Here is a 57,671-nt window from a genome sequence, read left to right as displayed (position 1 = left end):
TTATTATCTTGATACCTTCTCTGGTTCATCATAAGTTTCTCCAAAAGTATCTACAGTAACCTTTATCATCTTTTGATCTTCAAAAGGCTTATCATTATAATCTCTTTGAGATTTAACTATTCCATCTGCTACTTCCATACCTTCAATAACCTTACCAAATGCAGCATATTGATTATCTAGATGTGGTGAATCTTGTACCATAATAAAGAATTGACTTCCTGCTGAATCATGAACCATAGTTCTTGCCATTGAAAGAACTCCTCTAGAATGTTTTAAATCATTTTTAAATCCATTTCTAGTAAATTCACCTTTGATGCTATATCCAGGGCCTCCCATTCCATTACCATCTGGGCATCCCCCTTGAATCATAAAGCCTGGAATTACTCTGTGGAATATTACTCCATCATAAAACCCCTTGTTTATTAAACTAATAAAATTCTTAACTGTATTAGGAGCTACTTCTGGATATAATTCAGCTTTTATAACTCCCCCATTTTCCATATTTATTGTTACTATCGGATTTTTCATAATAGTCTCCTTTCAAAATAAATCTCCTCTTATTATTGTCATATTTATTCATATAAATTCATTTTAATAATAAGTTTTCTCTTATGGTAATTATATCTTATTTATAGACATTTTCATATATATAATTTATTTAACGAAAAAATGGATGCATTAATACTTAGTACACCCATTATAATAAATTATCTTTTAGTAAAAATAGCACTAATAAGGCATAAATAGCTGTACAAGACGTTAATCTTTACATATTATAAACAACTATTTATACCTTATTATATTTTCATGTCATTATTATTTTTCAACTAGATAAATCTCCTTTATTGAAAGGTAGTACCTAAAACAACTCTTGAATAGTCTGTATAATTTGATAAATTTTTAACATTAATTTGCTTAAAAACGAACTCTCTTCCAAAACTATTAATTAAATCCCCTAATAGTAAATTTAAAAAAGTAGTTGGAACTCTTCTAAATCCTTCGAAGTCTAAAGTTACACCAACATTTAAGCTATTTCTAATCATCTCTCTTAGAAGTATAGCATCCTCAATAGTTACATCTTCTCCTAATATATTTGTAATCTTAATTTCCATAAACGTTACCCCCAAAAGTTTTATTTATTTAAATATTCTGAAAATTTATTCTTTAATATAATATATCAAGTTATATCTTTTTTGTCAACATTTTAACAAGAGTTTAAAAATTATTTCTAAATTTAATACTTTAATAAAACATCAGATTATATAATTTAGCATTTAACTAAAAAAAACTCCCTTAGGAGTTTTTTAGTTAATTCATTTTGATTATTTTAGAAAATTATTAAAATGATTGTATATTTTTAATTAAATTCTTCTTAAATTAGCTTCTATATTTCTAGTAGCTTATAACTTAAATCTATTACATCTTTTTTATTTAAAGAATTAATAATTTCTATCTTCCCTATTTCACTAGATTCCCTCAATAATTCTTTTTCACTTAATCTTCTTTTTAGCTCTTTTGCTGTACCTAATCCACCATCTATAATTATTGTATCTTCTTCAACTATTTTAGATAATACAGGCTCTATAAATGGGTAATGAGTACACCCTAATACTATAGATGATATTTTTCCCTTTTTATATGTATTTACCTTATCTAATAAATACTGCTCTACCTCTTCCCCCTGAAGCTTTCCTTCTTCTATAAATTCCATAAGCCCAGGGCAAGGTACAGGTATTATATCTGCTCTATCTTCATATTTCTTCATCAATCTATTAAACTTTTCTTCTTTTAAAGTCATAGGCGTAGCCATAATTAATATACTTCCATCACTATTACACTCAACAGCTGGCTTTAATGCTGGCTCAATACCTACTAAAGGTAACTCGGGGTACATCTTTCTTAAGTCTGCAACTGCTGCACTAGTAGCTGTGTTACAAGCTATAGCAATGCCCTTAACACCTTTATTTAATAAAAACTCAACAGCCTTAAATGTTAACTCCCTAACTTCTTCTGCACTTTTAATTCCATATGGAGCATTTTTAGAATCTCCAAAATATATATAATCCTCATTAGGCATTATTTTTAAAGCTTCCCTCATTACACTTAATCCACCTACGCCTGAATCAAAAAAACCTATTGGCCTATTCTTATTGTCCAATTATCTCACTCCATTTTCTTTAATTCTACTTTTTATTTTATACCTTTATCTAGTATAAATCCATAAATTTATTAAAGTATTATGTTCCAATTAACTATTTACTCATTACAACTCATATAGATTTATTTATTTCTTATATGTTATAATTAATAGAAATATATTACATATTAATTATTTAATAACATTCACTTCATTACTATATCATAAATGCTTTTTTACATAAACTTTGGAGGTTTTCTATGAAAAAAAAATTTATCTTTTTATAAAGTATCCACACTAATTTCAGTAATTTTAGCAGGGCTTGTAATCTATATAACCTTTAAAATTGGACCTTCAATAGGAGGACGTGCTTATCAGATAGGTATTGCATTGTTTATTTTAATAGTTATTGTAGCTTCTCAATTGTTTGATAAGTCTAAAAGATTGCAAGAAGTAGAGTACTTAATATCTTCTTGGCCAGAAGCCTATGATAATAAGTTTGACTTTGAAAAAATTCATAAATTCTATTATGAATATGGACCAGAAATTTTAAAAGAAAAGAATTACTACAATATAGATGATCAAACTGCTGATGATTTAAATCTAGATGAAGTCCTTAAGGAAATAAGTATATGCTCCTCAACTCCTGGAGAGCAAATGTTATATTATATTTTAAGAACACCTAAGATTGCTAAAGATTATCTTGAAAAGAGAAATGAAATAATTAATCTTTTAAATGACGATCCTTCTTTGCGTGGTCATATTCAACAAATACTCTCCAATTTAGGAAGACAAAGAAAGGGAGAGATATTTAATTTATTTAATACTGATGCTGTAGTTAATAAAGGAAAGGTCTTATTATATAACATACTTGCTATATCTTCAGCTATTGCTTTAGTTTGCTTTTTACTGTTTGGAGCCAACCAAATCCCTACTTTCTTTTTTATATTTGCTATATATATGTTTATCTCAATGAGAAGTGCTGCAGAAATAGAATATGAATTATCTTCACTTCAATACTTAGGAAATTTCATTAGAGCTGCAAAAGATCTTTCTAAAATTGATAATCCAATTTTAAATGATTATGTTTCAGCTATTAAAGAAAAAGTGGCTCCACTATCAAAGATAGACTCTAAGACAAAATTTATATATTCCCAAAGTGAATTAGATATTTTTATAGAAACAATAAATGCATTATTTTTAACTAGAATAAGATCTTATTATTCAGTTATAAACATTATTAAAGAAAATAGACAAAATTTAATTGAGTTATATTCTTTAGTTGGGACTATGGAGGCATATATTTCTGTTGCTTCCTTTAGAGATAGAATTCCAAACTATTGCTTACCTGAATTTATTAATAATAATGATAAAACTCTAATTGTAGAAAATATCAATCACCCTTTGCTAGAAGATGGGGTACCTAATAGTATTTCCCTTACAAATCAAGGAGTAATATTAACAGGTTCAAATATGTCTGGTAAATCTACATTTATGAGGACTATAGCTATAAATATACTTATGTCTCAGACTATATATACAAGCTATTGTGATAAATATAAAGCATCTTTCTTTAGGGTTATGTCTTCTTTAAGTCTTTCAGATAATATTTTATCTGGTGCTAGCTATTATTTAGAAGAATGTAAATCAGTTCTTAGAATACTTAATTCATTAGAGGAAGAAGTACCAGCCTTTTGTATAATTGATGAAATATTTAAAGGTACTAATCCTATCGAAAGAATTGCAGCATCTAAGGAAATACTAAAGTACATTATGGCTAGAAATGCTATATCAATAGTAGCTACTCATGATTTAGAATTAGCTGAAAACTGTAATGAGAAATACTTGCGCTACTACTTCTGCGAAGATATAGATGAAGAAGAAGGATTAGTTTTTGATTATAAGCTAAAAGAAGGAATATGTAATACAGGAAATGCTTTAAAATTATTATCATATTTAGGTTATCCTGAAGATATATTATCAAATTCACTTAAATCAATTTCAAATAAAAAAATATAGTTAGAGGATGTATCAAATTTTATAATAAACTTTGATGCATCCTTATTTAAAGGTTAAATATTTAATACTTGCTTTAAATTAATATTATATTTTGTTAAAAAGTGTACACATATATTATTTAATTACTTTTAAGCATATATTATTATAAAAAAATAATTTCCAAAAGAATAAAAAAATACTAATTTAATTATTGACATCACACCTCAATATATAATAGAATTTCTTTATAAATTATTTATTATTACGAATATTATACCGTCCGTTCTATTTAAATATTCGATTATACACAGAAAGGAAGTGAATTTTTTCTTGCTATTTTCGGCAAGAAAACTTTTTTATGAAAGATTTAATTTATACAATTCCCAAATCACTACATAATAAAGAAGATTTATTTAAAGTTTTTACTGATCATCCTGAAATAAAGTTTGTATCTATCGTAGGTATAGATTTATCAGGTAATGATACTGACGAAAAAATTCCTGCAAAATTATTTTTAGATGATATAGATTCATTCTTAAATGGTGTTGCTATTCAAACAGATGGATCATCAGTTGTGCTTCCTGGAATAGCTACATTAAATGATGCAAAAGTAGATATGATAGCAGATATAAATGCTAATTGGTTTGTTGATTATAACTATGATCATATAGATTTTACTACAAACAAACCTATTGGTACTCTTAGAATCCCTTCATTTTTAATTCACAACAATAAACCTGTATGTTCAAGAAACCTTCTTAACTCATCCATTAAGACATTCAAGTCAACTCTTTTAGATATATTCAAGAATAATCCTAATACATTAAAGCCATTTAATATAACATTTGATGATATAGATGAAATAGTAACTACATCAGCAACAGAACTAGAATTTTGGGTTAAGACACCTAATGAACAAGCTCATATAGAGGAATTATCTACATCTGAGGTTATGCAAGAACAATATTGGACAAGAACTAAAGGAGTAGTTAGAACAGCTCTAGAAGAAACTCTTATGTTAATGGAGGCTTATGGCTTTGAACCTGAAATGGGTCACAAAGAAGTTGGTGGAGTTAAATCTCAATTAGATAGTAATGGACAATTCAATCATATAATGGAACAACTTGAAATAGATTGGAAATATTCAGATGCTGTACAAGCTGCTGATAACGAAATTTTCGTTAAGATACTTACTCAGGAAACATTTAGAAGACATGGATTAGATGTTTCTTTTAAAGCTAAACCTATTGATGGTGTAGCTGGATCAGGAATGCATGTGCATCTTGGAGTTAGTTTAAAGCTTAAGAACGGAAAGAGAATTAACTTATTCCATGCTACAAAGGAAGATTTCTTAAGCACTATAGGTTATGGAGCTATAATGGGAATCTTAAAAAACTACGAAGTAATGAATCCATTTATTTCTTCTACTAATGGAGCATTTAAGAGATTAAAACCAGGTTTTGAGGCACCTATTTGTATAGTAACTTCTCTTGGTATGTCTCCTGATAATCCATCAAGAAATAGAACTATACTTGTTGGATTAATTAGAGATTTAATAAATCCAATGGCTACAAGATTTGAACTTAGATCTCCAAATCCACATTCTAACATATACTTAGCAATATCAGTTTCTTATATGGCTATGTTAGATGGAATAATTTACGCTCTTGAGAATAATAAAACTGAAGAAGAGTTATTAGCTGAATTATCTAAGAAGCCAGGTGAAGATGCAGACTACCTAGAAAAGTCTAGAGCTTACAGAACTGAAGAAGATGTATTTGAGTTCTTCACTGATGAAGAAAGAGATGAGTACTTCGGTAAGGCTCCTGCTACAGTTTATGAAAACTTAATTCAATTAGATAAATATCCTGAAAAGTTAGAAGTCTTAAGAAGAAATGATGTATTTAGTGACAGCATTATAAACAGCTTTAAGTTAGCTATAACTCAAAGATGGACAACTGATATCATTCATAGAATAATTTTAAATCATGCAGCTGAAGTAAGAAGCTTTAAACAACTTCATTCAGTAAATGCTTTAGACTTAGATATATCTAACTGGATGACTATCAATAATCTAAGACATTATATAATGAAGGATACTTATACTACTAAGAGTTTATTCACTCGCACTAAAGAAGCAATCTCAAATAAAGATTATGCTTTAGCATCTAACTTGCTTCTTGAATTAGAAGATAGTATGAAGAAATTAAGAGATCTTTATAGTAATTACACTAAGAATTTACTAGATATTTAATAAAGAATCCTAATTATATTAATATAATTAAATTAAAAAAGGCACAATAGTGCCTTTTTTATTTTTTCCTATAAAATATACCCTAGACCTATCCTAGAAAACACTTTTTGTAAATAGTAGAATTTAAGATCAATCTATATGGTAATATATAGAAAATAATGCTAAAATAGTATATTAGCATTATTTTTATATAATTGAGGTGAAAGTTTAATGATAGCTCTATGGAATAGAAAGGAGATTTATTACGGTTTCTCTTTAGAACAATTTTCTAATATTAGAAGTATTCTATCTCAAAATAGAATTAGATATGATGTTAGAACAATAAGCAGGACATCCTCTAAGTCCTTAGGAAGTACAAGAGGATTTATTGGTAGTTTCGGAGAAAACCCTAATTTAGCTTATGAATACTATATTTATGTCCATAAAGATGACTATTCTAAAGCTCTAGTAGCAATTAACTCTAATAAATAAACTAAATCAATATAAAAATTGCTATCTTACTTATTATTTAATAGAATTTATTTTATCGGAGGTAATAAATGGAACAAGTAAAAATAGAAATAAAAGAATTATTAGAAGAAAATCAATGGAAAGATGCTTTTAAAGTAGTAAATCAGCTAAGAACAGATTTGGATGAAAACAAGTATCTTCAACTTGTAAAATCAATTCATAATGATGGGTATAGGATGATTTCATTACTAGAAAATAATGAAATTGTTGCTATTATAGGTTTTACTATATGCACAAACCTTCATTCAGGTAAACATATTTGGGTTGATGATTTAATAACAGATAAAAATAAAAGGTCTAAAGGTTATGGAGAAAAACTTCTTTCTTATGTTGAAAATATAGGTAGAGAGAATGACTGTGAAATAATATCTCTATCTTCCGGTTTACAGAGAACAAGAGCACATAAATTTTATGAAGAAAAGATGCAATTTAATAAAACTAGTTATCTTTTTAAGAAAAATCTTTAATCATTTCACAATTATTCTAAAAAAAGAATTATTTATTCAAATTTTAATATATTTTGGTAAAACTAGTATAATTTTATAGAAGTATATATCTAGTTATTGTATAATGTGGTTGTACTTAATATATATTGAAATATGTACAGATAAAGGAATGAAATAATATGTACGCAGGATTAATTGATACAATAAACACTATTTTACAAAGCATTATGTTTATTGTTTCAGCAAATTATTGTGTTAAAAATGAATATAAAAAAGATAAAGTACCACTATTTATATCTATAATTATAATGTGGATTGTAATGACATTCATAACTAAGTTAATAGGCAACTCTAGCTTGGCAATAATAACAATTCATATATTTCAATTAACTCTTATAATGTTATTACTTTATAGAAGTGATAAGCTCGGTTCACTTATAGGATTTAGTATAGTTTACTTAATAATAGGTATAAATGTAATTGTGTCCTTTTCCCTATTTATCTTCTTAATTAATAACACAAATATGGATATAACCTATGCAAATATAGTAGTAATGTATATTCCTCAATTTATAATTTCATATTTAGTTTTAAGAAATATGAAATTTATTTATAAGATTAATTTAATTATTAAATCAAGAATCTCATCCACACTTACTTTAATCATTACAACATTAGTATTAGATTTTGTAATATCATTTTTATTCATATACAATGCTAAAGATAACCCACTATTTAAACAAATAATTTTTATTTTCCTTGGACTCTTCTTAATCTCTATAACTCTTTACTTTGCTGGTATATATAAAAAATCAAACGAAATACATAGGTTAAATAGAGAATTAGAAAAGAAGGTAAATGAACTAAAAAAAATAAAACATGATTACGGTTCTCAAATTTCATATTTATATGGAGCTTATTTAATGGAGAACTATGAAAAATTAGGAGACTTACTTAAAGGAATAATAGCTGGAAATGATATATCTTCTCATGTTAAAGTCTTATCATCAGAAACATCTATTATATCTCAAATAGTAAATTCAACTGATTTAAAAGATGTTAATGTTCTAATAGATGAGAATGCTAATTTAGAAAGTATAACTATAGGAGAGCTAGAACTTCAAAAAGTAATTTCTAATATTATTAGAAATTCTATAGAAGCCTTAAATGGACGTGGATTACTAATGATTAAAAGTTATTATAGTTATAATCATTTAATAATTGATATACAAAATAATGGTCCAAAAATAAATGATAAGATTATTGATAAGATTTTTGATGAAGGGTTTTCTACTAAGAAAAATAAGCATGGAGATAATGGTTTTGGATTGCATATAGTTAAAGAAATAATTAGTAATAATGATGGAAGTATTTATGTAGATAGTAATCATGATTTAACTACATTTACTATAAAGCTACCTTATACATTGGATAATTAAAACTTTAGCTGATAATAATTAAGATTATATTGAGTTAATATGGGGGTAGTCATGAGGTATATTAAAAATAATTTCTTTGATATACACTATTACGATGAATTATCAGATTCAAATTTAAAAAATATTATTATGGAACATGAAATATCCTACAAATTTTTCGAGGTTTTTTTCAATAGAAAAATAAAGGCTCAGGGGTGACCGAGCCTTTATTTTATATCCATGCTGGAATATGTATTTTATCACTATTAATAAGTGAAATGTTGTCTTCTATTCTTCTTCTTTTACTAATTATGTTTCTTTTCTTTATAGAGTTTTTACTTATAAACTCTTCAGCTTCTTTTAAACTATTTGCCTTAAATATAAATGTCCATCCATTCTTATCGTATTTTCCTGTGCAAATCATATATTTATTATTATCATAATCTCTATGTTGTCTATCTATTATTAAGCTCTTAAATTCTCCAATTGTTTCGTAATTTAATTTTACAAAAATATCATTATTCATTATAAACCCTCCAACCAAACATAAGTTCTATAATTATATTAACCGAACACACGTTCAAAGTCAATACTTTTGGTAAATTTTATTTTTATAATTACTTCCATAATACAGAAAGTAAAAATAAGGATACCTTTTTAATATAATGATAAAAAAAGGAGTTCAGATAAGTATCCGAACTCCCCTTTTATCAATTACTAATTTTATTATCCCCTAAATAAAGAGTTTTTCTATTCTGCTGCAATATCATATACTTCTAAGTCTTTTCCTTCAATACCTAGAGACTTCACTTCTGCAATAGCTCTTAGTGTATCTAAAGCTGTTATTACACCGATATTTCTCTCTACAGCAGCTCTTCTTATTATAAATCCATCTCTCTTAGAGTCATTTCCCTTAGTTGGAGTATTAACTACTAAGTCAACTTCTTTATTCTTAATTACATCTAAGATATTTGGTGCATCTTCATGCAACTTTCTAACTACTTCAACTTCAATATCAGCTTCTCTTAAAAGCTTAGCTGTTCCTTCTGTTGCAACAAACTTGTAACCAGTACTTGCTAACATCTTAGCTATTGGTAAGAATTCTTGTTTATCATGCTTCTTAATAGTTGCTAATATCTTACCTTTCTTATTTGAAGGATACATACTTCCCCCTACAAAGCCTTTGAATAAAGCTTCCTGAATATTTCTACCTACGCCTAAAACTTCTCCTGTAGACTTCATTTCAGGTCCTAAAGATACTTCAACCTTTGGAAGCTTTTGAGTTGAGAATACTGGAACTTTAACAGATACTAATTCTGGCTCCTTGTATATATCTACTCCATAGCCTAAATCTTTTAACTTATGTCCAAGCATTACCTTTGTAGCTAGATCTACTATTGGAACTTTACTTACCTTACTTATATAAGGAACAGTTCTTGAAGCTCTTGGGTTAACTTCTATTATATAAAGCTCGCCTTCAAACTCTATAAATTGAATGTTTATCATTCCCTTTATTCCTATGGCTACTGCTAATTTCTTAGTATAATCTAATACCTTTTCTTTGATTTCCTTGCTTATATTTTGGCTAGGATACATAGTAACTGAGTCCCCTGAGTGAACTCCAGCTCTTTCTAGATGTTCCATAACTCCTGGAATTAATATTTCTTCTCCATCAGATATAGCATCTACTTCTATTTCTCTACCCATTAAATATTTATCTACTAATATTGGATTCTTATTATCCTTCGCAAAAGCATTCTTTAAGTAGTACTTTAACTCATCTTCATCATGAGTTATTTCCATACCTTGTCCCCCTAAAACGTATGAAGGCCTAACTAATACTGGGAAGCCTAATCTTCTAGCCTCTTCTAAACCTTCCTCTATATTCCAAACCCCTTTACCTTTTGGTCTATCGATCCCTAGATTCTCTAATAATTCATCAAACTTTTCTCTATCTTCAGCCATATCTATTTGGTCTGCAGTAGTTCCTAAAGTCTTTATCCCCTTTTCCTTTAAGAAGTTTGCAAGCTTAATAGCTGTTTGACCACCAAATTGAAGTATTACTCCATCTGGATTTTCTTTTTCAATTATATTTAGTACATCTTCTTCTGTTAATGGTTCGAAGTATAATTTATCAGAAATATTAAAGTCTGTACTTACTGTTTCTGGGTTATTATTTACTATTATAGTTTCTATACCCATCTTCTTTAATGATTTTACGCAGTGAACTGAAGCATAGTCAAACTCAATACCTTGTCCTATTCTAATTGGACCTGATCCTATAACTATTACTTTCTTATTATCAGATACTTCTACTTCATCATATTGCTCATAAGTTGAGTAGTAGTATGGTGATAAAGCTTCAAATTCTCCTCCACAAGTATCAACCATCTTATATGCAGGTTTAATATTCCATATAGTTCTTAGTCTATAGACGTCTTCCGGACTAACTCTAAGCATATCTGCTATAGCCTTATCTGAGAATCCTTTTTTCTTTAAGTTTAATAACCATTCTTTATCTAAATCTTCTATTTTGCTTAACTTTAATCTAGTTTCTTCATGAATTATCCATTTGAACTTTTCTAAGAAGAATATATCTATTCCAGTTATCTTAGCAATACTTTCTATTCTATAATCTCTTCTAATCATTTCAGCTAAAGCAAATAATCTTTCATCATCTGGTTTAACTACTATTGATTTTAATTCTTGAATACTTAATTCCTTAAACTTTGGATGATCTAAAGAGTATTTTCCTATTTCTAAACTTCTTATACCCTTTAATAGTGCAGCTTCTAGGTTTGCTCCTATAGCCATTATTTCTCCTGTTGCCATCATCTTAGTTCCTAAAGCTCTATCTGCTGTAAAGAACTTATCAAAAGGCCACTTTGGAATCTTAACTACTACATAGTCTAAAGTTGGTTCAAAACAAGCGTAAGTCTTTTGAGTTACTGCATTTTTAATTTCATCTAATCCATATCCTAAAGCTATCTTTGCTGCAAGTTTAGCTATTGGATAACCAGTTGCCTTAGATGCTAAAGCTGAGGATCTTGAAACTCTTGGATTAATTTCTATTACTGCATATTCAAATGAATTTGGATTTAATGCAAATTGTACGTTACATCCACCTTCAATACCTACAGCATTTATTATATTTATTGCTGAAGTTCTAAGCATTTGATATTCTTTATCTGATAATGTTTGTGATGGAGCTACAACTATACTATCTCCTGTATGGATACCAACTGGATCTATATTTTCCATATTACATACAGTTATACAGTTTCCATAAGAGTCCCTCATTACTTCGTACTCTACTTCTTTCCATCCCTTAACTGACTTTTCTAATAAAACTTGTCCTATTGTACTTAACTGTAATCCTGAAGCTAATATTTCTCTAAGCTCTGCTTCATTATCAGCTATTCCACCACCAGTTCCTCCTAGTGTGTAAGCTGGTCTAACTATTACTGGATAACCTATTTCATTTGCATACTTAATTCCAGCTTCCATTTCAGTTATTATTTCACTTTGAATAACTGGTTCATTTATTCTATTCATCATATTTCTGAAGAGCTCTCTATCTTCACCTTCCTTAATAGATTGAATAGATGTTCCAATAACTTTTACATTATATTTATCTAATATACCAGCTTCATATAATTCAACAGCTAGGTTAAGTCCTGTTTGGCCACCCATTCCTGTAATCATACTATCTGGCTTTTCCTTAGCTATTACTTTTTCTAAAAATTCTACTGTTAATGGTTCTATATATATTTTATCTGCAACTTCTGCATCAGTCATGATAGTTGCTGGATTTGAATTAACTAATACTACTTCTATTCCTTCTTCTTTTAAGGCTTGGCAAGCTTGAGTTCCTGAATAATCAAACTCTGCTGCTTGTCCTATTACTATTGGACCTGATCCTATAACTAAAACTTTTTTAATATCTTTATTTAACGGCATATCCTAACCCCTCCTATAGTGCATACTTTAAAAACTTATCAAATATATACTCGCTATCCTTTGGACCTGCTGCAGCCTCTGGATGGAATTGAACTGAGAAAATTGGAAGAGTACTATGCTTCATACCTTCTATAGTTCCATCATTTATATTTATATGTGTTGCTACTACATCATTAGGTAATGTTTCAACTACATATCCATGATTTTGTGATGTTATATGAACTTTGTTTTCTTCTAAGTCTTTAACTGGATGATTACATCCTCTATGTCCGAATTTTAACTTTGTAGTTGTTCCACCTAGAGTTAATGCTAATAGTTGGTGTCCTAAGCATATTCCTACTATAGGTTTCTTTCCTACTAAATTCTTTATATTTTCTATAACTTCTCCTAAATCTTCTGGATCTCCAGGTCCATTAGATAGGAATACTAAGTCTGGATTTACTTCTAAAACTTCTTCTGCTGTAACATTCATTGGGAATACTGTTAATTTACATCCTCTAGCCTTAAAGTTTCTTATTATATTTTCTTTAATTCCAAAGTCAATTATTGCAACATGTTTTCCAGTACCTTCGATAGTATATTTCTCTTTAGTACTAACCTTACTTACTGCATCCTTGTTAGAAAATCCTTCTATTCTTTCCTTAACATCTTCTAATGAAACTTCTTCTAAACTAATCATACCTTTCATAGTTCCATGGTTTCTTAAAACCTTAGTTAATGCTCTAGTGTCAATTCCTTCTAAACCTATTATCTTATTTTGCTTTAAATAATTTTCAAGATCCATTTCACATCTAAAGTTGTTTGGGAAATTACAATTTTCCCTTACTATAAAGCCTTTAACCTTAGGTGTCTTAGATTCCATATCTTCTAAATTTATTCCATAATTACCTATTAAAGGGTAAGTCATTGTTACTATTTGTCCATAATATGATGGGTCAGTTAAAACCTCTTGATAGCCTGTCATTCCTGTAGTAAATACTACTTCACCTATACTATCTTTTAGGTATCCAAAGGCTTTACCTTCAAAAATCATGCCATTCTCTAATATTAGCTTTGCTTTCATATTTAGCCCTCCTTAAATTAAATATATTTAGCTAAAAATACACTTCATAAAAGCCTACTTATCTAAAACAAAAGGATACTAAGGAGATAACAAATTATAGTTTTCTCCCTACTATCCTTATATATTTAATATCAGTATTAGAAAAGGTCCTTACTGACATAGCTATGCAATTATTTTGTGAATTTAAATATAACATACTGGTATACTCCCTTTCTGGCCTCACAGGACCAATTTAAAGTGTACTTTTTAACTTGATATAATTTATAAATTTCTTAATCTATTGATAATATTCTATATTTTATCTAATTATATGTCAAGAAATTTTACATTTATATTTATGCATAGTTTTTGCTAAGTTTTGATCCTAATTTTCTATTTTAATATTAAAATAATAAATAAATATAAAATCTATTTTTATATTTATTAAACCGTACCACTGATATTAGGTTTAAGATAGTAGTCTTAACATTTTTATTCTCTACTATCTATAATACACTATACAACTAAATAAATATACATATTTTTTGAATAATTATTCCAACATTGCATAATTATTTATTTTTAATCTATATAAATTTTCCAACAATTAATTCAATATATGGAAATTTAGTTTATAATTATATTGAAAATATAATTATTTAGTATTATAATCTTGTATATAATAACTCTTATAGAGTTTTATTATACTATTAAATGTTTAAGGGGGACGCTTTTATGCTAAAGTTGAACAATCTTTGCAAAAGCTTTAAAAAAACAAAAGTAGTAGACAATCTATCCTTCACTGTAGATAAAGGTGAAATTGTTGGACTACTTGGGGAGAATGGAGCCGGTAAGACAACTACTCTTAGAATGATTTCTACAATGTTAGAAATAACAGATGGAGAAATTAAAGTAAATGACATTGATGTAAAGTCAGAACCAGAAAAAGTTAGAAAAGAAATTGGTATTCTTTTCGGAGGAGATGTAGGTTTATACGATAGATTAAGTGGTAGAGAAAACATTAGATACTTTGCTAATCTTTATGGTATGAACAACAAAGAAGCAAACGAAAGAATTGATGAACTAGCAAAAAACTTTAATATGGAAGACTATATTGATAAGCCTGTAGGAAAGTATTCTAGAGGTATGAAACAAAAGATATCTATAGCTAGATCTATAGTGCATAATCCATCAGTAATGTTATTTGATGAACCAACAACAGGTTTAGATGTTAGTGCCGCTAGGATTGTGCAAGACTTCATATTAAAATGTAAGGCAGAAAATAAAATTATTTTATTCTCTAGCCACTCAATGAAGGAAGTAGAAAAACTTTGTGAAAGAGCTGTAATAATTCATAAAGGTAAACTTATTGAAGATTGTACATTAAGTCATTTAAAAGAAAAGTATGGAAATGATGACTTAGAAGAAACATTCTTAAAGCTAATAGGAGGTAATTCAAATGAGTAATTTTATAACTGTCTTAAAAAAGGAATTATTAGATATTGTAAGAGATAGAAAAACTCTAGTATTTACATTAATACTTCCGATACTTATTTATCCTCTTATGTTTAAGTTTATGTCTTCTTCAATGGAAAAGGCTCAAACTGATATAGAAAAAGAAATAAACATATATATAGAAGGGGATACTGATTCCCTAATGGCTAAAACTATTACTGCTCTAGAAAATGTTAAAACTCCTGAGGTTGAATCTCCAACTGAAGCATTAAAAAATGGAGATATACAACTTATAATTAATATTCCAGAAAACTTTGATGAAAATATAGCTGCTGGTAAAAATGACACCATAGATCTATTAATTGATGAAGAATCAAATAAGTCTATGATAGCTAGTAGTTTTGTAAATGATATTTATGATAATTATAAGAATACTATTGTTGAGCAAAGATTAACTGCTAACGGAATAGATCCATCTATTCTTAAACCTTTTGAAGTAAATGTTAAATCAGGAATAAATGCTGATAATGAGAATGTGAATGGTGTTGCATCAATGCTTCTTACTATGATACCAACATTAATAGTTATCCTTATGGTTTCTTCCACTGTTGGTATGGCTGCTGATCTTGGAGCAGGTGAAAAAGAAAGATTTACTTTTGAACCACTACTTTCAACTTCAGCTAAAAGATACTCCTTACTTTGGGGTAAGGTAACAGCTCTTTGCACGGTATCATTTATAGCATTAATTGCAAACTTAGCTGCTATGGTATTCTCAATGCAGAAATTTATGAGCTTTGGCGAAGGTAATATTGAATTTAACTTAGAACCTGCAACAATTTTAGGTATGCTAGTAGTTGGATGCTTAGTTTTAGTTACTTTATCAGCATTACAAATTTCAGTAAGTATCTATGCAAGATCAACTAAAGAAGCAAATTCATACTTAGCTGCAATAACAATGCCTACTATGATTTTATCCTTCTTACCATATATGATGGATGCAAAAGGAATAAATCCTGCTTTCTTTAATATACCTATAACTAATGCAATTTGCTTAATGAAGGAATTCACAGTTGGAATATTTGATGTTAAGCATATAGCTATAGTAGTTGGATGGCATTTAGTATATATAGTTGCTTCAATTATGTTTGCTAAATTTATGTTCTCTAGAGAAGAAGTTATCTTTAGAAATTAAGAAGTAAGATAAAATAAGTAAAAAGTAAAAGTTAAGAGTTATGGATATAATTCACTGGCGTGATGTTATTATAAAAACTAAAGGGATTCAGCTCTAAGCTGAATCCCTTCATTCATTCTTCATTCTTCATTCTTCATTTCACAAAGTTTTTTATCAAACTTTCTTATATCAGGCCATGTATGATAGTTAGCTCCTTCTTTAGAATGATATTCTATAAAATCATCTATACTAATTTCATAAGTATTAAATCCATCTAATTCTATTTCTATAATTTCACTTCCTAATATATCAACCCTCGTTACTTCTCCTGTAGGTATAGATTCACTTCCATAGTAAAAAATAACTCCATTTTCTATTAGAGTCTCATATATATCTAAAACTGCCCTTGTTAATTCTTCATTCATATTTTTACCTACTCCTTGTTCATCATTAATATAATTTTTCTAGATAAACTCCTAGGTATAAGTTTATTCAATAATATTATTACTTTGTTTTTAAACCCTGGAATTATTATTAGCTTTCCCTTATTAAAATCTTTATAAGCAATTTTAGCAACTTCCTTAGCTGTCATTAATGCCTTTTTAGCTGCTTCATTTTTCTTAATACCTGATTTTTCTTGAAAGCTAGTTTTTACAGGTCCAGGACATAGGCAACTTACTTTAATTCCGCTGCCCTTTAGCTCTTCATGTAACGCCTCAGTAAAATTAAGTACGTAAGCTTTAGATGCATAATATGTAGCCATTTTTGGCCCTGCACAAAAAGCTGCTGTAGAAGCTACATTCATTATAGCTCCCTCACCATGGTCTATCATAGTAGGTAAAAACATTTTTGTTATTTCAGTTAATGCCCTAATATTTAAATCAATTAGTTTTAGTTCCTTCTCGATTTCTATTTCATTTAAATAACCAAAGGAACCCATACCTGCATTATTTATTAAAATATCCACAGACAGATTATTTTTATTCACAAATTCTAATAGTTTTTCACAAGAGTTATCCTCAGCTAAGTCTAAAGCGATAGTATATATTATAATGTCATAAAAACTTAACTCTTCCTTTACCACTTTTAGCTTTTCATCATCTCTTGCAACCAATATTAAATTAACTTTATCTTTAGCGTATAACTTTGCTATTTCATATCCTATACCAGTAGTAGCTCCTGTAATTAATGCAAAACTCCTACCATACGGCTTACCCATAAATATCCTCCATAAAAATGTAATAACTTTAAATTTTAATATATCACAAATGAACTTTCTCTCATAGTACCTAATTAACAATTAAATTAAAATGGATAATTTCTAAAGTAACTTTTCCAAATAGCTAAAAATATTTTTATCATTATAAAAAACTTTTATTTAAGAATAAATATATGATAACAAAAAAGTGTAGATATAATATTCTACTAAATACTATATCCACACTCTATAAATTTTAGGTAATTAATTCTTATAATATAGAACTAGCTATTTTATTCCGTTAATTATAAAGTTCAGTAGGAACAATGCACTTACTATATACATTATTGGATGAACTTCCTTAGCTTCCTTTTTAACTATTTTCGCTATACAGTAAGTAACAAACCCAGCTGCAACACCATTTGAAATACTACCAGTAAAAGGCATAAATGTTACTACGAAGAATGCTGGCATTGCTACTTCGAATGTGCCCCAATCAATGTTCTTGAATGATTCCATCATTAAAATACCAACAACTATTAAAGCCGGAGCTGTTGCCGCTGCTGGTACCATCCCCATAATAGGTGCAATAAATAATGAAAGTAAGAATAATACTGCAACAGTTACTGAAGTTAAACCAGTTCTTCCACCTTGTCCAATACCTGCTGCACTTTCAACATATGTAGTAGTGTTACTTGTACCAAATAATGCTCCAATTGAAGTTGCAGTTGCATCTGCAAATAAAGCTCTTTCTAATTTTGAAGAGAAATTGTTTCCTTCTTCAAATAACTTTTCATCCTTATCATCAAATATACCTGCTTTTCTACCTGTTCCAAGGAAAGTACCTATAGTATCAAATGTATCAGATAAAGAGAACGCGAATATTGTTGTAAACACTAAGAATATCTTTCCTGGATCACTAAACAATCCTGCAAAATCTAATTTAAAGAATGTTGGTGCTATACTTGGAATACCAAAATTAATTTGTGAAAAGTCTGGTACTTGAGTTACTCCCATAAAAATCCCTATAACCGTAGTTGAAAGAATACCTAATAAAATTGCTGCTTTAAATTTAAGAAGCATTAATATTATAGTTATTACAAGACCTATTAAAGCTAATAATGCTACTTTATCTTTAAAATCAGTCATTGCTAAGTTTACGCTGTTAAATATAGTTGACTCTCCTGCTGAAGCAATTTTACCAGATTCATCACCAGTGAAAGTTATGAAGTGAGCTTGCTTAATTCCTATAAAAGCAATAAATAATCCTATACCACCTGAAATTGCATATTGAAGTGAATGTGGAATTGCTTGTATTATCATTTTTCTTATTTTAGTAGTTGTGATGATTATATTAATAATTCCGCAAATAAATACCATGGCTAAGGCTTGTTGCCAAGTAAAGCCAAGGCCTAAAACTACTGTGAATGTAAAAAATGCATTTAATCCCATTCCAGGTGCTTGAGCAAAAGGTACATTAGCTACTAATCCCATAACTAAAGTTCCTATTACAGCTGCAATAATTGTAGCCACAAATACTGAGTCTTTATCCATTCCAGCTGCCGCTAAAATAGATGGGTTTACGAATAAAATATATGACATTGTTAGGAACGTAGTTAATCCTGCCATTAATTCAGTTTTTACATTAGTTCCATTTTCCTTAAGTTTAAAAAACTTTTCCATAAAAATTACCCCTCTTGATAAAAAAATCGAATATTATATAAACATACTATCATTTCATTCGTGTTAAATCAATATAATATTTGCACTTTTTTCACTATTTATTATTTTTATCCATTAATACAATTGTTTACAAGTCTATTTTTCTAGTTATTTCAATTTTATTTTAAAAATACGAATATTAACACTTTATTAACAGGTAGAATATCTGTGTTTTATGAAGGTTAAATTATTCTGTAAAATAAAAAATGCTTGAATATTTAATTATTAATTAATATTCAAGCAAAAATGAAGATGTATTAGAACTTACTCTTCATAATAAATATGCATACTCTGTTTATTTCTCTTTATTTTTTATCATCTTCTGTTAATCTTCCATCAGACGTACTTACCGGTATCGATTCTCCTAAGAATTTAGGTTCTGGTTTTATTATATTTACATAAACAAAATCTTTTAGCTTAGCTAGCATTTCCCTTTTTCTATAATTATCCATTAATTGATAAGCTCTTTTATCAGACTTAACTCCATAAGCATCTATACCTAACTTTCTTGCTATATACAAAGCTCTTGGCAGGTGATACTCATTAGTTACTATTACCGCACTTTTTACTTTAAATATTTCTTTTGCTCTATACATAGTATCATAAGTGCTAAATCCAGCATGATCCATAAATATAATACTTTCATCTATATTACTATCAAGTATATAGTCTTTCATTGCACCAACTTCATTATAATCCTCTCTGCCATGATCACCACTTAATATAAATGAATCAGCAACACCTTCATTATAAACTTCTAATGATGTCTCAAGCCTATCTGCTAATATATCAGAAGGAGATCCATCACTTCTAACTCCTGCCCCTAAAACTATTATAGTGTCATTCCCCTTAGGTATATCCTCTATATTGTAAATATACTTTTTATAACTACTTACTCTTGAAATGGCTAAGCTAACAACAATTAAGCTTACTATAAATAAAGATACTAATACACCCATAGTTCTCTTTCTCCATTTCTTAAATTTTTTAATTCTCATAAAATTCTCCTAAAATACTATATTCCAAGCTTCATTTTTATGTGAGGTATTCCCGCCTCATCGTACTCATCTGATACTTCCCTAAAACCTACTTCTTTATATAAATTCTTTATATAGCTTTGAGCAGATAAGGTAATTTTATCTGTATTAAATTCTTTTTTTATTTCTTCTATAGCTCTAATCATCATTTCTTTTGCCAGTCCTCTGTTTCTATATTCTCTTGATACAAGAACTCTTCCTATAGAAGCTTCATCATAAGAAAGTCCTGCCGGTAATAATCTACAATACCCTGCTATGACTTCATTTTTAAAATCTTTATCTACTATAAATAAATGAATACATTCTCTATCTTTATCGTCAAAATCATTTTCACAAGTTATTTCTTGCTCACAAGCAAAAACTTCATACCTAGCCTTAGCTATTTCGTAAAATTCATTTATGTTAAGTTCATCAAAATACTTACTTCTAAATTCATATTTTTCTTCCATTTTAATCTCCTTTGTTATCACAAATTTTCATATATTACAATTATAATGTTATTACGTGATATTTTCCATTAACTTACCTTATTATATTATTACAATTATTATACAAAACAATTAATTTTTTATTACCTCATTCATTTTTCTAAATTAATGTAGGTTATTATTTGATGCATATCTATTCTTTAAGAAAGAAAGACTATATAGAAGATATATTAATCAAATAATTCTATTTCCCCTATTTTAAGCCTTTTTAAATATTGTACCAATTTATACATAGTATTATTATAAAGATAAAGTTAAATGAACACAGTTCGTAAAGTGCAACCTTTAAATGAACACCGTTCTAAAAAAGGAGTGAGATTATGATTATATCAATCAAAAACTTAGAAAAAAGCTATAAAGATTTTAAAGCAGTCAATATAAATGAATTACACATTAAAGAAGGTGAAATCTTTGGATTCTTAGGTCCAAATGGAGCTGGTAAAACAACTACTATCAGTATTTTAAGTGGACTTTATTCTAAGTATTCAGGTGAAGTTAAAATATTTGATAAGAATATTAAAGACGATCCTATGTTTATTAAGAAAAATCTAGGTGTTGTTCCTCAAGATTTAGCCTTAATAGATGATTTAACAGCAGAAGAAAATGTTAAATTTTTTGGTGAGTTATACGGATTAAGAGGAAAAAAATTAAAAGATGCTGTTAACGAAACTTTAGAATTTGTTGGATTATTGGATAGAAAAAAAGATTTTCCGCCTAAATTTTCAGGTGGAATGAAGAGAAGATTAAATATAGCTTGTGCTATTGTCCATAAACCTAAATTAATAATTTTCGATGAACCAACAGTAGGTATTGACCCACAATCAAGAAATAACATTTTAGAAACTATAAAGAGATTAAACGAACAAGGCTCAACTATAATTTACACCTCACACTATATGGAAGAAGTTGATGCAATTTGTTCTGATATATGTATAGTAGATCACGGTGAAATAATTGCAAAAGGTACTAACGATGAACTTAAGGCTTTAGTTAAGCATGAGGATGGAAGTACAGCTTCTCTAGAAGAAGTATTCCTTAAACTTACTGGTAGAAGCCTTAGGGACTAAGGAGGTATCACTTATGAAAATTTTAACTATAGTAAAATACAGACTACTACAATCAATAAGAGATGTCCAAAGCCTTATAACAATGCTATTAATACCAATATTTTTAATATTAATTCTAGGAAATGCTCTTAAAAATAATGAAGATTTTACTGCAAGAACTGTTGATAAAGTAAATTTATTATATGTAGATAATGATTCAACTAAAGGTGCTGAGTCTTTTGAAAGCTTTATAACACTAGATGAGCTTAGTGATATAATCCAAGTTGAAAAGATAAATGATGTAGAAGAAGGAAAGGCTTTAGTAGAAAATAGAAAATACGACGCCTTAATTGTATATGATGAGAATATTACAGGTAACCTTGAATTGATTGGTTCTGAATATAATCAGCTTGGAGTTTCAATAGTCAAGGGAATAGTGGAAACATACACTTCTTCTGCAAATGCGATGGAAGCATTAGCTAAGATTCAATCAAAAAATTTCACTATAGATCAAAATAATAACTTCCAAGATGAAGCAGTTTCAATATCAGGCAAGAAACCTTCAGCTATTGATTATTATGCAATAACAATGCTTGTAATGATAATAATGTACGGATCAATTTATGCTAACTTTGCTATAGATAAATCTTATTACGGTACAGTTAGTACTAGATTTAGAGCTACCCCATTAAAGCTTGGTGAGATATTCATTGGAGAAGCAGTTGGTGTAGTTATTACAATCATGGTTCAAGTTCTAATATTATTACTGATTTCAAATCTGGCCTTTGGTGTAAACTTTGGAAGTAGTCTTCCAACCATTTTATTATCAGCCTTCTCATTATCAGTATTATCTACAATGTTAGGTATATTTGTTGTAATGGTAACAAAGAAGGGATTAATAGGCCTTGCTCTTTTAAATGTTATAGTTCCTATTTTTACATTCTTAAGCGGAGGGTTCATTAAAGTAAACTTTAGTGGTGTCGTTGGATTCCTAGCTAAATTGACCCCTAACTATCTAGCTTCAAATGCTATGTTTAAGTCAATTTATGGAGGCGCTACTAGTGAAGTTATCTTAAGTATAGTAGGCCTTTGGATTATATCTGCTCTATTATTCATAGGTGCAAATATAATAGGAAGGAGTGAGAGAATATGACAATATTTAAAGCAACATTAAAAAGATTATTTAGACAAAAAATAAATCTTTTATTTTTAATAGTACTACCATTAATCTTTATGGTAATCGCCTTTTCTGGCTCAAATGGTACAGCTCCTTTAAAGGTTACTATTATAGATAATGATAAGACAGCTGTCACAGAAAATATAATTAACAATATTAAAGATAAGGCCGAGGTTAACTTCGATGCTGAAGACACTATTCAAGATAATTTAATTAATAATGAAATAGATTATGCAATAGTTATTCCTAATGGATATACTGATTCTTTAATCAATGGGGAGGACCCTATATTAAAGACTTTCGAAGCAAAGGAAGGAAATACTTCTACTGCTATAAAAGCTTCATTAAATAATTATATTAATATACTAAAGACCTTTGCTAAAAATTCTAATGGTGATGAGCAAAAGTTCTACGATGCAGTTAAATATTACTCAGATGGATCCTATAAATTATCCTACACAAGTGTAGATAAAGGAGAAGGAAATAAATCAAAGACAGATACTGCTATGGCATTTATAGTACTTAACCTATTATTTTCAGCCACATCAGCAACTAGTATTATGTTAAAAGATCGAGAAAAGAACGTATTTACAAGATTATTTACTACTCCAATGACTAGGTTTAAATATGTATTCCAAAGCTTACTTTCATTCTTAGTAATAACATTTGCACAAATTACTTTATACTTCTTAGTATTTAGATATGTATTTAAATTTAATTTAGGAGATTCTCCATTGAGTCTTTATATATTATTTCTGATATTTGGTATATTTACAATTTCTCTTGGAGTATTTATTACTACACATGCAAAAGACTTAAGGGTATCTGGAACAATAAGTACTCTAGTAATATTACCTTTTGCAATGCTCGGTGGATGCTTCTGGCCAAGAGAGGTTATGCCAACAGTATTACAAAACATTTCCAAAGTGATACCAACAACTTGGATAAATTCTTCTAATAGCAATGTCCTTTATGGTGCAACTTTAGGAAATGAAATGACTACTATAGTCTTACTCTTAGGAATTTCATTAATATTATTAGGACTATCATCTTACAAATTGAAAAATAAAGCTTAGTAAAATGTTACAATAAAAGGAGCTATTACCAAGTAGCTCCTTTAAAAATATAATTATTTACTTTTAAAACTCCTTAGGGAGTTTTTTCATTAATTTTACATTCTTCATTCTTAATTTTACATTGTGCGAAGCACCTTCTATCTTATTTGTCCATTTCCATAAATAATATATTTAATAGTTGTAAGTTCTTTTAATCCCATTGGGCCTCTAGCATGTAACTTTTGAGTACTTATACCTATTTCTGCTCCAAATCCAAATTCTCCGCCATCTGTAAATCTAGTAGATGCATTTACATATACTGCTGCTGCATTAACTTTATTTAAGAATTTTTGAGAGTTCTTATAGCTTTCAGTTACTATTGCTTCTGAATGTCCTGATCCATACTTATTAATATGAGTTATGGCATCATCAAGGCTTTTTACTATCTTAGCTCCTATAATATAGTCTAAATACTCCTTGCTCCAATCTTCTTCAGTTGCAGCTGTTACATCATTAATTATTGATTGAACCTTTTCGTCACCTATAATTTCAACATCATGTTCTCTTAAAGCCTTTACTACAAGTGGTAAAAAGTCATCTGCTATTTTTTCATTGATAAGCATCTTTTCTGCTGCATTACACACTGCTGGTCTTGAAGTTTTTGCATTTACTATTATATTCTTTGCCATTTCAAAATCACAAACTTCATCTACATAAATATGGCAGTTACCAACTCCAGTTTCAATAACAGGAACAGTAGCATTCTTAACTACAGCTTGTATTAATCCTGCTCCCCCTCTTGGAATTAGAACATCTATATATTCATTAAGCTTCATCATCTTAGTTGCGGTTTCCCTACTAGTATCTTCAACTAATTGAATTGAATTTTCTGGTAGACCTGCTTCCTTAACTGCTTTAGCTAATATATTTACTATTGCTTTGTTAGAATTTATAGCTTCACTTCCACCTCTTAATATAACAGCATTTCCTGTCTTTAAACATAATCCAGCAGCATCGCAAGTTACATTTGGTCTAGCTTCATATATTATTCCAATAACACCCATAGCAACTCTTTGCTTTCCTATTTGAAGACCATTAGGTCTTTTCCACATTTCAATAACTTCCCCTACTGGATCATCTAAAGCTATTAATTCTCTAAGCCCATTTGCCATGCCTTCTATTCTTTCTTCATTTAAAGCCAGTCTATCTAGCATAGCCTTAGAAGTTCCCTTTTCAATTGCTACGTCTAAATCCTTCTTATTTTCATTAATTATTTCTTCCTTATTATTTAATAAGGCCTTTGCCATAAGCTCTAAGGCATTATTCTTTTCTGTAGTAGATGCTATTCCTAGGTCATAAGATGCTTCCTTTGCATCCATTCCTAAAGTATTTAAATCTTTAATCATAATTAGCCCCTCCTTATTTATTAGAAACAAATAGAGTTCCTATTTCTTCGCCCTCTAATATTCTTAGAACTATCTTTGGATCTTCTCCATTAGCTAATACCATATCAACACCAGATTCAGTTGCAGTTCTAGCCGCTGTTAACTTAGTTATCATACCACCAGTTCCTAAGTTACTTCCTGCTCCTCCACAACACTCTTCTAATTCAGTTGTTATTTCTGTTATCTCTCTTATTAGCATTGAATCTGGATTCTTTCTTGGATCAGAATCATAAAATCCATCTATATCTGATAAAATAATTAATAAATCAGCATTTACAAGCTTAGCTACTATAGCTGATAAGTTATCATTATCACCAAACTTAACTATATTTTCAATTTCATCTATAGAAACTGTATCATTTTCATTAACAATAGGTATTATACTATTTTCAATTAGTGTTTCAAAAGTATTGCATACATTCTCTCTTATATGATCATCCTCTACAACATCCCTAGTTAATAAAACTTGTCCTACAGTATGGCTGTACTCTCCAAAAAATTTACTATATATATGCATTAGCTCACATTGCCCAACTGATGCAACTGCTTGTTTTTCTCTTACTGTCTTCGGCTTTTCTTTAAGCTTTAACTTAGACACACCAACTCCGATAGCTCCTGATGTAACTAATATTACCTCTTTACCAGAATTCATTACATCTGATAAAATCCTAGTTAGCTTTTCTATTCTAGTCAAATTAATGCTTCCATTGTCATAAGTTAAAGTCGAAGTTCCTACCTTTACTACTATCCTCTTTGCTTCTTTTAATTTTTCACGCATTTTCATTCCTACTAATCCCCCGAATTCGTTTCTTTGTTTAATTATAAATATTTTTGAATATTTTTTCCACATAAAATATACTTAAAATAATCTATTCCTTAAATTCTTTTATCTTTTTATCTAGTTCTCTATTAAAGTGCTTATAAAAAACCTTAGTTAATGAATAAAACGGTACTATAACAAAAGCTCCAATAGGTCCAATTAAAGTAGCCGCTCCTACAACTAGAAAAATATCAGTAATAGGATGGATTTTCATTGTTTTACCCATTATTATAGGAACAATTATTCTTCCCTTAAGTATTTGAGCAATTAATACTAATATAGATAATTTTAAAATCATATTCCAACCTAATGCTATAGATATTATATATGGTAGTACTAATGATATAAAAAATCCTATGAATGGTATAAAAGCTAATATAAATGTTACGGATGCTAGAATCAATGGATTCATCATACCTATTATTTTATATCCTATGAACATCATAATTGATAATGATAATGCTACCTTTGCTTGACCAACTATATAAGATGATAAAACCTCATCACCTTCCTCGATTATCTTACATGCCTTATCTTTATATTTCCTAGGAAATAATTTTTCTAAGGAATCTTTTATCCTTTCCTCATCTTTAAGTAAATAAAAGACTATTAAAATTACTAATAATATGTCAGAAAATAGTTGTATTCCTTTATCAAATAGTTTTCTAATGTTAGTAGCAAGCAAGGTTATATAATTTTGAATATCCCCTAAAAACTTCTCGTAATAATTAATGTTGAAAACACTTTCTCTGACCATACTTTGAATATTATCAATACCACCTCTAGATTCAATTATATTTAAAAGTAAAGACTTAATATTTATAAATTGTTCTATGAAATAATCAGCAAAATATTTAATTACACCTGATGCTATAAAGAAAAATATAAATATTGTTAGAGTTGCTGCCGCTCCTCTCTTCATCTTCTTCTTTAAAAATATATTATTTAAAGGTTTAAGTATATAAAATAAAAATACTCCAAATATTATTGGTATAATCACAACAGAAAAAATTACTTCTATAAAACTTTTTATTATAGAAATTTTACTTAATAATATTATTAATATAACAAATAAATTAAAAATAACTAAATATGTAATGATATTCTTCTTACTCATATTAAATTCTCCTTTTAAGTTAATCAATGAATATAGTTTATCCTCATTGCAAGAAAATATTAACACAATAATTTTGCATAAATTTTAGTTATTTTTGTATAAAAACCTATTGATTTTTAAGTTAAATTTGTATTAAAATTAACTTCTATGTATAAATATTAATAAATTGAATATAAAGGAGACCGAAATGAAAGAATTAACAAAGGATAAATTTTCTCTTAAGGCAACACTTACTTTTGTTATCCCATCTTTAATAGGAATATTACTATTTATGGTTCCTATTAAATTTAATGAAGAAATTACTATACCAGTAGCTTTAATGTCAAAGTTTTTGGCTAACTCTTTAGGAGGCTACTTAACAGCTATCATTACTTTTATAATTTGTATATCTGCGATATTCAGTATAATAGCTAAAATATTTAAGCCAAGTTTTATTATGAAGAATGAGTTTTTAAATACTCTATTTAATGTAAGTACAATTTGGTTTATTGCTAGAATTTTAGGAGCAGTATTTTGTGTTCTAGTATTGTTCAATTTTGGTCCTGAAATGATAATAAATTCTGCAACAGGAACTTTTGTATTAAATGATTTACTTACTATTTTATTTACTATTTTCTTTTTTGCTGGTTTATTATTACCATTACTACTTAACTTTGGGTTATTAGAATTCTTTGGTGCAATTCTTACTAAAGTTATGAGACCTGTATTTACTTTACCTGGACGTTCATCCATAGATTGTATTACTTCTTGGCTTGGTGATGGAACTTTAGGAATAATATTAACTAATAAACAATATGAAGAAGGATTTTACTCCAAAAGAGAAGCTGCTGTAATAAGTACAACCTTCTCAGCTGTCTCAATAACATTTAGTCTAATAGTTATAGATACTGTTGGTTTATCTAACTTATTTATTCCATTTTATTTAACAGTAACACTTTCAGGAATAATTGCTGCTATTATTCTTCCAAGAATATATCCTTTACGCAAAATTCCTAATACTTATTACAACAATAAAGAAAAAAGAGATGATGAAACTATTCCTGATGGATATAATGCTTTTTCTTGGGGATACAAAAAGGCCTTAGATAAAGCTGGAAGTAATCCTGGAATTAAAGCTTTCTTAGTGGATGGATTTAAAAATGTTTTAGACATGTGGCTTGGAGTTCTACCTGTAGTTATGGCACTTGCTACTATCGCATTAATAATAGCTGAATATACTTCTGTGTTCCAAATCTTAGGTTTACCATTTATTCCTTATTTAAACCTACTTCAAGTTCCAGAAGCTGTAGCAGCATCACAAACCTTAGTAGTTGGTTTTGCAGATATGTTACTTCCTTCAGTTTTAGCTGCTAACTCTATAACTAGTGATATGACTAAATTTATAGTTGCTTGTACTTCGGTTTCTCAATTAATATATATGTCTGAAGTTGGTGGAGTCCTACTTGGATCAAAAATCCCTGTATCTCTAAAGCAATTATTAATAATATTTGTGGAAAGAACTATAATTACATTGCCTGTAATAGTTCTTGTTGCAAACTTTATATTTTAAAAAAACCTGGACCAAATGGGTCCAGGTTTTACTTTTATTAAGACATATTTTCAAATATCTTATAAAAATCAATTATTCCATATCCAAGTTGTGGATTAGGATATATATCTCCTGATCTCTTATATACTCCTCTTGTTAAGAATGTCTTTATGGTTTGGGAATACATATAAGGATAATTTTTATTTACTATACCCCATTCAAATAATAATACACATGCTCCTGCTCCAACTGCTGCTGCTAAGCTTGTTCCACTAACAGTTACTATTGTATTATTGGGACCAACAGTTATAGTATTATATCCACCAGCTGCAAAATCTATAGCATTGTTTCTTTCATCTCTGAATGCAACCCCTGAATAAGATAGCAAATTATTATTATTCTGATTATATGCAGCTACAGTGATAGCATATCTAGAATCCCCTGGTATAGTTACAGTTCCATATTGAGTGCTAGATATAAATCTTGTTCCTGGTAACGTTAGTGCTCTTTGAGCTAACCAGGCATTATACTCCGCCATTCTTCCTAGCTTTAGCCTAACATTTATATTCCAAATCCCAGGTTTAATATCATAAAAATATAATCTTATTAATTGATCTCCTGAATATTCTTCTGGTAAGGCATAGTATATACTTATTTTTGTTTGTTCAAATACAAAAGAGTATTTTTTTCTTATATCTAGTATTGCTGGTATATAACCTGTATCTAATCCCGATGGAGATACAACATTTACTTCTATAATATCTGGTACTCCCATCCATATCTCCATATATAGTATTGCTTGATTTTTCTCTACTATCATTTCAATAGTGGAATAATCACCTATATTCTTTATTATTCCAGATGTATGAAGGTCTTCAGCTCCCTCATTACCTGTCCCCGTAACAATTACTATTCCTAGATTAAATGATACTGATGCAATATAATTATCAAGTATATGAGATCCCTTATGATTTCCTGAATTACTTCCTAATGGTAATAATATTACCATAGGTTTTCCTGATTCTACATGATATCTCCTTAAATACTCAATCGCCAAAAATATAGACGCTATATTATATATAGGCTCTTTTATTCCCAACCTTTTTTTTAAAAATTTTGCTTCTAATAACTTTACAGAGACAAATTCACATTCAGGAGCTACTCCTTTTAAAGCTGGATTTTTCCCTGTTCCTCCTATTATACCTGCCATATTAGTTCCATGACCTATTTCATCCTTACTTGGAACTATTGAATATGGATCCCTTCCATTGTCTCTAGCTCTTATAGCTTCATCTATTTGTTCCTTGTTATAAATATTCCCCAAAATTAAGTTATCATTTACTTTGTTTAATCCTAGGTTCTGATCTAATATACTATCAATTCTCGTATTTCCATTAGAATCTTTAAATTCATTACTTAAATAATCTATTCCTGTATCTATTATACCTACAACAACTCCCTTACCTGTTAAGTTTAATGCTAGCTCTGTTTGTAACATGCCCACATTTGATGCCTGTATTGCGGAAACTTGCTGTAATGTATAAATATCAGGAGGTACTACGTAAATTACTTCGAAATTATTCCCCTTAAAATAGCTATTAATCAATGATATAACTTCTAATGTATCCTCAAAATCATTAATCATATCTGACCTTATGAATAAAACTGCATATTCCTCATTAATTTTAAATAGAAATATATCTAATTTATCTACTATTTCACTTTTTATCTCTCCTGTGTATTCAATTAAATAACTAGAGTAATTATCAGTATTAAAATTCTCATAAACACTATTAATACTTTCCACCCTTCCCCCCCAAATCACTATTAATCATTTCTTTAGATACCCTTACAAACAAACCTCCTATTATATATTCTAAATAATTACTATCTCCTCTGTAATTTCCACCTAATATTCTAAATACATCTTGCAGGTTTAATTTCCCATATCCTAAGTTTTCATTAGGATATTCATAAATATCTTCTCTAGATGCCGAATAGATTAATAAGCTCCTTAATCTTATAGAATATAAGGCTGAATCATTTCCATCAACTATTCCCCACTGTAAAAGTAATGCACATGCTCCTGCAACTATTGCTGTTGCAGCAGAGCTACCACTTACTTTCGATATATTATCATTACCTGCGGATACTGTTAAAATATTAATACCCTCAGTTGCAATATCAGGATTAATAAGATAATTTGTGTTAAATCCCTTTCCTGATGAAGCAACTATAGATTTAGTAGAACCATCATAATAGGCTACTGTTATAACATTCCCTGCTGTTGAAGGAATAGTTAATGTATTATAAGGATTAGGATTTAAAAATTTTGTACCTTCTGGTAAAAGTCTTTTATCTATTAGCCAGATATCATACCTTCCATTAGTAACATATTCTCCCCTTAATACTATTCTCCAAACTCCTCTTTTTATATCTTTAAAATCCAATACAAACAATTGATGCCCAGTAAAACTTTCAGGATCATAGCATCTTATTTCAACCCCTGTATTAAGTAAATAATCTAAAGATTGTATATTAGGCATAATAAAACCAGATTCTTCTCCTGTAGGGGCTATTATATTTAAAGACATCTTATTTGGCCTATTAATCCAAACCTGTAATGAGAATACTTTCATTTCTTTTGTTATAAGAAGTTCTGATTCCCCTACTTCACCTGCAATTCTTATAAAATTAGTAGAATGTCCTTCTGAATCACCTGAATTTCCAGTGCCAGCTACAAAAACTATATCCCTCAATCTTGATATAGATGTAATAAATCTACTTGTTATATTATATCCGTCATGGGACCCATTTTGACTCCCAACACCTAAGTATATAACTATTGGTCTTCTTAACTCATAAGCTGATTTCCTTAAATATTCTATTGCAGCTAATACCTCTGAATTATTATAAACTGGTACTTCAGGTAAATTATTTTCTCTTAATATTTTTTTATAATTAAGGGATGTTAGTAATTTTACTACTAAAAAATCACAACCATTTGCAACTCCTTCAATATTAGGATTATATCCTCTTGCCCCTATAATTCCTGCCATATTTGTTCCATGGCCAATCTCATCTTTGCTTGGAACTATTTTATAAGGATCTTCTCCACTTTTGCTAGCCTGAATAGCCCTATTTAAATCTTCATTTTTATATTCAGTTCCAATATAAAATCCTTCTACTTTATTTGTTTGTATAGATTGATCCCAAATTTTAATTATTCTCGATGTTCCATCTTCTCTTATAAACTCTTTATTTAAATAATCTATTCCAGTATCAATCATACCAACAATTACTCCCCTGCCAGTTAAATTTAGGTAATTGTTTGTTTTTACACTTGCTATTGCATCAACATTGGTTGGTGCTATATCTTGTAATACATATATGCTTCTAGCTTCTATAAAAACTATAGATGGCACGTCTTTCCTTAACCTATCTATATCTTTTTCATTAACTGATATTATTGCTAGATTATCATTAATTATATCTCCACAAGCATAATTTACCTTACTTATCTCTTCTTTAAAGCTCCCTCTATATTCAACTACATATCCAGGAGAATCTTCATCAAGGTAGTTTTTACAAACATTATTAATTTCCATACAAATCCTTCACCATTATTTGCTATTACAATATATTCATTAAATAAAAAAAATCCACTTAATAAGAATACAAGTTTCTTAATTAAGTGGATTAATTCATTTTATATAAAATCTATTATTATCTTTAAAAATAGCATTAATATAACTAGAATTATCACTGGTTTTATAAATTTACTTCCCTTATTTATTGCAAAGTGTGCACCTATATAATTACCTAGCACTGCACATACAGCTGCTGGTATTCCTACTAGAAAGCTAACCTTTCCATTAAATATATAAACTACCAAGGCCGCTAAATTAGAAGATAAATTAACTATTTTTGCATTTCCTGATGCAGTAATCATACTTAATCCACAAATACTTGTATAAGCGAGAACCAAGAATGTTCCAGTTCCAGGTCCAAAAAATCCGTCATATGCTCCAATGACAAGTCCAATAATAATAGAAAGTATGTACATTTTCTTCTTAGAGATATCCTTTGTATCAGTATCTTGTCCAAAATTTCTATTAAATAATAAAAATATAGCAACTACTGGCAATATTATCATTAAGGAATATTGTAAGTATTTTTCATCTAATAAAATAACAAGTTGTGCTCCTACCCAAGAGCCTATAAGTGCTCCTGCAGCTGAAAACAAAGCTGGTTTTAATTTAATATTTCCACTTTTTAAAAACTTTGCTGATGCTGTAGCAGTTCCAATACAATTTGCAAATTTATTAGTTCCATAGGCTATATGTATTGGCATTCCTGCAAATACATATGCTGGTAGTGAAATCAATCCTCCCCCTCCTGCTACTGCATCTATAAATCCTGCCACAAATACTAATGGGCAAATAATTAATAAAATTGCTTCAATCGATACCATATATTATTCTCCTTAGTTTCTTAAATCTTTTCTCACTTATCTAATTATAGAGTCTTATAAGTAATTATATTGTTTTATTAACAATAATTAATTATATATCTAAAATTTGTTATGTAAATAGAGATTCTTCCACTTTTTTAATATCTTTAGGTTTATTCTATTTACAAATTATATTTTTATTAATCCAAGCATCTAAATATTAATATTTTTTGTAAAATAAATAGAATTGTTCGACTTTTCTAAATATTCTATTGATATATTTAGATTTATAATTTATATTTTAATTAAGACTAATAAAAATTATTGTAATCATAATAGGAGGTGGTTATTAAATAATTATTAAACTTTTTAGATGAAATATTGAGATACCTAACACTTAATATTTTTAAATAACAATAATAAAAATTTTTTAAAATAACATTTCAATAAATATTACTAGTATTCATACTAATATATATTCTCTTATTAACACATATCATTTTAACTAAGTAATATAATGAACGTCTAGAAAAGTGCTTTTTATATACACCTTAATTTGTATATTTAATCTTATGTATTCAATCACATTTAACTTACACTCAGCTAAAAGTAATATACTATAAGTTTTATTATCTATATTAAGGAGGAAGTTTATGTTAAAGAAAATGCTTAGTAAAAAATCTAAACCTTTTATTGCATTCACTGCTGTAACAGCTCTGTTAGTTTCAAACTTAGCATCTGTTCCCGCACTTGCTACTACAACTACTTCTAATAACACATCGCTTAGTACAACTGAAGCCTCTACACAAAAATATCGTAACGTAATGTACTATGGAGATTGGTCAATATGGGGTGGTCAAGGTAATTTCTATCCTAAAGATATCCCTGCTGATCAATTAACACATTTAAACTTTGCCTTTGTTGACTTTGATTCTCAAGGCACATTGAATTTCACTGATAAAGATGCTGCTATAGGTCATCCCCTTGGAAATGCAGGCGTAACTTACGGTGATATTAACGGCGGAATATTAAATGCTTTCCAAGTATTAAAACTTGAAAATCCAAACTTAAAGATAGGAGTATCTTTAGGCGGATGGTCAAAATCTGGTGATTTCTCAACTATAGCTGCTAATGCTTCAACTAGAGCTAAGTTTGTTGAAAACGTTATGGCTTTTGTTAAATACACAAATATGGACTTCGTTGATATTGACTGGGAATATCCTGCAGATAAAAGAGATCCAGATAAAGTGGATAATACTAATGATGAAGGTACGCCAAATGCAACTCCTGCTGACAAAGATAACTATATATTACTTCTTAAGGATTTAAAGGCTGCATTAACTAAGCAAGGTAATGACCTTGGAAAAACTTATGAACTTTCTGTAGCTCTACCTGCTGGAAAAGCTAAAATTGATACAGGTATTGATGTTGCTAAATTATTCGAAGTTGTAGACTTTGCAAATATTATGACTTACGATATGTCAGGTGCATGGAGTACAGTAAGTGGACATCACGCAGCTTTATATACAAATCCTAATTCACCATCTAAAGATAACGATACTCTTTCTGTAGATCAAAGCGTAAAATACTATCTCTCTAAAGGTGCAAAACCAGAAAAAGTAGTAATAGGTGCAGCTTACTATACTCGTGGATGGCAAAAAGTTAGTAATGATGGCCCAGATGCAAATAATCCTGGACTTTTTGGTACTGCTGCAGTAGTAAATAAAAATGCTGATGGAAGTCCAACTCCAGGTGCTTTAAATGAATCTCCAATGAAGCCTGGAGAAGGTGGAAGAGCTGGTGGTGTATGGTCATACAATGCACTTGATAAGCTTAAAGCTGCATATCCTGGTCTTAAAGAGTACTGGGACGACAGTGCTAAAGCTCCTTATTTATACAATGAAAGTACTGGTGCTTTCTTTACCTATGATAATGCTAGATCTATTAGAGAAAAAGCTAAATATGTTAAAGATAATAATCTAGGTGGAATGATAGCTTGGATGGCTTCTCAAGATGCTAAAACTACATCAACTAAACATGATGAGTTAACTAAGGTTACTAAGGAAGCTTTATTTGGTACTGGTGACCTCCAAGATTACGAAGTAAAATTCACTCCTGCTAATGTAACTTCTAAACTATCTACTAGCAAACCTGCATGGGGAGCTGGTAGCGTAATCAATATAAGCTTTACTAACAATGAAAAGTTATCAGCTACAGGTGAGGTTTTAAGATCTGTAGAAGAAGCTGCTAAGACATTAAAGAATGTTAAGCTTTATATAAAGACTAATGGTGTTACTATTACAAGTGGTCAATATCCAGCTCCTGCTGTTAAGTTTGAAAACGGTTATTATGTTCTTGACTTCTCAGGTTCTTATGATGGAAAACTTATTAAACCAGGTCAAACTGTAACATTTGATTTAAATACAGCTGAAGTTATCGAAAACTTAGATGGTGTTGTAAGTATCGAAATGTCACAAAAAATGTTCTCATCAGCTCCTGAAATGCAAAGACAACTCATTTATAAAGGATCAACAACTCCTGAAACTAATACTGCTCCAACAATAAATGGAGTGGCTAACAAAGAAATCTATGTTGGAGATACTTTTAATCCTTTAACAGGTGTTACAGCTTCTGATAAGGAAGATGGCGATTTAACTAGCAAGATTACTGTTGCAGGTTCTGTTGATACTTCTAAGGCTGGTTCTTATACTTTAACTTACACTGTTGCAGATAATAAAGGTTTAAAAACTACTGCAACTGCTGTTATTAAAGTATCAGAAAAGTCTACAACAAATACTGCTCCTGTAATTTCTGGAGTTTCTAATAAGCAAATTAATAAAGGAACAAGCTTTAATCCTCTAATAGGGGTTACAGCTTCTGACAAGGAAGATGGAGATTTAACTAGTAAGATTACTGTTACTGGTTCCGTTGATACTTCTAAAGTTGGTTCTTATGAAATAACTTATTCTGTTTCAGATAGTAAAGGTTTAGTTACTACTGCTAAGGCAACTATAACAGTAGTTGATGATTCCACTCCAGAGATTCCAACTTATAGCCCAACTAAAACTTATGTAGCCGGCGATATAGTTATATATAACGGAGTAAAATATAAGGCTAAATGGTGGACTTTAGGGGAAACTCCTGGAGCTAGCCAATGGGGTGCTTGGGAGAAAATAAGCTAACTCTCCCGATGAGGCTATAATGCAATATAAGTTTAGCTAATTAATATGTAATATTAGCTTTTATGCCTCTGCCTCTTTTAAATACACTTAACTAGCTGCTACTAATTAATATTTTAGGGCAGCTAGTTATTAAAATTAAATAATTTAATAGGAGGGTTCAAATGAAAAAGTGTAAAATAAAAAGTTTATTTGCTACTATAACTATTTCTCTATTCGCACTATCCAATATTTCTATGTACCCGAAGGCTGAAACAATAGATGTAACAACTACTAACCTTAATGCAACTAGTGCTGAGAGTACAGATTTAAGCAAAAAAGTAATAGGATATTTCCCTGAATGGGCATATAAAAATGAAGTTCAAGGATATTTTGATGCTGCTGACTTACAATGGGAGTCATTAACACATATTCAATATTCCTTTGGTATGATAGATCCAGCTACAAACAAAATAGCCTTTGGTGATAAGCATGCTGCTATTGAAGAAACTTTTGAAAATCACCCATTATCCCACAATGGAAAGACTGTAACTTTAGATCCAACACTCCCGTATAAGGGGCACTTTAATGTTCTTCAAACAATGAAGAAACAATATCCTGATGTTAAGCTTTTATTATCCGTTGGAGGATGGGCTGGTAGTAGAGGTTTCTATACAATGCTAGATACAGATGAAGGCATAAACACATTTGCTGATTCTGCTGTTGAATTCTTAAGAAAGTATAATTTTGATGGAATAGATATAGACTTTGAATATCCATCAGCAACTGCTACTTCTGGTAATCCTGATGATAAAGATTTAGCTGAACCTAGAAGAGCTAAACTTAATGAAAGATATAATTTAATGATGAAAACCCTAAGAGAAAAATTAGATGCTGCTAGTAAAGAAGATGGTAAAAAGTATCTGCAAACAGCAGCTGTAACAGCTTCATCTTGGGTTCTTGGTGGAATGAGTGATAATTCATATGCACAATACTTAGATTTTCTTAGCGTAATGTCTTATGACTTCCATGGTGGTTGGAATGAATTCGTTGAGAATCTAGCTAGCATATATCCAGACCCAGCAGATAGAGAAACTATAAATATGGCAATGCCTACTTTAAATATGGATTGGGCATATAGATATTATAGAGGAGTTCTTCCTCCTGAAAAAATAATAATGGGTATTCCTTATTATACAAGAGGTTGGGAGAATGTCCAAGGTGGCACTAATGGATTACATGGTTCTAGTAAGACACCAGCCACTGGAATTTATAATCTCTGGGGAGATGATGACAACAAGGATGGAGTAGTAGATCCTGCAGGCGCTAATCCATTATGGCATGTATTAAACCTAATGGAAAATGATCCAAACTTAAAAGTTCATTTTGATGAAGTAGGTGGAGTTCCATACGTTTGGCAAAATGAAAAGAAAGTATTCTTATCCTTTGAGAATGAACAATCTATTGATAAGAGATTAGAATATATCAAAAACAAGAACTTAGGTGGAGCTTTAATTTGGGTAATGAATGGTGATTATGACTTAAACCCTAACTATAAACAAGGTTCTACAAACGTTAATGAAGGAAAATATACATTTGGTGATACCCTAACTAGTAGATTACGAGCTGGGCTCGATGCAATGGGAGATTCCAAAGTTACTGATGATACTATTAAGGGATTAAGTCAAACAGATGTAGAAGTTACTTTTGGTGGGAAATATGATCACCCTAATTACACTTATGATATTAAGGTTACAAATAAAACTGATAAAGCTATAGATACAGGTTGGAAAGTAAGCTTTGACTTACCTAAATCCGCAATATTTGGACAACCTCAAGGTGGCTCTGCTACTATTGAAGATGTAGGTGATTTTAACAGAGTCACTATTACCTCTTCTGGATGGCAAAAGCTTGGAGTTGGAGAATCAGCTTCATTAGCTGGTACTATAAAGCTAAACTTTGGTGGTGTTAGAAACTTAACCTTTAATGGCATGAGACCTGGAAATGTTCCTGTAAACGGTAATTATGCTCCTACACTTTCAGGTATTGATAATAAGTCTATAACTGTAGGAACTGCATTTGATCCTTTAGCTGGAGTTACTGCTACAGATAAAGAAGATGGAAATTTAACTAGTAAAATTTCTGTTACTGGTACTGTAAATACAGCTAAACCTGGAGACTACACTTTAAAATATACAGTTACAGATAGTAAAGGACTTGCTACTTCTAAAGAAAGAATAGTAAGCGTTCTTAGAGTTTTAGAATCTGGACAACAATTCTATGATCCAGCTAAAACTTATAAATATGGAGATCAAGTAGTTTATAAGGATGCTCTTTATGAATGTATCTCTTGGTATATACCCCCTACAGACGATGGCTCTCCAGCTAACGCTAAGTACTGGAAGTTAATTAAGGTATTACCAGATCCATCAGTTCCAGCAGATAATACAGCACCTGTAATAAATGGTATTTCTGACAAACAAATATATGTGGGTGATACCTTTAATCCTTTAACAGGCGTTACTGCTTCTGATAATGAAGATGGCAATTTAACTAGCAAGATTACTGTTACTGGCTCTGTTGATACTTCTAAAATTGGTTCTTATACTTTAACTTATACTGTTACAGATAGTAAGGGCTTAAAAGCTACTGCAACAGCTAAAATTACAGTATCAGAAAAATCTACAACAAATACTGCACCAGTTATTTCAGGTATTTCTAATAAACAAATTAATAAGGGAACAAGCTTTAATCCTCTAACAGGCGTTACTGCTTCTGATAAAGAAGATGGTGACTTAACTAATAAGATAACTGTTACTGGCTCTGTTGATACATCTAAAGTTGGTTCTTATGAAATAACTTATACTGTTTCAGATAGCAAAGGTTTATCTACTACTGCTAAAGCAACAATAACTGTAATAGATAACACTACTCCCGAAACTCCAACTTATAGTGCTACTAAAGCTTATGTTGCTGGAGATATAGTATTATATAATGGAGTAAAATATAAAGCTAAATGGTGGACACAAGGAGAAACTCCTGGCTCAACTCAATGGGGAGCGTGGGAAAGAATAAACTAAAAAATTACTTTCTATAATTTAAGGGGCTGTCTTTAAGTCAGCCCCAATTAATTTTTTATTGTTCATCCTTAATTTTTCATTATACAACAGTCCATTTATTACTTAATTACAATATTTAATAACCTCGTTAAATCTAATCCTTGCATACTGTTTACAATAGCTCCTGATAAATCACTTATTTCAACATCTATCCCATTAATATCACAGGTTGTTAAATCTATTTTATTTAAAGAAGTTTTATTAAAAAAAGAATTTATTAAATTAGATTTATTAAAATTAACTTTATCTAATTTTACCTGTTGGAATGTACCTTCAGTAAAGTCACATTCATTTATCATAACATTTTTCATCTTTGAATAAGATAAATTAATATATTTACCAAGACAATTGCTAAATGTTACATCCTTAATATTACATTCATCTAATCTTGCTCCAAGTAACTTACAATTTATAAACTCTACTCTATGGATACTTCCATCACCTAAATCAATATTAGATAAGTCACAATTTTCAAATCTCGTATCTAACAAATCTACATTTCTAATGGATGTATCTTTAAAAACAATATTCTTAAATACACAAGAATCTATTGTAGTCCCCTTATTAACTAAATCCTCTACAATATTATTTTCAATAACTTTATTCTGAATTTTATCACTATCTAATATTTCTTCATATATATCAATAACTTCTTCTAACTCCTCTAAGAATTTAGGTCTTTGTATCTTAATACTTTTCATAATAATTAAATCACCGCATTTCGTCTAATTTACCTTATAATTATTATATATCACTTATATATATTAATATAGAGTACAATAAAAAAAGTAACTATATCATAATTTATTTAAAATAAATATAATATAGCTACTTTTTTATTTTATATTATTAGAATTCTTATTTTTATAATATTAAATTTCTCTCGCTACATTTACTGCTTCTTCTATACAGTTTAATGCTCTACGAGCTCTTACCGCATCACCAATTACATGGTATGGAATATTCTTTTCTTCACAGTAATTAGAAAGTTCGCTAAAGTCACGAGATTTTGCACCTATAGCAACTACTACTGAGTCACATGATACTTCTTGTAGCTCACCATCTTTTTCTATTACTATTGATTTTTCTTTTATTTCTGTACATTTAGCATCAGTTATAGTTTTAATTCCTTCATGATATAAGCTTTCCATAACACAAATTTTTCTTAATTGACCTAAATCTTTTGCTACTTCATTAAGCATTTCAACTACTGTTATCTTATTAATTTTTCCTGATAAGAACTCAGCAACTTCTAATCCAACTAATCCTCCACCAATTACTACTACTTCTCCAGTTACCATTGCTTTACCAGCAAGTACATCATGAGAATTAGTTACATGAGGTAAATCATTACCTGGTACTCTAAGTTTTATTGGTTCTGCTCCAGCTGCTATTATTACTTCATCTGGATTTATTTCTTTAATCACTTCAGGTGTAACAGGAGTTTCAAGTCTAATTTCTACTCCTTTTCTCTTAGCTATATCTCCCATAGATATAGCTGCTTCTTTCATTTCTTCTTTTCTAGGAGCTGCTCCTGCTAAAATAAATTGTCCTCCTAGAGAATTTGAAGCTTCACATAATATTGGATTATGTCCTCTATCTTTTAATTCCATAGCAGCTTGAAGTCCTGCAACTCCACCCCCAACTACTAATACTTTTTTAGGATTTTCTGTTTTCTTTAAAGTAAATTCTGCTTCTCTTCCTAACGCTGGATTTCTTAAGCAAGTTATAAATGGTACATCTGGTGATGAAAATCCATCATAACATCCTTGGTTACAACCAACACAACGTACTATGTCTTCAACTTGTCCATTCATTGATTTATTACAGAATTCTGGATCTGCTAATTGTGCTCTACCTATAACAACCATATCAGCTTTTCCACTCTTTATTATTTCATCTGCTTGTGCTGGATCATTAATTCTTCCAACAGCAACAGTTAACATTCCTGTTTCTTCTTTAATTCTCGCTGCATTATCAACATTAAAGCCTCTTGGTAAATCTACTGGAGGTACTTCATATTTTATTGCTGCACTTGAGAAGTTTCCACGAGATACATCTAATACATCTACTCCTGCTTCCTTAGCCCACTTACAGAATTGAATAGTATCTTCAATAGTAAGTCCATTTTCTACATAATCATCATGAGCATCTATTCTCATAAATAGAGGCATGTCTTCTGGAACATTAGCTCTAATTGATCTGATACATTCTAATAGGAATCTAGCACGATTTTCCAAGCTTCCACCATATTCATCAGTTCTTTTATTAAATGCCTTACTTAAAAATGAGTGTGGTGTATAATTATGTCCTGCATGGAATTCTAAAGCATCAAATCCAGCTTCTACTGCACGTCTTGCTCCCTCTCCAAAGGCTTTAACTGCCTCAGCAATAATTTCTTTACTAGCGCCAGGAACTACATAATCATCAGTAATCTTAAAATCACTTGGAACCACAACCATTGATGTTGGATCTCCAAATAATACTGCTGATCCACCAAGCCATAATTGAACTCCTGCCATTGCCCCACCAGCATGAATTGCATCTGTCAATCTTTTTAAGCCTGGTATATATTTATCATCAGAAATTGCTAGGAAAGTTTTAGGTGAAGCTTTGTCATAAACTGAACAAACTTCAGTAAAGTTTAAACCGTTTCCACCAATAGCTCTAGCTGCATGATAATTAATAAGTTGGTCTGTCACCATCTTATCATCTCCAGCCATCTTAGTACCCATAGCTGGGAATATAACACGATTTCTCATTTCCATTCCTCTAATTTTTATTGAACTAAAAACATTCTCAAAAGCCATATTAATACCTCCAAAATTTTTGTTTTTTAATTTCTCCCTACCTATATTATATTTCTTTGTTAAAAATAAATCAATATGTTTAAAACAATTTGTTTTAATTTTAACAAAAAAATAAAAATACTCCTAAATTTAAGAAGTATTTTTATAACTTATTTATTTTCTTTTAGTAATCTAATTAAATTTGTAATATATTTAATTCTTTTTTCCTCAGTACTTATGACTTCTTTGTCATATTGATTATCTTCATTAGTTGCTGGATATGTAATTGAAGAAATAAATATTATTCTCTTATAAACAAATTCCTCATCACTACAATTTAAAACTTTTCTTAAAGTACAATCTAAATTCTTATTTTCTTCCTTTGATTTCTCAATTATCTGTATATCAATTTCATCCTTATCTATTTTAGCAGAAGCTTCTTCATTCATAACTAAAACTCCAGGATATCTTAAGCAGTACTCTATTATCTCATTAGCACATTTAACTAACTTTTCCATATCACTAAGACTCTCATCATAAAGCGGTGCATAAGCTTGAGTTATATTCTCTAAGTAAAACTCTTTTATGAATTTTATCATCCTATCTTTACTACCAAAATAATAATTTATTGCACTTACATTTACTTCAGCCTCTTTTACTATAGTCCTTATTGGTACATTAGTAGTCCCATTTTTACCAAAAAGGTATAATGCTCTATCTAAAATTCTTTCTTCTATCCCCTTAAGCTCTCTCATATCTTCACCTCTAAAGTTTAAACTATAAATATTATAGCAATTAATTTCATCATATTAAACATATCTAAAATAATTAAAATTATATCATACATCTCCTACTTCTATTATTTTTAAGTATTTATATATTTTATATTACCTTAAATTTTCTGAGCTAAATTAACTTATTTGATAATTGAAACCTAGAAACCTAGTAATAGTATTATTAATTTAATTTTATATATAGATATTTACCTTCAGTATATATATTTTCTTTTATGAAATACTAAGCTAGAAATATATTTTAGGAGGACTAATATGAAAAAACTACTTTTAACACTATTAATATTGGCACCACTTACAAATACAAATTTGATTTTACATACCCAACCTGTATCTGCTAATGTTAATATTTCTACACTGGCTAAAGCAGAAAAAGGATATAATGAAGAATATACTATTATATTTAATAATATGATGAAAGCAATGAATACTGCACCTAATACCGGAAATGTAAATTTAGACTTTGTATTAGAAATGATACCTCATCATGAGGGTGGTATAAATATGGCAAAGGCTATTGTTAAATATGGTTCTAATCCAGATGTTAAGAAAATAGCTGAAAACATCATCAAATCCCAAGAGGCTCAAATTCCAATTATGCAAGAATTGAAAACTAAATTTGAAAAAGAACCTCTTTCAGATAAAAAGGATTCAGAAAAATATCTTAAAACATATAATTCCATAAAGGATAAAATGTTTAAAGAAATGCAAGGTGTGAAAGTTACCGATAATGTTGATGCTAACTTCCTTCAACAAATGATATATCACCATGAAGGTGCTATTGGCATGGCAAAAGATATCTTAAAATTTACAAAGGATCCAGAGCTTAAAAAGTTAGCTGAAAATATAATAACTACACAAAGCAAAGGTGTTTCTGAAATGAGAGCTTTATTAAAAAAATTATAAAATGTAAGATTTATTATTCATACAAATAAATCTATAAACTTGAATTAAATATCAAATTTGTATTTTATGATATCATTTATATCATAAATAAAAACCTTAGTGCCTATTGTGCTAAGGTTTTTTGCTTTAAATATATATTAATTATCCTGTAGTTTAATTTAATTCTAAATTTTCAATTTTCATAACATATATAATCATATTGTTGTATAATTATGACAATAAGACTATACATATGGAGGCTATATATGAAATACGAAGTTATATTGTTTGATGCAGATGAAACACTATTTGATTTTAAAAAATCAGAAAAGCAAGCTTTTGAAAATAGTATTCGTGAGTTTAATATGGATTATGACGAAAACTATCATTTGAAAGTTTATGAGGAAATAAATAAAAATATATGGTTAGAATTTGAACAAGGATTAATAACACAAAAGAAACTTAAGGTTGAAAGATTTAAAAGATTATCTGAAAAGTTAAATACCCCTTTTGATCCAGTAGAATTTTCTAATGCATATATAAGACATTTAGCCAATGCTTCTTTCTTATATGAAGATAGCATTGAATTAATAAAAGAATTAAGTAAAAACTATAAATTAGCTATTGTTACAAATGGCCTTAAAGATGTTCAATCTAAAAGAATAGGACAATCTGTCATAGCTGAATATTTTGATACACTTGTTATTTCTGAAGAAGTACAAGTATCAAAGCCTAATCCTGAAATATTTGAAATTGCCCTAAATAGATTAAATTTTACTGATAAAAATAAAGTTTTAATGATAGGTGATAGCTTAACTTCAGATATAAAGGGTGGGATTAACTTTGAGATTGATACTTGCTGGGTAAACCTAAAAAAGGTCAAGAATTCAACATCAATTAAACCTACCTACGAAATTTCAAATTTAAAAGATTTAACTAAAATATTAAACAACAAATAGGAATACTATTAATAACTCCTCATTATAGACATATATTAAGATGGATATTATACTGAAAAAAATATAAATTTTATAATATTGACATAAAACTCAATGTTTAAATTTAGGGATAGTAAATAAGTTTATTTTTATATAAATCTATCTACTCTCCCTAATATTAAATTTTCTTATCAAAATAACTTCTATATAGTCAATTTATATTCATATCTAGCATTAAAATATATTAAGGTATCACCCACCAATAGAATCTATTATCCATTTATTAGTACCCTTTTCTTTAATCAAGGTATAATGCTTATTATGTTCACCACTATCCTCAACTGATTTATTATCATCTTTATATTTTATATAATAGTCAACAGTATATATTCTAACATCATCTCTTGATAAATCTTTTCTTAAACTTCCTTTTCCATCATGCATATACGCATTATAAAGAACCTCATCAGTAATTAGTTCTAGATTAATTAATTTCATGGTTTCTATATTGTCTATATAATAATCTGGCATTTCATAAGTAACAGTACTACTTAATTTATCGATATTATGCATATCTTTGTATTTTATATAATTTTTAATTACTTTTTCAGGTGTATTAGAACTTTTTATAAATATAAAAAATATACTTAATATAAATACAACGGAAATTATTATAATCTTTAATTTCTTATTCATATTATTTCCCACCTTATAACTTATTTAGAAATATCAATAATTAAATCAAAAGTATTAATTATTTTTCTTATTGCATTATTATTAACTAATTTCTTTCTAATTTTTATTGCCTTATAAAAATTTATGCAGACAATAATAAATAATATGATATAAGCAGTAAATATCCATTGAAAGTACTTCATCACATCATCTAACGGCTTTATTTCTAACATATATACCCATAATAAATTCAATTTATTTCCATTACTAAAATAATTATATCAATATATTTATTTTTATTCAATAATTCTATATCTCACCATATTATTGAATAAAAAGGTTCTGTTTTAAACTGATGCTGATAATGGAAAGTTAAGAGATTGTTTACCATTTATTTCTTATGTATAATCTATAGCCAAATATGGTGTAATTTCAAAGTAAAATTTGAAATCCGTAGAAGTATGGCTACGGAGGTTTTGAACGTTTTCTCCTCCTGGACTATTGGTGAACATTTTCACTATGGCTAGGGGGTGGTATTGAATATGTTTGATACTTTTATAAAGTTTATATCGATTATATATATATTATTAGATTAGTCCTAAAAAATAATCTTTTTATACATCATTTGAAAATTAAGATTAAAATTCTTGGTCTTGATATAGAAGTTAAAAGCAAAGAAAAAAGTGCCCCATCCAACGAAGATTAGCACTTTTCTTAATTAAACTTATTAATTTCATTCAATAGCCCTAAAACAAAATAAATGTTCTAAGGATTGCTTAGTGTTACCAGCACTAAGCTTTTCTTATTTATATTATATCAAATTTATATAAAAAATAAACATAAATTTTAAAAAGACCAACTTCTCTACACCTTGGAATTTATGCGTTTATTTCTCAGCACTTTTGATAATAATTTATATATTTATCGAGCAGTTTAATAAAAAACTAACTTACACAATAATGCAAATGAGTAATAATATATATTTTTATAATTCTTTTTATTATAATTAACCTTTAAATTAATATTTTTCATTTCTTCTAATAAAAGTTTTATGTCTGAATCAAAGGTTTCTTCCTCTGTTGAATTCCATATCATTAGATATTTCTTCTTTAATAATTAGTTCAATGAAATATTAATATATTTTCCTAATATTTAATGAACATAGTCTTATATCCTATATGCGTTAATGGTAAATATTATTATAATATAAATGTAACATAAGGGGGAGATTTTATGAAAATTGATTATGAAAAGTTAAAGAATGAAGTTATTTTCAACCTAGAAAATAATAGGACCTGGGTATTATCTACAGCCTCGGATGGAAATGTATCATCTAGATCCATGAGTATAATAAACAAAGGATTAGATATATATTTTCAGACAAATAAATGCTACATTAAGTATAATCAGATAACTAAAAATAATAATGTTGCATTATGTTTTAATAACATATCTATTGAAGGTGTAGCAGAAGAAATTGGAGATTGGAAGGATGAGAAAAATAAAGAGTTAATGGAGCTTTATAAATCAGTACATCTAAGTTCCTTTAATGCTTATGGACTTCTCGACGGACAAGTTGTCTATAAAGTTACTCCCAAAAAGATTAAAGTGTGGAAATATATTAATGGGAATCCTATAAGACAAAATCTCTATGTTAATGAAAAAATAGCTGAAGAACTTGATTTTATGTAAAAAAATATGAATTATCATATTGTAAAGCCTCATAATTCAACGCTTATAACCAATATGATAATTCATAACAACTATGGCCATTGAGCATATAACTCTTAGCATATCTATGTTTAAGTTTCTACCTTTTATTTCTTTTGTTATATTCATTTATTTTTTCCTATCTTATGTTTTCTATTATTATGTTATCTTTTTTACTGTATTCTTAATATAGTCAGGGAAAAATAAAGTTAACTCTGCATGACTACTATAATCCTTTATGTCATGATTAACTCTTAAATTGATATTTTTCATTTGGTCTAATAATGGCTTAATATCTGAGTCATAAGTTTCTTCCTCTGTTGAATAATGAATATATATAGAGTTATTATTATCTTTATTTAAAATAAGCTTGTCCTTCATTAAATTATTAAGCTTATTTATAGATTCATCACTACAATCCCCCATAATATATTCCATTATATGTTGATGATTAGGTAAGTTTAAGTAATCCCCAAGGTTATATTGAGGAGCTCCCGTTATTATATGACTATTCTTTCTTTCTAGTCCGAAGTATAGGGCTGAGTATCCCCCCTTACTTGAACCAATATATATTTCATTCTTAGGATTTATTTCTTCTGCTATCTTTTTTATTAAAGCCATCACATCTTCTTCAATTTTAAAATCCTTATCTTTTCCTAGGTAATAAGCACCTCTTCCATCAAAGCCAAAGTCATCTAATATAAATAGCTTGTTGCATTTAAATCCATCTAAAGTTCTTATATAATTGTATCTAGCTTTTTGTCCTAAGCTTGTACAAGCTGAAAAAACTATGAGTAAGTCTCTTGATTCACTATTTTTTTCTAGTAAATAATTAATTTTATACTTATTACCTAAATAAGTTTTTTGATTAAACTTCATTAAGTATTTTGTTTTTAATAAGTCTATCCCCTTATTAAACTTACTTATTATATCCATACCTCTTCTCCTAAAAATAAATTTATACAAAAATAAAACAATGTCTATCATAAAATAGACATTATTTTCTATTCTTGAATAATAATAGTATATCAAATTCAAAGAATATTTTACTACTTTATCTTTAAATTTCTATATCTATTGTAAGTTGCCATAACTTCTTGCTTTCTAGGTAGTGACATACTTCCATTTCCACCCTTAGTTTTATCTATAGAAATTAATCCATTTTTATTTATTTCCTCATATGCTTTATTTACTGATTCTTCTAAGGATAAGTTTTTAATCATCATATTATCTTCTAACCACTTCATAATTGATCCTATAGCATTTAACTGTTCATTATCTACTATTTGCTCAACTGCCCTTAAGTCAATATTTTCATTATTTATATTGATGCTGCTTACCCCCATAGTTTTGATCTTTACACCCTTATATGTACTTTCTATCGTTCCCTTTTGAAGTTTTCTATCAAGATTTATATCTATTAGTATATTCTTTTCTTTAATCCTCTTATTTATTTCACCTCTCATAAGGGATTTTGCTTCTTTTGTAACATCTTTTGCTTCATAGTTATCCATTTGAATAACGTAGTCTGCTACATCAAAATAATCTCCTGAGCTACCTATAACTAAGATAGTTGAAACATCTTTTTGATTATATAGAGGTTTAACAATTTCTATAAATGGAGTTATTGGTTCTTTTTCTTTAGACACCAATCTTTGCATTAAATCATCTCTAATCATAAAATTAGTAGCTGATGTATCTTCATCAATTAGTAAAACCTTTGACTCTGCTTCTATAGCTTCTATTATATTAGCTGCTTGAGATGTACTTCCACTAGCATTTTCAGTAGTAAATCTTACAGTATCTTTTCCATTAGGAAGATTATCTATAAATAATGATATATCTGTATTTTTAATACTTCTTCCATCTTCTGCCCTTACCTTCATAGCTGAGCTATCAGTGATTACTAATTCTCTACCATCACCTTCAATATGATTATAAACTCCAAGCTCTAAGGCATTTAAAAGTGTAGATTTCCCATGATAACCGCCACCAACTATTACTGTTATACCCTTTTTAACTCCCATTCCTTTAACTAATCCCCTATTAGGTAAGTTAAATTCAACTTCTAATGTTTTAGGTGACTTAAAAGGTATCGAATCTATTAATGGTCTTTGTGATACTCCACTTTCTCTTGGAAGTATTGATCCATTTGCTATAAAGGCAATTAAATCTTTTTCCTTAAGTTTTGATCTTATATATTCCTGATCCTCAACTAATTTAATTCTATTTATTAACTTAGCTTTATTAATATTTTCATATACTAATGTATTGGTAACTATATTAGGAATAACATTGAATAAGATTTTTTCTAATTCCTTAGCTAATACTGTCCTTCCCCTAGCTGGAAACCCAACATAAAACCTTGCTTCTATATTATCTTTTGTAATAACTATTGAAGTCCTTTCTAAAATCTCTTGAGTGCATCTACTTATTGATATTAAGCCACTTTTTCCTGATCCAAAAATCTTTTCACTAAATTTATTAACATTAGTATAAAATAATCTAGTTAAAAAGTCAGAAACAGCTACTTTCTTATATTTTTCATTAATTAGTTCATCTGGAAATTTAGCTTTACTTTTATTTATAATAATTCTTAATCTTGATGGTGATGCAAAAGGATCTCCTTGAACATGATCAATACTTAAAATATAATCATTAAAATCATACTTATCCTGTAAATCCTTATATGCCTTATAACCTCTTCCATCTATTCTTTTTAGTTCATCTTTTAAATTAATAGAATTTTTCATTTATCTACCTCTTTTATTTTGTGAAATATCTTATAGCTTATTAAAATATTCGTCTATTAGTTTTTCTCCCATCCTTCTATACATATTACTCATATTTATAAATGAACATAGTAATAAAAAGTTTTTCTGAAATTCTTTATCTTCATCTATCTTTTCATTTAATACCATATCTTCAATATCATTAAACTTTTCCTCTATAGTTTTTTCAACATCTTGTAGGTCTTCATTATGTTGCCTTAAATATAGTCTATATAAATCCCTTATTGGATATTCTTCACCATCTTCAAAGGTTTTGACTATTCTATCTAGTGAACTCTTTATATCACTTATTGATAATCCACCTTTTAGATTATATATAAAGCTCATTAAAATTAAATGTTCCTTACTATACTTTTTATTTTTAATTGACATTAATAACTTACCCTTAGCGTAGTTATTCACCATAGTTTTAGTTAATGCCTTATCATCCTCTGTTCTTTTACATTCATTAAACTTACTATCAAATAACTGAGTAACTTGATCCATATATAAATCTAATTCCGGAATTTCATCTAAAGCTAATTGATTTTGTAAATTTAACTCCTTGAATTTTTCTATTAATTCGTTTTTGTCCATAATATCCTCCATGTAGTTTTATAAACTACTTATTAATATGTCTATATTTAAATATTACTAGTAATCAGTAGATAATTCAAGATAATTAATATAATATATAAATTTTCTTAGAAATTTAAGGATTTTTACTCGTTGACTTTTAAAATACGCTTTATTACTATATAAATAACAAGACATAGTTTTCAAAACTATATGTAAAGAGGTGTTGATTTTGGAAAAGTATTTTAGAGAACCTGTAAATAGCTTAACACATTTAGTTGGTGCCATTCTTTCACTTTTTGCGTTAATTGCAATGTTAGTTAAAGGTGTAGTTAATGATGCATCTTCTGTAGCAATTGTATCAATAGTGATATTTGGCATTAGTTTAATTTTACTATACAGCGTATCTGCAACATATCATGGAGTTATAACTAGTGATAAGATAATTAGTAGACTTAGAAAATTAGATCATTCAATGATTTTTATATTAATAGCTGGATCTTATGCACCATTCTGCTTAATTGCACTTAGGGGCTCTAAAGGAACTATATTCTTTGCAACTATAGCATCTATTGCAATAGCTGGTATACTATTTAGAATGCTTTGGTTCGACTGTCCAAGATGGTTACAAACAGCTCTTTATATAGGCCTCGGTTGGGCTGCTATATTTATGATTAAACCTTTATCAGCAGTTTTAAGTCCTGTAAGTTTATTCTTACTAGTATTAGGTGGAATCCTTTATACTGTTGGAGGTGTAATCTACGGCCTTAAACCTAAGAAACTTCAACTTGGCAAATTTGGTTTCCATGAGATATTCCATATATTTATTATATTAGGAAGTCTATGTCACTTTATTTGTGTATTCATATATTTACTATAAAATAAGTCTTTCAATTTATTATTAAAATACATTAGCCCCCATATTATTAGAGATTTAACTCAATAATATGGGGGCTAATCTTATGAATAATTACTTAAATTACTTATTCAAGTTTAGATATTCGACTCTAGATTAAGAGTGTAAAAATATATATATGCTATTTTAGAACAGCTTTTCTAGTTAATAATCTTGAAATTATAACTAAAATAATATATAAGATTATAAAGGTTAAAATTCCTGCATAAGGATTTAGAGTGTTCCATCCAAATATAAATTGAATAAACTTAATTGCTCCATTAAAAAAGCTTGGATATATTTCAATAATTAAATTTGAAAAAATTATAAATGCTACTGGTACTACAGATATTATTACCTTTGTTAAACTATTAGATTTGTAGTATAGAATAGTAATTACAAATCCAATTGCAAAGGCAAAAGCATAAACTACACCTTGAAATAAAAAGGTGTTTATTAAAGTTTCGAAACTATTACTTTGCTTCCAAAAAACGTTATTATAAATTATATCTCTCATATTTCCATATATCATATCATAATTAGTAGGGCAAGAAACAAAAACATTATATATTCTATTAATTATTACATCTATAAAGGACATTATAAATGCTATTGGAATAATCGATGCAGCAGTGCCATATATAAAATCTTTTCTTGATACATTATTACTTTTCATAAAATAAAAATTTTCTTTAAAGCTATTTAAGCCTACTACAAAAATAAATATTGCTGAAGATAACTCTAATCCTGATGAAACAAAATTTCCTCCACTAGATCTCATAATTAAAGTTAAAGCAACACATATAAAAATAAATATTGCATAGAAAGCTCCTAGTGATTTAATCATATTTGAAATATTATATTTTAAAACTGACTTAATCTTCATTATTTAACTTCCTCCTCTCCAGTTAAGTGAATAAATAACTTTTGAAGTTCTACTTTAGATACTTCTAATACTAATTCTTTTATTTGCTTTTTATCTTCTTCATTTATCTCACCAATAATCGTAGCTGCTTTAAAACCAGCTATAGTTTCTATATTGATGCATTTCTTATCCTTTATATACTCTTCTATATTGTCAGAAGCTCCTGAAACTAAGTAAGCTTCACCTAATAAGCTTTCTACTTCCTTATCTCCTAGAAGTTTTCCATCCTTAATAATTATTACTTTTTCTAATATCTCTGAAACCTCTTCTATAATATGTGTTGAAAGAATTATAGTCTTAGGCTCATCTATATAATTAGCTACTAATTCCTTATAGAACATATCTCTATGATTAGCATCTAGACCTAATACAGGCTCATCGAAAATTAATATTTCAGCTCCTGATGCTAAAGTAATTATTATCTTACATATTGAAGAGTATCCTGTAGATAATTCTTTATATTTCTTATTTATATTAATCCCAAATTTTTTACTTAGATTTAAAGCATAGTCTATATCGAAATTTCTATAAAACTCTTTTGTCCACTTGAATAATTCCTTAACCTTCATACCTTCTGGATATAAATCTTGCTCAGTCATAAAATATATTTTCTCTAAGGCATTACTATTTTCAATTACCTCTTCATCATCAATAGTAATATTCCCTTCTGTCTGAAAAATCCTATTAGTAATTAAATTAAGTAGAGTTGTCTTTCCTGCACCATTTCTTCCTAAAAGCCCATATATCTTATTTTCTTCTATAGTTAATGAAACATTATCTAATACTCTATGTTTTCCATATTCCTTTGTTAAATTAGATATCTTAATACATGCCATTAGTTACTCCCCCTTTTTAATCATTTCTATAATATCTTCAGTTGAAATATTAAGCTTCCTTGCTTCTTCTATTAGTGAAACAATATAACTTGAATAAAAGTTATCTTTTCTTTTCTGTACTAATTTCCCCTTACTTCCACTTGAAACGAACATACCTACACCTCTTCTTTTATAAATAATTCCTTCATCTACTAATAAATTAAATCCTTTGGCAACAGTTGCAGGATTAATTTTAAACTTTACAGATATTTCAGTAGTAGATGGAATAGCTTCATCTTCTTTAAATATCCCATTTAAAATCCCATCTTCTATTGATTGAGCTATTTGTATATATATAGGTATTTCACTAGAAAAATCTAAATTCATAGCTACCTCCTTTTAAATTTATACTATATTATATGCCTCTCTTGTTATTTGGTTCATTACTTATGTAATTAACTATATATCTTCTAAATTCAATTGTCAATATATATTTAATAAATTCCCAATATTTTTCTCTATATAAAATTAAACTATTAATACAACTTAACAAACACATACTATTACTATTTATATCTCCCGGAGTTGGATTAAAATTTATAGGCAAAAGTAAATGGTAAAGACTTCACTCGTCAGCGTAAGCTAACGCTTGATCATACTGTAAAAATACTATTATCAATTGGCGGAAATAGTCTTTAAAAAATATTTTTTTCAGATATTGATATCTGTTTATTTGTTGTGCCTAAAAATACTTTTAATATAAAGCCTTAAACTAAAATAAAATCCATCTAAGAATATTTATGTATTCTTAGATGGATTTGAGCTTAACTTAATGACATTGATTATTAGACACGTCCTTTCTTACTAAATAATATTCTACTTAGTTCGACTTAGAGTGTTTACCCTTTTATACTGACACCAATATAAAAGCTATGGCCATATTTTCAACAAGAAATTAGATCAAGTAATAGAATTTATAGATAAAAATATAAACACCCTGATATTAAGACTATGTATATTGTTCTAGGCATAGCCAGAAACACATATTATAAATCTTTTGATAAAACTAAATCTGCAAGAGAAGTAGAAAATGAGGAGCTAAAAAAAAGCTATTATAAGGATATATAAATCTAATAAAGGAATATATAGAGTTCCTAGGATTCATCATATACTTAAGACAGAAGGCTTTAATGTCTCTATAAAGAGAGTTCAAAGAAGAATGACCGAACTTGGGCTTTGTGCGATAACTGTAAAAAAATACAAAGCTCATTCAAATAAAAAAGTGTCAGAAGGTTTAGAAACGTTTCAAAAAGAGATTTTACATTCTATTAATGGAAAATTGGTAGGAGATATCACACATATTCATACTATCAAAGATAGTTGGTACTATTTAGCTTCAGTTCTTGATTTACATTCAAAAAAAATAATTGGCTACACCTTCGGTAAAAGAATTACTAATAATTTAGTTGTTAAAGCTTTAGAAAATGCCTATTACAGTCAGAATCCTAATAAAAATAAGTAGTTAATATTTCATAGTGATTTAGGCCCACAATATACTAGCAATGATTTAAAAGAGCTTTGTAAAAATTATAATATTATACAATCCTTTAGTAAAAAAGGTTGTCCATATGACAATGCTTGTATAGAGTCTTTACATTCTTCAATAAAGAAAGAAGAAATATATAGAAATACATACCGTACCTTCGAAGGAGCTAATAGAGCTATATTTAAATATATTGAAGGTTGGTATAACAGAAAAAGACTACACTCTTCTATTAATTAAATGACTCCAAACAATTTCAATTACTAGCTAAAAGTACAGCATAAAAAGTTTGACTTTTTGTGTCCAAGATATTAACATAAGACCAGTTTCTAATATAACAGATAAAATAATTCCAATGATTAGAGAATGGCAAAGTCGTCCGTTAGAAATAGTATATCCTATAATATTTATGGGTGCTATTCACTTTAAAGTGAGAAAAGACAACACAGTTGTTTCGAAAGCAGCCTACGTTGCAATTGAGTAAATATTGAAGAAAAAAAAGATGTTCTTGGTATATGGATAGGGGTATCAGAGTCATCAAAGTATTGGATACTTATCCTAAATAAGTTAAAAAAATAGAGGTGTAAAAGATATATTAATTGCTTCAGTTTATGGATTAGTAGGGTTTAACGAAGCAATTAAAGCTGTTTATCCTAACACCGAAATTCAAAGATGTATTATTCATCAAATAAGAAATTCAAGTAAATACTTATCTTATAAGGATTTAAAATCTTTCAATACAGATCTAAAACTAGTTTATACAGCTTCTACTGAAGAGATAGCATTAGCGGAATTAGATAGATTAGAAGAAAAATGGGGAGAAAAATATTTAATAGCAATACGGTCTTAAGGAAATAACTGGAATGAACTATCCACATTCTTTAAATATCCACCAGAGATTAGAAAAATAATATATACATCTAATGTAATGGAAAGTTATAATTGCAAACTTAGAAAAGTTACTAAAACTAAATCTGTATTTCCAAATTATGAATCATTAATGAAAATTTTATCCCTTGCTACTGTTGATATAACTAAGAAACAGACTCAATCTATACGATAATGGGCTCAAATTTCGGCTAAACTATCAATCTTATTCGAAAGTTGTTTAGACGACCAGTTATTCTAAAAAATATTTAGCAAACTCTTATTAAATTGCAGATTGTTATGTTAAATTTATTAATTAAAGAGAAATAAAGGTTTGATATTATACTTAACTTTCCAACCTATAAAATAGAACTAAATTTTCTAAAGTTTACATAGAAATATTGACAAACTTGAACTTAATAAATAAATCAAGTTCTTTTTTTATTTCTATATTTATATAAGTTTATTAAATTTTTATAATTCATTGATAAAATATTTATTTATAAAAGCTTAAAGAAATTCACAACTATTTTTTAGTGTATATATTTTTTTACATTTAGATTTATACTTTTTAAATATGTTTTAATATTCACTTTTATTTAAAATACATCTTTTTAAAATTTCCATTCTAACCTCTTGTATACAATTACGATTATATAATTTACCAATTTTCTTACAATAAGAAGGTTAATGCTCCTTTCATGAACATTAACCTTCTTAAGCTTGATAAGTATATTATTATATTATTGTAAAAAATATAATAATAATTAAAATATATATCAGCCACTGTTTACATTCTTTTATTTATAATTTATTATAGTGATTTTTGAAGATATTTTGAAATACTAGTATTTAATCCAATTTTAAGATCTCGTCCTCTATCATTAGCAAGCATAAACGCTACTACTTGAAAAAAACATATATATTGTAATTCATAAAATAATCCACAACAATTTTCTATATTAAAATCCTTCTTATCTATAACTTCATTACCTATTAAATAACAATTTCCAATTTCGCTTTTTAAAAATTTAGCCATCGCAATTGATTTTTCTGTATCTACGCCACTTTTAACTAAAACAAAAAATATATGACTATTATCGAATACATTTTGAGGTCCATGCATAAATTCTTCTAATTCATAAGTTTTTGTTATATAAGGTATCATCTCCATAAATTTTATATCTGCTTCACAACTAATTGGCCATAAACTATCAGCACCTGTGAAAAATGCTATATTTCTTTTCATCAATTCAAATTTATTATTTTGATACCATTCTAAAGTGTCATCAATTATCTTTGATAAACTATCTGCAACTTTAAACAATTCATTACAATTATTTTTAGAAGACAAATACATTCCGAGTAACCAACAAACAACAACAGTCATTGAAAATCCAATCGTTCTATATCTATATTCTTCATTTTTGCAACCCATATCAATAAAGTACATAGACTCTTTTGAAATTGGCGTTTCTTTACTACTTGTAATTGACAATGTATTGCAACCTAGCTTTTTTGCCTTCATTAAATTTTCATATACTAGTTTAGTTGTACCAGATTGAGAAATAAATATATACAATTTATCCTTATCAGTTTCTAAATTCTCAATTTTATTAAACACATTTGGATAAAACAATTTAACTTTTAATCCACATTCTTTTTCCAAATAAAATTGAGCAGTAAATGCCGCATTATATGATGATCCACTAGCAATGAATATTACTTCCTTTA

49 protein-coding genes and 1 pseudogene are annotated in these 57,671 nt (G+C 28.5%); 20 read left to right on the top strand and 30 right to left on the bottom strand.

Going from position 1 to position 57,671, the window contains the following annotated elements; all coding sequences use genetic code 11:
* Nucleotides 1-3: 3 nt before the first annotated feature.
* From GPX08_RS13435 to GPX08_RS13425, 3 genes are all read right to left on the bottom strand, one after another.
* Nucleotides 4-528: a peptidylprolyl isomerase gene (locus GPX08_RS13435; protein WP_156627314.1), complete on the bottom strand. Its 525-nt coding sequence runs from the start codon at nt 526-528 to the stop codon at nt 4-6.
* A 314-nt stretch (nt 529-842) separates the two neighbouring features.
* On the bottom strand, nt 843-1,112 hold the full coding sequence (locus tag GPX08_RS13430) for a DUF4325 domain-containing protein (protein ID WP_156627313.1): 270 nt from the start codon (nt 1,110-1,112) through the stop codon (nt 843-845).
* A gap of 272 nt (nt 1,113-1,384) precedes the next feature.
* On the bottom strand, nt 1,385-2,158 hold the full coding sequence (locus GPX08_RS13425) for a glutamate racemase (RefSeq protein ID WP_156627312.1): 774 nt from the start codon (nt 2,156-2,158) through the stop codon (nt 1,385-1,387).
* A gap of 369 nt (nt 2,159-2,527) precedes the next feature.
* Between GPX08_RS13425 and GPX08_RS13420 the strand changes: the two genes are divergently transcribed.
* The 5 genes from GPX08_RS13420 (at nt 2,528) to GPX08_RS13400 (ending at nt 8,784) form a co-directional block, all read left to right on the top strand.
* On the top strand, nt 2,528-4,156 hold the full coding sequence (locus GPX08_RS13420; protein ID WP_156627311.1) for a DNA mismatch repair protein MutS: 1,629 nt from the start codon (nt 2,528-2,530) through the stop codon (nt 4,154-4,156).
* A 337-nt stretch (nt 4,157-4,493) separates the two neighbouring features.
* Nucleotides 4,494-6,389 carry a glutamine synthetase gene (locus tag GPX08_RS13415; RefSeq protein ID WP_156627310.1) on the top strand — a complete coding sequence of 632 codons (1,896 nt, stop codon included), beginning with the start codon at nt 4,494-4,496 and terminating at the stop codon, nt 6,387-6,389.
* Nucleotides 6,390-6,599: 210 nt separating this feature from the next.
* On the top strand, nt 6,600-6,860 hold the full coding sequence (locus GPX08_RS13410; protein WP_156627309.1) for a hypothetical protein: 261 nt from the start codon (nt 6,600-6,602) through the stop codon (nt 6,858-6,860).
* A 68-nt stretch (nt 6,861-6,928) separates the two neighbouring features.
* Nucleotides 6,929-7,366 (top strand): GNAT family N-acetyltransferase, encoded by a 438-nt coding sequence (locus GPX08_RS13405; protein WP_156627308.1) that lies wholly within the window; start codon nt 6,929-6,931, stop codon nt 7,364-7,366.
* A 158-nt stretch (nt 7,367-7,524) separates the two neighbouring features.
* A complete protein-coding gene (locus tag GPX08_RS13400; RefSeq protein ID WP_156627307.1) occupies nt 7,525-8,784 on the top strand; it encodes a GHKL domain-containing protein in 1,260 nt (419 codons plus the stop codon).
* Nucleotides 8,785-8,995: 211 nt separating this feature from the next.
* On the opposite strand, the gene GPX08_RS13395 is transcribed toward GPX08_RS13400, so the two are convergent.
* The 3 genes from GPX08_RS13395 to carA form a co-directional block, all read right to left on the bottom strand.
* Nucleotides 8,996-9,289 (bottom strand): hypothetical protein, encoded by a 294-nt coding sequence (locus GPX08_RS13395; RefSeq protein ID WP_156627306.1) that lies wholly within the window; start codon nt 9,287-9,289, stop codon nt 8,996-8,998.
* Nucleotides 9,290-9,513: 224 nt separating this feature from the next.
* Entirely contained in the window at nt 9,514-12,723 is a 3,210-nt protein-coding gene (gene carB, locus GPX08_RS13390; protein ID WP_156627305.1) for a carbamoyl-phosphate synthase large subunit, read from the bottom strand.
* Between the two features lie 13 nt (nt 12,724-12,736).
* Entirely contained in the window at nt 12,737-13,786 is a 1,050-nt protein-coding gene (carA, locus tag GPX08_RS13385) for a glutamine-hydrolyzing carbamoyl-phosphate synthase small subunit (protein WP_156627304.1), read from the bottom strand.
* 714 nt (nt 13,787-14,500) lie between these two features.
* Between carA and GPX08_RS13380 the strand changes: the two genes are divergently transcribed.
* The gene (locus GPX08_RS13380; protein ID WP_156627303.1) at nt 14,501-15,232 is read left to right on the top strand and encodes an ATP-binding cassette domain-containing protein; all 732 of its coding nucleotides are present in this window, start codon (nt 14,501-14,503) and stop codon (nt 15,230-15,232) included.
* Nucleotides 15,225-16,412, top strand: a complete 1,188-nt coding sequence (locus GPX08_RS13375) for an ABC transporter permease (protein WP_156627302.1) — start codon at nt 15,225-15,227, stop codon at nt 16,410-16,412. Before GPX08_RS13380 ends, GPX08_RS13375 begins: the two co-directional genes overlap by 8 nt.
* Before the next feature lie 119 nt (nt 16,413-16,531).
* Here GPX08_RS13375 and GPX08_RS13370 read toward each other — a convergent pair whose 3' ends face one another.
* From GPX08_RS13370 to GPX08_RS13350, 5 genes are all read right to left on the bottom strand, one after another.
* Nucleotides 16,532-16,816, bottom strand: coding sequence for a hypothetical protein (locus GPX08_RS13370; protein WP_156627301.1), 285 nt, complete (start codon nt 16,814-16,816; stop codon nt 16,532-16,534).
* A gap of 8 nt (nt 16,817-16,824) precedes the next feature.
* Nucleotides 16,825-17,610 carry an SDR family NAD(P)-dependent oxidoreductase gene (locus tag GPX08_RS13365; protein WP_156627300.1) on the bottom strand — a complete coding sequence of 262 codons (786 nt, stop codon included), beginning with the start codon at nt 17,608-17,610 and terminating at the stop codon, nt 16,825-16,827.
* Between the two features lie 267 nt (nt 17,611-17,877).
* A complete protein-coding gene (locus tag GPX08_RS13360; RefSeq protein WP_156627299.1) occupies nt 17,878-19,272 on the bottom strand; it encodes an NCS2 family permease in 1,395 nt (464 codons plus the stop codon).
* Nucleotides 19,273-19,616: 344 nt separating this feature from the next.
* Nucleotides 19,617-20,309, bottom strand: coding sequence for a SanA protein (locus GPX08_RS13355; protein ID WP_156627298.1), 693 nt, complete (start codon nt 20,307-20,309; stop codon nt 19,617-19,619).
* Between the two features lie 17 nt (nt 20,310-20,326).
* Nucleotides 20,327-20,797 (bottom strand): GNAT family N-acetyltransferase, encoded by a 471-nt coding sequence (locus tag GPX08_RS13350; protein ID WP_156627297.1) that lies wholly within the window; start codon nt 20,795-20,797, stop codon nt 20,327-20,329.
* Between the two features lie 359 nt (nt 20,798-21,156).
* Between GPX08_RS13350 and GPX08_RS13345 the strand changes: the two genes are divergently transcribed.
* The 3 genes from GPX08_RS13345 to GPX08_RS13335 are packed head-to-tail and all read left to right on the top strand — an operon-like array spanning nt 21,157 to nt 24,135.
* The gene (locus GPX08_RS13345) at nt 21,157-21,903 is read left to right on the top strand and encodes an ATP-binding cassette domain-containing protein (RefSeq protein WP_156627296.1); all 747 of its coding nucleotides are present in this window, start codon (nt 21,157-21,159) and stop codon (nt 21,901-21,903) included.
* 13 nt (nt 21,904-21,916) lie between these two features.
* Nucleotides 21,917-23,035, top strand: coding sequence for an ABC transporter permease (locus GPX08_RS13340; RefSeq protein WP_156627295.1), 1,119 nt, complete (start codon nt 21,917-21,919; stop codon nt 23,033-23,035).
* The gene (locus tag GPX08_RS13335; RefSeq protein ID WP_156627294.1) at nt 23,032-24,135 is read left to right on the top strand and encodes an ABC transporter permease; all 1,104 of its coding nucleotides are present in this window, start codon (nt 23,032-23,034) and stop codon (nt 24,133-24,135) included. The genes GPX08_RS13340 and GPX08_RS13335 overlap by 4 nt, the downstream gene beginning before the upstream one ends.
* 137 nt (nt 24,136-24,272) lie before the next feature.
* Here the strand turns inward: GPX08_RS13335 and GPX08_RS13330 are convergent, their stop codons facing one another.
* The 3 genes from GPX08_RS13330 to GPX08_RS13320 form a co-directional block, all read right to left on the bottom strand.
* Complete coding sequence (locus GPX08_RS13330; protein ID WP_156627395.1) at nt 24,273-25,517, bottom strand: glutamate-5-semialdehyde dehydrogenase; 1,245 nt, start codon at nt 25,515-25,517, stop codon at nt 24,273-24,275.
* A gap of 16 nt (nt 25,518-25,533) precedes the next feature.
* Entirely contained in the window at nt 25,534-26,343 is an 810-nt protein-coding gene (proB, locus tag GPX08_RS13325; protein ID WP_156627293.1) for a glutamate 5-kinase, read from the bottom strand.
* A gap of 85 nt (nt 26,344-26,428) precedes the next feature.
* Entirely contained in the window at nt 26,429-27,496 is a 1,068-nt protein-coding gene (locus tag GPX08_RS13320; RefSeq protein ID WP_156627292.1) for an AI-2E family transporter, read from the bottom strand.
* A 187-nt stretch (nt 27,497-27,683) separates the two neighbouring features.
* Here GPX08_RS13320 and GPX08_RS13315 point away from each other — a divergent pair, with 187 nt between their 5' ends.
* Nucleotides 27,684-29,045, top strand: coding sequence for a YjiH family protein (locus GPX08_RS13315; protein WP_156627291.1), 1,362 nt, complete (start codon nt 27,684-27,686; stop codon nt 29,043-29,045).
* Between the two features lie 37 nt (nt 29,046-29,082).
* On the opposite strand, the gene GPX08_RS13310 is transcribed toward GPX08_RS13315, so the two are convergent.
* The 3 genes from GPX08_RS13310 to GPX08_RS13300 form a co-directional block, all read right to left on the bottom strand.
* On the bottom strand, nt 29,083-30,831 hold the full coding sequence (locus GPX08_RS13310) for a S8 family serine peptidase (RefSeq protein WP_156627290.1): 1,749 nt from the start codon (nt 30,829-30,831) through the stop codon (nt 29,083-29,085).
* On the bottom strand, nt 30,818-32,632 hold the full coding sequence (locus tag GPX08_RS13305; RefSeq protein ID WP_156627289.1) for a S8 family serine peptidase: 1,815 nt from the start codon (nt 32,630-32,632) through the stop codon (nt 30,818-30,820). Before GPX08_RS13305 ends, GPX08_RS13310 begins: the two co-directional genes overlap by 14 nt.
* Before the next feature lie 101 nt (nt 32,633-32,733).
* Nucleotides 32,734-33,498, bottom strand: a complete 765-nt coding sequence (locus GPX08_RS13300) for a TSUP family transporter (RefSeq protein WP_156627288.1) — start codon at nt 33,496-33,498, stop codon at nt 32,734-32,736.
* A gap of 632 nt (nt 33,499-34,130) precedes the next feature.
* On the opposite strand from GPX08_RS13300, the gene GPX08_RS13295 reads away from it, so the two are divergent.
* Nucleotides 34,131-36,659 (top strand): DUF5011 domain-containing protein, encoded by a 2,529-nt coding sequence (locus GPX08_RS13295; protein ID WP_156627287.1) that lies wholly within the window; start codon nt 34,131-34,133, stop codon nt 36,657-36,659.
* A 161-nt stretch (nt 36,660-36,820) separates the two neighbouring features.
* Complete coding sequence (locus GPX08_RS13290) at nt 36,821-39,715, top strand: DUF5011 domain-containing protein (protein WP_156627286.1); 2,895 nt, start codon at nt 36,821-36,823, stop codon at nt 39,713-39,715.
* Between the two features lie 98 nt (nt 39,716-39,813).
* On the opposite strand, the gene GPX08_RS13285 is transcribed toward GPX08_RS13290, so the two are convergent.
* The 3 genes from GPX08_RS13285 to GPX08_RS13275 all read right to left on the bottom strand — a co-directional run bounded on the left by GPX08_RS13285 (nt 39,814) and on the right by GPX08_RS13275 (nt 43,298).
* Complete coding sequence (locus tag GPX08_RS13285) at nt 39,814-40,458, bottom strand: pentapeptide repeat-containing protein (RefSeq protein WP_156627285.1); 645 nt, start codon at nt 40,456-40,458, stop codon at nt 39,814-39,816.
* Between the two features lie 168 nt (nt 40,459-40,626).
* Nucleotides 40,627-42,564, bottom strand: a complete 1,938-nt coding sequence (locus GPX08_RS13280; RefSeq protein WP_156627284.1) for an FAD-binding protein — start codon at nt 42,562-42,564, stop codon at nt 40,627-40,629.
* 149 nt (nt 42,565-42,713) lie between these two features.
* Nucleotides 42,714-43,298, bottom strand: a complete 585-nt coding sequence (locus GPX08_RS13275) for a TetR family transcriptional regulator (RefSeq protein ID WP_156627283.1) — start codon at nt 43,296-43,298, stop codon at nt 42,714-42,716.
* Between the two features lie 294 nt (nt 43,299-43,592).
* On the opposite strand from GPX08_RS13275, the gene GPX08_RS13270 reads away from it, so the two are divergent.
* The gene (locus tag GPX08_RS13270) at nt 43,593-44,243 is read left to right on the top strand and encodes a DUF305 domain-containing protein (RefSeq protein WP_156627282.1); all 651 of its coding nucleotides are present in this window, start codon (nt 43,593-43,595) and stop codon (nt 44,241-44,243) included.
* A 245-nt stretch (nt 44,244-44,488) separates the two neighbouring features.
* Nucleotides 44,489-45,181, top strand: coding sequence for a noncanonical pyrimidine nucleotidase, YjjG family (locus tag GPX08_RS13265; protein WP_156627281.1), 693 nt, complete (start codon nt 44,489-44,491; stop codon nt 45,179-45,181).
* 231 nt (nt 45,182-45,412) lie between these two features.
* Here GPX08_RS13265 and GPX08_RS13260 read toward each other — a convergent pair whose 3' ends face one another.
* The 3 genes from GPX08_RS13260 to GPX08_RS13250 form a co-directional block, all read right to left on the bottom strand.
* Nucleotides 45,413-45,856, bottom strand: coding sequence for a DUF4829 domain-containing protein (locus tag GPX08_RS13260; RefSeq protein ID WP_156627280.1), 444 nt, complete (start codon nt 45,854-45,856; stop codon nt 45,413-45,415).
* 20 nt (nt 45,857-45,876) lie between these two features.
* Nucleotides 45,877-46,068, bottom strand: coding sequence for a hypothetical protein (locus GPX08_RS13255; RefSeq protein ID WP_156627279.1), 192 nt, complete (start codon nt 46,066-46,068; stop codon nt 45,877-45,879).
* Between the two features lie 700 nt (nt 46,069-46,768).
* Entirely contained in the window at nt 46,769-46,930 is a 162-nt protein-coding gene (locus tag GPX08_RS13250) for a hypothetical protein (RefSeq protein ID WP_156627278.1), read from the bottom strand.
* Nucleotides 46,931-47,068: 138 nt separating this feature from the next.
* On the opposite strand from GPX08_RS13250, the gene GPX08_RS13245 reads away from it, so the two are divergent.
* Nucleotides 47,069-47,527, top strand: a complete 459-nt coding sequence (locus GPX08_RS13245; protein WP_156627277.1) for a pyridoxamine 5'-phosphate oxidase family protein — start codon at nt 47,069-47,071, stop codon at nt 47,525-47,527.
* Between the two features lie 177 nt (nt 47,528-47,704).
* Here GPX08_RS13245 and GPX08_RS13240 read toward each other — a convergent pair whose 3' ends face one another.
* The 3 genes from GPX08_RS13240 to GPX08_RS13230 all read right to left on the bottom strand — a co-directional run bounded on the left by GPX08_RS13240 (nt 47,705) and on the right by GPX08_RS13230 (nt 50,913).
* Nucleotides 47,705-48,481 (bottom strand): hypothetical protein, encoded by a 777-nt coding sequence (locus GPX08_RS13240; RefSeq protein WP_156627276.1) that lies wholly within the window; start codon nt 48,479-48,481, stop codon nt 47,705-47,707.
* A gap of 113 nt (nt 48,482-48,594) precedes the next feature.
* A complete protein-coding gene (locus GPX08_RS13235) occupies nt 48,595-50,298 on the bottom strand; it encodes an AAA family ATPase (RefSeq protein ID WP_156627275.1) in 1,704 nt (567 codons plus the stop codon).
* Nucleotides 50,299-50,328: 30 nt separating this feature from the next.
* Complete coding sequence (locus GPX08_RS13230; RefSeq protein ID WP_156627274.1) at nt 50,329-50,913, bottom strand: DUF1836 domain-containing protein; 585 nt, start codon at nt 50,911-50,913, stop codon at nt 50,329-50,331.
* A 211-nt stretch (nt 50,914-51,124) separates the two neighbouring features.
* Between GPX08_RS13230 and GPX08_RS13225 the strand changes: the two genes are divergently transcribed.
* Nucleotides 51,125-51,772, top strand: a complete 648-nt coding sequence (locus GPX08_RS13225) for a hemolysin III family protein (RefSeq protein ID WP_156627273.1) — start codon at nt 51,125-51,127, stop codon at nt 51,770-51,772.
* Between the two features lie 157 nt (nt 51,773-51,929).
* Here the strand turns inward: GPX08_RS13225 and GPX08_RS13220 are convergent, their stop codons facing one another.
* From GPX08_RS13220 to GPX08_RS13210, 3 genes are read right to left on the bottom strand one after another with little or no spacing between them, the layout of a single operon-like run.
* Nucleotides 51,930-52,673 carry a hypothetical protein gene (locus GPX08_RS13220; protein ID WP_156627272.1) on the bottom strand — a complete coding sequence of 248 codons (744 nt, stop codon included), beginning with the start codon at nt 52,671-52,673 and terminating at the stop codon, nt 51,930-51,932.
* The gene (locus GPX08_RS13215) at nt 52,673-53,548 is read right to left on the bottom strand and encodes an ATP-binding cassette domain-containing protein (protein ID WP_156627271.1); all 876 of its coding nucleotides are present in this window, start codon (nt 53,546-53,548) and stop codon (nt 52,673-52,675) included. The genes GPX08_RS13220 and GPX08_RS13215 overlap by 1 nt, the downstream gene beginning before the upstream one ends.
* Nucleotides 53,549-53,551: 3 nt before the next feature.
* Nucleotides 53,552-53,914, bottom strand: a complete 363-nt coding sequence (locus GPX08_RS13210) for a GntR family transcriptional regulator (protein ID WP_156627270.1) — start codon at nt 53,912-53,914, stop codon at nt 53,552-53,554.
* A gap of 832 nt (nt 53,915-54,746) precedes the next feature.
* On the opposite strand from GPX08_RS13210, the gene GPX08_RS13205 reads away from it, so the two are divergent.
* The 3 genes and pseudogenes from GPX08_RS13205 to GPX08_RS13195 all read left to right on the top strand — a co-directional run.
* Nucleotides 54,747-55,049, top strand: a complete 303-nt coding sequence (locus GPX08_RS13205; protein ID WP_156627269.1) for a DDE-type integrase/transposase/recombinase — start codon at nt 54,747-54,749, stop codon at nt 55,047-55,049.
* Between the two features lie 3 nt (nt 55,050-55,052).
* Nucleotides 55,053-55,310, top strand: coding sequence for a DDE-type integrase/transposase/recombinase (locus GPX08_RS13200; RefSeq protein ID WP_156627394.1), 258 nt, complete (start codon nt 55,053-55,055; stop codon nt 55,308-55,310).
* 85 nt (nt 55,311-55,395) lie between these two features.
* Nucleotides 55,396-56,199 (top strand): annotated as a pseudogene (locus GPX08_RS13195) (IS256 family transposase); the annotation flags it as partial.
* 552 nt (nt 56,200-56,751) lie between these two features.
* Here the strand turns inward: GPX08_RS13195 and GPX08_RS13190 are convergent.
* Nucleotides 56,752-57,671 (bottom strand): SIS domain-containing protein (locus GPX08_RS13190; protein WP_156627268.1); only part of this gene is annotated, 920 nt, incomplete at its 5' end.

The sequence above is a fragment of the Clostridium tertium genome, assembly GCF_902652255.1.
GTDB classification, from domain to species: domain Bacteria; phylum Bacillota; class Clostridia; order Clostridiales; family Clostridiaceae; genus Clostridium; species Clostridium tertium_A.
The sequence above is the reverse complement of the archived record's forward strand: the minus strand, read 5'-3'. Positions and strand labels throughout refer to the sequence as shown.

Bases quoted from the DNA above. Each gene is read 5' to 3' on its own strand.
- GPX08_RS13435 (WP_156627314.1), bottom strand. From the start codon at position 528: ATGAAAAATCCGATAGTAACAATAAATATGGAAAATGGGGGAGTTATA.
- GPX08_RS13430 (WP_156627313.1), bottom strand. From the start codon at position 1,112: ATGGAAATTAAGATTACAAATATATTAGGAGAAGATGTAACTATTGAG.
- GPX08_RS13415 (WP_156627310.1), top strand. From the start codon at position 4,494: ATGAAAGATTTAATTTATACAATTCCCAAATCACTACATAATAAAGAA.
- GPX08_RS13410 (WP_156627309.1), top strand. From the start codon at position 6,600: ATGATAGCTCTATGGAATAGAAAGGAGATTTATTACGGTTTCTCTTTA.
- GPX08_RS13405 (WP_156627308.1), top strand. From the start codon at position 6,929: ATGGAACAAGTAAAAATAGAAATAAAAGAATTATTAGAAGAAAATCAA.
- GPX08_RS13400 (WP_156627307.1), top strand. From the start codon at position 7,525: ATGTACGCAGGATTAATTGATACAATAAACACTATTTTACAAAGCATT.
- GPX08_RS13395 (WP_156627306.1), bottom strand. From the start codon at position 9,289: ATGAATAATGATATTTTTGTAAAATTAAATTACGAAACAATTGGAGAA.
- carB (WP_156627305.1), bottom strand. From the start codon at position 12,723: ATGCCGTTAAATAAAGATATTAAAAAAGTTTTAGTTATAGGATCAGGT.
- carA (WP_156627304.1), bottom strand. From the start codon at position 13,786: ATGAAAGCAAAGCTAATATTAGAGAATGGCATGATTTTTGAAGGTAAA.
- GPX08_RS13380 (WP_156627303.1), top strand. From the start codon at position 14,501: ATGCTAAAGTTGAACAATCTTTGCAAAAGCTTTAAAAAAACAAAAGTA.
- GPX08_RS13375 (WP_156627302.1), top strand. From the start codon at position 15,225: ATGAGTAATTTTATAACTGTCTTAAAAAAGGAATTATTAGATATTGTA.
- GPX08_RS13370 (WP_156627301.1), bottom strand. From the start codon at position 16,816: ATGAATGAAGAATTAACAAGGGCAGTTTTAGATATATATGAGACTCTA.
- GPX08_RS13365 (WP_156627300.1), bottom strand. From the start codon at position 17,610: ATGGGTAAGCCGTATGGTAGGAGTTTTGCATTAATTACAGGAGCTACT.
- GPX08_RS13360 (WP_156627299.1), bottom strand. From the start codon at position 19,272: ATGGAAAAGTTTTTTAAACTTAAGGAAAATGGAACTAATGTAAAAACT.
- GPX08_RS13355 (WP_156627298.1), bottom strand. From the start codon at position 20,309: ATGAGAATTAAAAAATTTAAGAAATGGAGAAAGAGAACTATGGGTGTA.
- GPX08_RS13350 (WP_156627297.1), bottom strand. From the start codon at position 20,797: ATGGAAGAAAAATATGAATTTAGAAGTAAGTATTTTGATGAACTTAAC.
- GPX08_RS13345 (WP_156627296.1), top strand. From the start codon at position 21,157: ATGATTATATCAATCAAAAACTTAGAAAAAAGCTATAAAGATTTTAAA.
- GPX08_RS13340 (WP_156627295.1), top strand. From the start codon at position 21,917: ATGAAAATTTTAACTATAGTAAAATACAGACTACTACAATCAATAAGA.
- GPX08_RS13335 (WP_156627294.1), top strand. From the start codon at position 23,032: ATGACAATATTTAAAGCAACATTAAAAAGATTATTTAGACAAAAAATA.
- proB (WP_156627293.1), bottom strand. From the start codon at position 26,343: ATGAAAATGCGTGAAAAATTAAAAGAAGCAAAGAGGATAGTAGTAAAG.
- GPX08_RS13320 (WP_156627292.1), bottom strand. From the start codon at position 27,496: ATGAGTAAGAAGAATATCATTACATATTTAGTTATTTTTAATTTATTT.
- GPX08_RS13315 (WP_156627291.1), top strand. From the start codon at position 27,684: ATGAAAGAATTAACAAAGGATAAATTTTCTCTTAAGGCAACACTTACT.
- GPX08_RS13305 (WP_156627289.1), bottom strand. From the start codon at position 32,632: ATGGAAATTAATAATGTTTGTAAAAACTACCTTGATGAAGATTCTCCT.
- GPX08_RS13300 (WP_156627288.1), bottom strand. From the start codon at position 33,498: ATGGTATCGATTGAAGCAATTTTATTAATTATTTGCCCATTAGTATTT.
- GPX08_RS13295 (WP_156627287.1), top strand. From the start codon at position 34,131: ATGTTAAAGAAAATGCTTAGTAAAAAATCTAAACCTTTTATTGCATTC.
- GPX08_RS13290 (WP_156627286.1), top strand. From the start codon at position 36,821: ATGAAAAAGTGTAAAATAAAAAGTTTATTTGCTACTATAACTATTTCT.
- GPX08_RS13280 (WP_156627284.1), bottom strand. From the start codon at position 42,564: ATGGCTTTTGAGAATGTTTTTAGTTCAATAAAAATTAGAGGAATGGAA.
- GPX08_RS13275 (WP_156627283.1), bottom strand. From the start codon at position 43,298: ATGAGAGAGCTTAAGGGGATAGAAGAAAGAATTTTAGATAGAGCATTA.
- GPX08_RS13270 (WP_156627282.1), top strand. From the start codon at position 43,593: ATGAAAAAACTACTTTTAACACTATTAATATTGGCACCACTTACAAAT.
- GPX08_RS13265 (WP_156627281.1), top strand. From the start codon at position 44,489: ATGAAATACGAAGTTATATTGTTTGATGCAGATGAAACACTATTTGAT.
- GPX08_RS13260 (WP_156627280.1), bottom strand. From the start codon at position 45,856: ATGAATAAGAAATTAAAGATTATAATAATTTCCGTTGTATTTATATTA.
- GPX08_RS13255 (WP_156627279.1), bottom strand. From the start codon at position 46,068: ATGTTAGAAATAAAGCCGTTAGATGATGTGATGAAGTACTTTCAATGG.
- GPX08_RS13250 (WP_156627278.1), bottom strand. From the start codon at position 46,930: ATGATATGGAATTCAACAGAGGAAGAAACCTTTGATTCAGACATAAAA.
- GPX08_RS13245 (WP_156627277.1), top strand. From the start codon at position 47,069: ATGAAAATTGATTATGAAAAGTTAAAGAATGAAGTTATTTTCAACCTA.
- GPX08_RS13240 (WP_156627276.1), bottom strand. From the start codon at position 48,481: ATGGATATAATAAGTAAGTTTAATAAGGGGATAGACTTATTAAAAACA.
- GPX08_RS13235 (WP_156627275.1), bottom strand. From the start codon at position 50,298: ATGAAAAATTCTATTAATTTAAAAGATGAACTAAAAAGAATAGATGGA.
- GPX08_RS13230 (WP_156627274.1), bottom strand. From the start codon at position 50,913: ATGGACAAAAACGAATTAATAGAAAAATTCAAGGAGTTAAATTTACAA.
- GPX08_RS13220 (WP_156627272.1), bottom strand. From the start codon at position 52,673: ATGAAGATTAAGTCAGTTTTAAAATATAATATTTCAAATATGATTAAA.
- GPX08_RS13215 (WP_156627271.1), bottom strand. From the start codon at position 53,548: ATGGCATGTATTAAGATATCTAATTTAACAAAGGAATATGGAAAACAT.
- GPX08_RS13210 (WP_156627270.1), bottom strand. From the start codon at position 53,914: ATGAATTTAGATTTTTCTAGTGAAATACCTATATATATACAAATAGCT.
- GPX08_RS13205 (WP_156627269.1), top strand. From the start codon at position 54,747: ATGACCGAACTTGGGCTTTGTGCGATAACTGTAAAAAAATACAAAGCT.